Raw genomic sequence first — 56314 nt, 5'->3', positions numbered from 1 at the left:
CGAAGGCGGGCGATTGGCCGAACGCCAGCTGCCCGCCACGCCCCATGCGCCCGCACAAACCCACCGCTACGAATGGGATGCGGCCGGGCGCCTCACGGCGGCCAGCGTCTGGCAACACACCGGCGAGAACACCGCAGAGAACACCATCCAACTGCAAAGCCGCATAGCACTGGAGCGAGACGCCCTTGGCCGCATCACCGCAGAAGTGCAACAGCTGTACCGGCCTGGCAAGGACGGGGGCGGCAACGGGGGCACAGAGCAGATCGAATACGAACACCGCATCGCCCACACCCTGGACGCGCTGGGCGCACGCCAGCACAGCCAGCTGCAAGGCCTGGGGGATATCGCCTGGCTCACCTACGGCTCAGGCCATGTACACGGACTGCAGCTCAACGGAGCCAGCCTCATCGACTTCGAGCGCGACAACCTGCACCGCGAAGTCCGCCGCAGCCTGCACCCACCCACCCCTGCAGCAGACGCACACCACCCCCTGCAGGTGCAACGCCAATGGGACAGCCTGGGCCGCCTCACGGCCCTGGGCACCACGGGCCTGCAAGCGCTGCAGCCCACCGACGCCCAGGCCCACGCCCTCATAGGCCAGATCCTCGGCCGCCGCTACCACTACGACAGCCTGGGCCAGCTCGTTGCCATCGAACAGGCCGGCGCCCCGGGCCAGGCCGCACAACTGCTGCGCTACGGTTACGACGGCGCCGGGCGCCTCAGAGCGGCCACCGACAGCCAGGACCCCCAGACCACCACCCGCTGGCAGATCGACCCCGCTGGCAACCGCCTGCCAGCACCCGGTGCACCCGGCGCATCGGGCCAGACGAACACCCAAGACAACTGGGCCGCTCAGGTCCACGCCCACTGGCGGCACACCGACTTCAACCTCATGGGCCTGGGCCACCTTGCAGGCCAGCGGCAAGGCCCCGTGCAGCGCTGGGAAGACAACCGCATCGGCTTCACCGAAGACCGCGTCTGGCGCTACGACCCCTGCGGCAACCGCATCGCGCAAATGCAGGCAGACCACAGCCAGCAGCAACTGCACTACGACGGAGCCCACCAGCTCATAGCGGTGCGCAGCAGCCAGATCCAGGGCAACGCCGAGCAGTTGCGCCACCACAGCCGCTACACCTACGACGCCCTGGGCAGGCGCCTGAAGCAGCAAGTGGAAAGCGCGGACTCCACAGAATCCACCCGCACCCACTACTACGGCTGGGACGGCGACCGCCTCATCCACACCGAACGCCTGCAGGGCGGCGACGACACCCGCCACATAGAACACACCATCTACGAACCCGGCAGCTTCACGCCCCTGGTGCGCCTGAGCACTACGGCCAGCGGCGACCCCCAAAACGAGCCCCACCTGCTGGTGCAGGCCATCGCCGCAGGCCTGCCCGACCAGGACGACCCCAATCACACGCCGGCCCTGGCCATGATGCAAACCATGCTCAGCGCCATGCCGCGCGACATGCAGCAAGACGCCGCCCGCCATCTGCGCCACACCCTGGACCACGGCCTGCCGCCCAGCGCCCAAGCCATGCTGGGTGAACAGGCAGACAGCACTACACGCCTGCTCAACGGCATGCAGGCCCAACTGCAGAAACAGGAAAAAGAACAGCACGCCCGCATCGCCATCCACCACTACCACTGCGACCACCTGGGGGCACCCATGGCCCTGACGGACCAGACCGGCCAGGTGGCCTGGGCCGCAAAGCTGGACCCCTGGGGCAATGTGCTGCAGGAGTACAACCCGCAGGGCATCCACCAGGCGATCCGGCTGCCAGGGCAGCACCATGACAGGGAGACGGGGCTGTATTACAACCGGCATCGGTATTACGATCCGGTGGTGGGGAGTTATATCAATCAGGATCCGATTGGTTTGATGGGAGGCAATAATCACTATATCTACCCTGTAAATCCCACGGGGTGGATAGATTCGTTAGGCTTACAGCAAGCCTGCGTTGTTAATTTTCCAGATTATCCGGTTGAGTACGCCGAAGGTAAAACAAGCACATGGCTTGGTGGGCATAGTGGTGTGTTGACATATGATACTTCAGGGAAAACACAATACTTCGAATACGGTAGATACAACCCAAATGCAAAAGGAATTATGGGCTCTAAACTACCCCAAGACGACGGAAACGTTCGGCAAACTCCAATGCCTAATCTAAAAATAGGCAAAGATGGTGTTCCAACAGATGACTCCATGAGAAATCTGGAGGAGCAGCTTTCAAAGAGATCAGGCAAAGGGACACCGGCAAAGTTAACCTGTAGTTCTGCCGACCCTAAAAAAGTTGCTGACTACGCAAAAGAAATTTCAGAAAATAAAGATAGAGAAAAATATAATTGGAATCCATTCAATTCCAATCACTGCCGCACTTTTGCAAGAGATGCCGCCAAAGCAGGGCAATAATTTCATGAAAATAAACAAATCATTTATCTTAATAATTGCTCTAATCTTGGTGATTATTTACTTATCATACTCGGTTGTAGATAAATCAATAACATTATCTTACTCAAATCAAGGTTGCGAATCAGCTCGTGCAGATATTGATAATGTCATTTCGCTCATCGAGCGTGAATGGAGAGGACTGGATATGGAGCAGATTAAATATAAGATAAAAACCGCATCAATAAATAAAAAAGAAATTGATTCTCAAATAAAAATGGAAAATGATTTGATATGGTATGGTGATGTTAGATTTATTTTCTCTTCGGGCCGATTGGTAAAAGTTGAATATTAAAAATAATATGGAATTCCCTGGGATCGACTTCTGATGCAGCAGCATTAGTAAGAGCGACATATGAGGCCCTTTTGGGCAACGACAGCGTTATTACAGGGTCTGCCTGGTGATGAAAGGGCAGATGAAAGCATTACTCAACGGTAAAGGCACAGACGATGTTGACGGGGGAACATCCATCGGATATCAAACATGCACATATTCAACTACATGCACGAAAAATCAATTGTGATGAAAATATACAAAAATGAATATGGAATGTTAGTTATGATAATAGGTGTTTTAACGGCTGTCGTCGGTGGTATTCTGGCTTTTTTATGGGTACCGCGAGGCGGTGCCGTTGTTGGTCTGATTGGAGCTGTTCTTGGAATTTTTGGGTTGATTATTCATTCTTCAACAAACGCCAAAAGCATATTTGGCGGCGATTAATTGAACCCATGGGATTTAATTAATATTGCAAATAGTTCTTGAGCCCTTCATTTCTTCAGCGATTGCTTTCCGATTATCTATTCATGAATCAATCTAATTCCATCACTGGGTTTACGGAATAATGACTAGGGTATTTGCAATATTATTTTACATCACGCTATTTATTCTTATATCTTCTAACTTATACAATTCCAAGTTCAGTCTTATTGGGAATTTATTTCAGACTGCAGTTTTCTTCGCATTCTTGTACGAGCATGGCTACAAGCTCTTCTGGAAGAATGGCGATGCAATAATGTTCCTTGCAGCATATCTTCTTCCATTTTTTATTGTTCTGCTTCTATTTCTCACGGCACTTTGATTTAAACAGGAGTTTAGAAAATAAATATTTGCTTATTAGTTTTAAATCATTAAATAACACAACCATTTCCAAGAGGGACACATGACCGCAAAACCCACCCAAACCCTGATTCGCATCCTGCTCGCCACCCTGTCTCTCTCCGCAGCCACTGCCACCTACGCCGCACAGTGCCCGCTGATTCCCGATGGCAATGCCACTCTGGAAGAGTCCGAGAGGGCTGCACTGCTCAGCGAGTTCAAGTTCGAGGCGCTGGACAAGGAATTGGCCCGCAAGCACAAGAAGAATCTTTCTTCCTCGGGCGGGGACTTGTTGACCATGCGGGATATGCTGGGACTGCAGCAACTGAGCCTGCAGGAAGAGAACGTGATGCGCATGTGGGCGGATCAGCAGCCCAAGTCGTTCTTTGCCCAGCTCAATGCGGGCCTCTATTACGGCAACAAGGCATTTGGCGCCCGTGGCGAGGCGCCGGCCTCCAGGGTGACGGGCAGCCAGTGGAACAATGTCAAGCAGCTCAGCGCGAAGGCCCAGCCGTATCTGCAAAAGGCCATGGTGCTGGATGCCCGCTCGGCCTTGCCGCAGACGATGCTGATTGGATTGGCCGCGATGGAAAACCAGGTGGGTGGACGTACTGCGGCGCAGTGGCTGCAGGCGGCCGATCAGGCCGATCCCAAGAACCTGGCGGCCCGCGTCAATGCCCTCAATTACCTGAGCCCGCGCTGGGGCGGGTCCTTGGAGGGCCTGGACCAGATGGTGTCACAGGCCGTGAAGTCGCTGCCTTCGGCCAGCGCCAGCTATCTCCAATACAACCTGGTGCTTGCCAAGGCCAGCCATTACGAAGTCATGGAGAAGGACAAGAGCAAGGCCCAGGCCCTCTACAAACAGGCCAAGGACATGTGCGAAAACTCGGAGGCCGCACGGGCGGGCATGGTCAGGACGTACCAGTAATCAGGAAACAAGGCAGGCCCAAAGGCCTGCCTTGTTTTATCGCCCACAGCCTGCGGGCACACACACCCTCAAAACGTCGCCGAAGGCAGATCCTGCCGACTGAACACCAGCGACACCTTGGCTTCTTCCGGAATGGGCGGCAGTGAAGCATCCCATTGCTGCCAGGCTGCGCGTAGCTCGGCCAGGCGCTGGGGCTCGCGGTCGCGCAGGTTGGCGCGTTCGCGCGGGTCCTGGGCGACGTTGAAGAGGTACTCCACGCCTTCGATCTGCAGGTATTTCCAGTCGCCGCGCACCAGGGCGCGCTGGGCGCGGTGCTTCATGCGCCAGCACAGGTCTCGCTCGGGGTTCCAGGCGCCATCGTCCATGAGGGGCAGCAGGCTGATGCCGTCCAGCGGGTAGTCGGCGTGGCCGTGCACGCCGGCGGCGGCCAGGAAGGTGGCTGACCAGTCCATGGTCAGGTTGGGGGTGTCGCTGACGGCGCCTGCCGGCATGCGGTCAGGCCAGCGCGCCACCAGGGGCACGCGGATGCCGCCTTCGAGCAGGTCCATCTTCTGGCCGATGAAGGGCCAGTTGTTGGAGAAGCGTTCGCCGCCGTTGTCGCTGGTGAAGACGATGAGCGTGTTCTCGGCCATGCCCTTTTTCTCGAGCGCGTCCAGCACCCAGCCAATGCCTTCGTCCATGTGGTGGATCATGCGCTGGTAGGTCTCGATGGTGCCGCCGTCGGTGTGCTTGCCGAAGCCGCCGATGCGCCGCGATTCCTCCAGGTCGTCGCGCGTGAGCCAGGGCCAGTGCGGGGCGCTGTAGTGCAGGGACAGGTAGAAGGGCTTGTCGGCCGTCTGGCGCTCGACGAAGTCCACGGCGCGGCGGCTCAGCAGGTCGGTGAGGTAGCCCTCTTCCTCGTGCGGCTCCTCGTTGATCCAGAAGTCGGGGCGGCCACGCGGGTCGCAGTGGGCGAAGTAGTCGGCGCCGCCTGCGTGAAAGCCGTAGAACTCCTCGTAGCCCGACATGCGCGGGCCGAAATGCGGCGGGTAGCCCAGGTGCCATTTGCCGACCAGGGCGGTGGCGTAGCCGGCGTCGCGCAGCAGCGAGGCCACGGTGGGATGGTCGGGCGGCAGGCCCAGCACCTTGTCGCCGTGGACGCTGGCAATCGGCTCCTCGGCCGCGCCGCGCAGGCGGTACTGCCAGCGGCCCGTGGCCAGCGCAAAGCGCGTGGGCGAGCACACGGCCGAGTTGGAATAGCCACGCGTGAAGCGCATGCCCTGCGCGGCCATGGCGTCCAGGCGGGGCGAGACATCGGTGGCGCGGCTGTGCGCATCGCGCGCGCCCGTGCAGCCGAGGTCGGCATAGCCGAGGTCATCGGCCAGGATGAAGATCAGATTGGGGCGCTGGGTTGCCATGGGAGCCAGAAGACAGTGGATGCGTTGGGAAAGGGAGTATCGCCAAAACGGCGGTGCCTCAGGGCCACAGGCCCTAGTGGCGGCTTCAGTCGTTGGTCAGGTGGATGCGCTTGACCAGGGCGGCCCACTGCGCGGACTGTCCCTTGGCGCGCGCCTGGGCCTCGGCCACGGTGGAGCCGACCATCTCGATGTCCAGGGCCTTGGCGCGCTCCTTTTGCTCGGGCGCGCGGATGGCCTCGTTCATGGCGTCGACAAAGCGCTTTTGCACGGCGGGCGGCACGCCCTTGGGCGCGGCCAGCAGGATCCAGAAGGTGCCGTCGAACTCGGGAAAGCCCGATTCGGCAATGGTAGGCAGCTCGGGCGCCAGCGCCGAGCGCGTCTTGCCCGAGGTGGCCAGGGCGATCAGCTTGCCGCTCTGGACCTGGGGGAAGACCGTGGGGCCGGCCAGGAAGCCGCAGTCCACCTGGCCGCCCAGCAGGTCCTGCATGGCCGGCGCGGGGCCCTTGTAGGGTACGTGGACCATCTTGGCGCCCGAAGTGGCCAGCAGCGATTCCATGACCAGGTGGCCCGGCGAGCCCGCCCCGCCCGAGGCATAGGTCAGCTCGCGCGTCTTGCTGGCGGCCACCATGTCCTTGACGGACTTGAAGCCCGTGCCCGGGCTGCAGACCAGGGTCTGCGAGAAGCGCGCAGCCACGACCAGGGTTTCCAGAGCGTCGGCCTTGTAGCCCATGTTCTTGTAGACATGGGGGTTGACGGTGAGCACGGGGTCCATGGCCCACAGCCAGGTGTAGCCATCGGGCGCGGAGCGCGCGACCTCGGCCGCGCCGATGTTGCCGTTGGCGCCCGGCTTGTTGTCCACGACCACGGCCTGGCCCAGCGCGGCCTGCATGGCGGCGGCCACGGGGCGCAGCGAGATGTCGGACGGGCCGGCCGGCGGATTGGGCACGACGATGCGTATGGGCCTGGCCTTGGGCCATTCCTGGGCCAGGGCGGGCGCCGCGCACAGCACGGCGGCGGTCAGGGCCACGGCGGCACGCGCCATTGCTGCGAGGGGGCTGGGCATACTTGTCTCCTTGTCGTTGTCTTGCGGCCAATGTACGCAGGCCGCAGACAATGCATCTAATCCATCATCCCTAGCGTAAACCCGAAACCGGCCCGCGAGCCCATGACCGACCTCCACCGCTGGCGCCACCCCGCCGTGCTCGACGACATGTTCCTCTACCACTTGGCGCGGCTGCAGGCGGCCGCTGGCAGCCGCGTGGTGCGCCTGTGCGAGGGCCGCTACGGCATCACGCGGCGCGAGTGGCGCATGCTCTGCCTGCTGGCCGAGGCCGGGCAGCTGCAGCCCTCGCAGCTGGCCGAGCAGGCGCAGCTGGACCGCACGCGCACCTCGCGCGCGGTCACGGCGCTGCTGGCCAAGGGGCTGTTGTGGAAAGAGAGCCAGGTGGGCGATGCGCGCCGCGCGCTGCTGCGCCTGAGCGACACGGGCCGCGCCCTGCATGCCGAGCTGTTCCCGCAGGTGCAGGCCATCAACCGCGAGCTCATGGACGCCGTGCCCGAGCCCGAGCTGCAGGCCATGGCCAGCGCCTTTGCCCGCATCCGCACGCGGGCGCGGGAGCTGGAGGCCAGCAGCCCGCCGCCCAAGGCGCCGCGCAACCGCAGGAAACCGGCAGCGCCCTGAAGCCAAGGTCCAGAAGGTCAATCACCCCTGCAGGTACACCACATGCGTGTGCGTGTACTCGTACAGGCCGTGCTTGCCGTCGGCCCCGCCCACGCCGGACTTGCGCACGCCCGCGTGGAAGCCCTGCATGGCCTCGAAGTTCTCGCGGTTGATGTAGGTCTCCCCGAAGTCGATCTCGCGCATGGCCTGCATGGCCTTGGACAGGTCGCGCGTGTACAGCGACGAGGTCAGGCCGTATTCGCAGTCGTTGGCCAGGGCGATGGCCTCGTCCAGGTCCTCCACCACCTGGATGGGCAGCACGGGGCCGAAGATTTCCTTGCGCATGATCTCCATGCCGGCATGGCAGCCGGCCAGCACCGTGGGCTGGAAGTGAAAGCCCGCGCCCAGGTCTGCGGCCTGCCCGCCCGTGACCAGTTGCGCGCCGTCGGCGATGGCCTGGCGCACCTTGGCCTGCACGCTGTCCAGGCCCTTTTGGTTGATCAGCGGGCCCATTTCCACGTCGGGCCGCGCAATCGGGTCGCCGTAGCGCGTGGCTGCCATGGCCTGGGCGATGCGGGCCGTGAACTCGTCGGCCACCTGGCGCTGCACGTAGACGCGTTCGGCGCAGTTGCAGACCTGCCCGGTGTTGGTGATGCGCGAGTCGCGGATGGCGCGCACGGCCAGGTCCAGGTCGGCATCGGCCAGCACGATGGCCGGGGCCTTGCCGCCCAGCTCCAGGTTGAGCTTGGTGATGTGGGGCGCGGCGGCTGCGGCGATGCGCTCGCCCGTGGCCACGCTGCCCGTGAAGCTGACCATGTCCACGCCCGCATGCCCGGCCAGCGCAGCGCCCGTGCCGCCCTGGCCATAGACCACGTTGAACACGCCGGCCGGCAGCTCGCACTGGGCCAGCAGCTCGGTGAAGGCATGGCAGTTGATGGGCGTTTCCTCGCTGGGCTTGATGACGATGGTGTTGCCCGTGAGCAGGGCCGGCGCCATCTTGCGGGCGATCAGGAAGAAGGGAAAGTTCCAGGGCAGGATGCCCGCGACCACGCCCAGTGGCTTGCGCAGCAAAAAGATCTGCTCGTTGGCCCGGTCGCTGGTGATGACCTCGCCCTCGATGCGGCGCGCCCATTCGGCCATGTAGTCCAGATAGTCGGCGGTGAAGTTCACCTCCACCTCGGCCAGGCCCAGGACCTTGCCCTGCTCCTCGGTGATGGTGCGCGCAATGCGCGCGGCGTTGTCGCGGATGCGGGCCGCCACGCGGCGCAGGTACTGCGCGCGCTCCACGGCCGGGCGGCGCGCCCAGGCTTTGTGGGCGCCGCGCGCAGCGGCAATGGCGCGGTCCACATCGGCCTGGCTGGACAGGGGCGAGCGCGCCAGCACCGCGCCCGTGGCGGGGTTGGTCACCTCATGCAGTTCGGCGCTGTCGGTGAAGCTGCCGGCGATGAAATTGCGCAGCACGGGAAGGGATGCCATGGAGTTCTCCTTGGGTTCAGTAGGTGCGGGATGCAGGGGCCGCCTGGTCCGTGGCTTGCGTGGCGCGATAGCGACCCAGGTTGGCCAGCGCGGCCTGGCGCAGCAGGCTGATGTCTATGCCCACGGCGATGAAGCGGCAGCCCCAGTCCGCATAGCGGCGCGCATCTTCCTCGCGCGGCGCGAGGATGCCGCAGGCCTTGCCGGCGGCCAGCGTGGCCTGGACGGTGCGGCGTATGGCCTCCTGCACCTCGCCCTGGCTGGCGTCGCCCGCATGGCCCATGCCCGTGGACAGGTCGGCCGGGCCGATGAAGACGGCGTCCACGCCCTCGACGGCCGCAATCTCGGCCGCATGGGCCACGCCCCGGGGCGACTCGATCTGCACGATCAGGCACAGCTGTTCATGCGCCGTGCGGATGTAGTCGGGCACAGCATCCCAGCGCGTGGCCCGCGTCAGGCCGCCGCCCACACCGCGCACGCCGTGGGGCGGGTAGCGCATGGCGCGCACCAGCTCGCGCGCCTGTTCGGCCGTCTCCACCATGGGCACCATCAGCGTCTGCACGCCCACGTCCAGCAGTTGCTTGATGAGCACGGTGTCGCCCTGCACGGCACGCACCACCGGGTGCGTGGCGTAGGGCGCCACGGCCTGCAGCTGGCCCAGCAGCGTGGGCACGGTGTTGGGGGCATGCTCGCCATCGACCAGCATCCAGTCGTAGCCCGTGGTGGCGATGATCTCGGCCGCATAGGGCGTGGCAAAGCCGGCCCAGATGCCGTACAGCGGCTCGGCGCGCCGCAGCGCGGCCTTGAAGGGGTTGGCAGGCAGTTGCATGGCGGGCTCCTTCAGTGCGTGTACGGGCGGTGCAGGGCGCACTCGGGATTGAGCTCCACGCCGAAGCCAGGCCTGTCCAGCGCCGACAGGCGCATGCGGCCGTTGACGGGCACGGGCTCGCCCAGCAGCTGCGGGTGGAACATGGGCACGACCTCGTCGGCCTTGGGGGCCATCATCAGGAACTCGGCAAACGGGCTGTTGTGGCGCGTGGCCACGAAGTGATAGCTGTAGACGCTGGAGCCATGCGGGATGACCAGGGCTTGGTGGGCATCGGCCAGGGCCGAGATCTTGAGCAGCTCGGTAATGCCGCCGCACCAGCCCACGTCGGGCTGGATGATGTCGCAGCAGCCCATCTCCAGCAGCTGGCGAAAGCCCCAGCGCGTGGCCTCGTGCTCGCCCGTGGTCACCAGCATGCCGGTGGGCACGTTCTTGCGCAGGGCCGCGTAGCCCCAGTAGTCGTCGGGCGGCAGGGCCTCCTCGATCCACTTGAGGCCATGGGCCTGCGCACCCTGGGCCAGGCGCGTGGCGTAGTTCACGTCCAGGCTCATCCAGCAGTCCAGCATGAGCCAGAAGTCCGGGCCCACGCGCTCGCGCATGGTGGCCAGCTCCTGCAGGTTGCGGCGCAGCCCTTCCTCGCCCTCGGCCGGGCCGTGGTGCAGCGGCATCTTGCCGCCGATGAAGCCCATCTTCTGCGCCAGGTCGGGCCGCGCGCCCGTGGCGTAGAACTGCAGCTCGTCGCGCACGGCGCCGCCCAGCAGCTGGTGCACGGGCTCGCCGCGCACCTTGCCCAGCAGGTCCCACAGCGCCAGGTCCACGCCGGAGATGGTGTTGATGACGATGCCCTTGCGGCCGTAGTACAGCGTGGACAGGTACATCTGGTCCCAGATGCGCTCGATGTCGGTGACCCGGGCGCCTTCGAGGAAACGCGCCAGGTGCTTTTCGACGATGTAGGCCGCAGGCTCGCCGCCCGTGGTCACGGCAAAGCCCACGCGCCCGGCGCTGTCCTCGATCTCCACCACCAGCGTGCCCAGCACGTTGATGCCGAAGCTGCGGCGGCTTTGCCGGTACTCGGGGTACTTGGCCATGGGCGTGGCGATGTGGTCGTCGATCCAGTGGCCGTCGGACTGGTCGTGGTAGTCGGCGCCGCCGCCCTTGAGCGTGAAGGCGCGCACCTGCTTGATGGTGGGGATCTGTGTCATGGGATGGTTCTGCTCCGTGTGCAAGTGGTTCAGGCGGCCGACGGTGCGGCCAAGGCCGGCGCCAGGCGTGCGCGCACGCCCAGCACCAGGGCCGCAGCCAGCAGCGTGGTGCCGGCCAGCAGGTACAGGCCGGCCGCCGGGGAGTGGAAAAAGCCCTCGGCCCAGTTCTTGACGATGGGGGCGATGAAACCGCCCACGGCGCCGAGGGAGTTGATGAAGGCGATGCCGCCAGCGGCCGCAGCGCCGGCCAGCGTGTTGGCGGGAAAGGTCCAGAACACGGGCTGCACGGCGATGAAGCCGGCCGCCGCCAGGCACAGCGCGGCCACACCCAGCAGGGGGCTGGAGAAACTCACCGATGCAGCCATGCCCACGGCAGCCATCACCAGCGTCAGGCTGGCGATGCCGCGCGGCTGGCCTGTTCGCTCGGCATGGCCCGGAATCCACCAGGCGGCCAGCAGCGCGCACAGCCAGGGAATGGCCGAGACCACGCCCACCAGCAGGCCCACCTTGGTGCCCAGCAGGCCCGCCACCTGGCTGGGCAGGTAGAACACCACGCCATAGACGCTGGCCTGGATCAGCAGGTAGATCAGCGCCAGGTAGAGCACGCGCGGCTGGCACAGCGCGGCCAGCAGGCTGTGGCCGTGGCTGCCCTTGGCGCGCTCTTCGCTGTCGAGGATGTCCTGCAGCAGCGCCTTGTCCTCGCGGCTGAGCCAGGTGGCGTCGGCGGGGCGGTTGTCCAGGTGGAAATACGCCCAGATGCCCACGGCCACGGCCATCAGCCCCTCCACCGCGAACAGCCACTGCCAGCCGTGCCAGCCACCCATGCCGTCCAGCTCCAGCAGCAGGCCCGACAGCGGGCTGCCGAAGATGAAGGCCAGCGGCGCGCCGAAGTAGAAAAAGCCCATGGCCTGCGCGCGGTGCGCCGCCGGGAACCAGTAGGTCAGGTACAGGATGACGCCGGGGAAGAACCCCGCCTCGGCCACGCCCAGCAAAAAGCGCAGCACGTAGAACGTGGTCTGGTCGTGGGCGAACATCATGGCCGCCGACACCAGGCCCCAGGTGACCATGATCCGGCACATCCACATGCGTGCGCCCACGCGGTGCATGATCAGGTTGCTGGGCACTTCCAGCAGCGCATAGCCTGCGAAGAACACGCCCGCGCCAAAGGCGAAGGCCGCATCGCTGATGCCGGTGTCGGCCTGGAAGGCCACCTTGGCAAAGCCCACGTTGGCCCGGTCCAGGAAGGCCATGATGTACATGAGCAGCAAAAAGGGCAGCAGGCGCCAGGAGATCCTGGCGAGCAGGGGAGCGGGGAGTTTTTTCATGACTTTCCTTGCAGGCAATGAGAGGCCATCACGCCCGGTCGTCCGGAGCGCTGAAGGCGTGCTTTGTGAAGGTGCGAGCGCGGCCGCGGCGTTGGTGCCGGCCGCGTCTGCGCGTCATGAAACAGGCGATGGGCTGTGCATGTCTTGTCTCCTGGATTGGGTCTGTTTTTTCTTGTCGCAGGGCCAATGTACGGCGCATGATCGATGCTCAACAAATCGAATTTCGGTCACATCCGATACCTTGCGCTTATGCCTGCGAATACGCCCGAATCCGCTCCGCCCGTGCTGCACCGCAGCCTGCTCAACCGTCTGCGCTACAAGCACCTGCACATGCTGGTGGCGCTGGGATCGAGCCTGAACCTGCACCGCGCATCGCTGAGCCTGGCCATGTCCCAGCCTGCGGCCACGCGCATGCTGCGCGAGATCGAGGACATGTTCGGCTGCCAGCTCTTCGAGCGCCTGCCGCGCGGCATGCGGCCCACGGCGCTGGGCGCGCAGCTGGTGCGCTTTGCCGAGGCTTCGCTCAACAGCCTGGACCGCTGCGCCGAGGACCTGGCCGCGCGCCGCCAGGGCGGCTACGGCTACCTGTCCATCGGCACCATCATGGGCGCCGCACCCGACCTGGTGATGACGGCCGTGGCGCGCATGAAGGCGCAAAGCCCGCAGCTGCGCCTGCGCATCATGGGCGACACCAGCGACCAGATCCTTCGCCTGCTGGACCAGCGCCGCATCGACATGGCCATTGCGCGGCGCAGCCCTGCGGCCCACAGCAGCAGCTACAGCTTCGAGGAACTGGGCAACGAGCGGCTGCTGGTCGTCGTGCGCAGCGGCCATCCGCTGACACGCCGGCGCAAGCTGGGCTGGCAAGAGCTTGTCGGCGACTGGCCCTGGATACTGCAGCCGGCCACCAGCCCCGCGCGCATCGCGCTCGACCAGCTGCTGCAGCGCCTGGAGCTGCCCGTGCCCGCCGACATCATCGAATGCAGCTCGGTGTACTCCATGCAGCAACTGGTGCAGCTGACCGATGCCGTGATGCTGCTGTCCGAATCCGCGCTCAAGGACTATCTGCGCATGGGCCTGGTCAGGGCTCTGCCGGTCTGCATCGACGTGCCCATGGCGCCCTTCGGCATCCTCACCCGCACCGACGACGCGCCCACGCAGGAGCAGCAGCGCTTCATCGCGCTGCTGCGTGCGCAGGCCCGGGGGCTGGCTCAGGCGGGGTGAGCCAGCACCTGCCCCATCGCGGCCTGGAACCTCGGATCGAGCATGGCGCTGACGTTGCAGCGCGACCAGCGCGAGACGGCCGAGGGATCGACATGGAAGACACGGCCCGGCGCCATGCTGAGCTTGCGCGGCACCAGTTGCTCGGCCAGCCGCAGCGAGTCCTGCACACCTGGGAAGGCCACCCACAGGTACAGGCTTTGCGGGCTGCGCGCAAAGACCTCGCAGCCGTGGGCATCGAGCCAGCCCAGCGCCTGGGCCGTGGCCTGGCCCAGCTTGTGGCGCAGGCGCACCAGGTGGCGCTCGTAGTGGCCTTCGCGCAGCATCACGTCCACCATGCGCTCGCAGTACTCGGAGCCGCTGACGTGGATCAGCGCCTTGAGGTCGGCCAGGTCGCTGGCCAGCGCATCGTTGCAGGCGATGAAGCCCACGCGCAGCGCGGCCGAGAAGGACTTGGAGAAGCTGCCGATGTAGATGGTGCGCTCCAGCTGGTCCAGCGTGGACAGGCGCACGGCCGAGGTGGGCTTGAAGTCGGCCAGCGGATCGTCCTCGACGATGAGCAGGTTGTGGCGCTCGGCCAGCTGCAGCACCTTGTAGGCCTTGGCGGCCGAGATGTCCGAGCCCGTGGGATTGTGGGCCAGCGACTGCGTGAAGAACAGGCGCGGCCGGTGCTGGGCCAGCAGTGATTCGAGCGCGGCCACGTCGGGCCCGTCGGCCAGGCGCGGCACGCCGACCACATGGGCGCCGGCCAGCCTGAGCTTGCCGAACAGCGGGTAGTAGCCGGGCTCGTCCACGAGCACGGTGGCGCCCGGCGGCACGAAGTAGCGGATGACCAGGTCCATGGCCTCGTTGGCGCCATGGGTCAGCACCAGCTGGCCCGGCGTGGCCTGCAGGCCGAAGTCACCCAGCTTGCGCACCAGGCTGTCGCGCAGCGGCGCATAGCCGTAGCGGCTGCCGTAGCGGAACAGCGATCCCAGCCCCGTGCGCACCACCTTCTGGTGGTAGCGGTCCAGCCGCATGTCGGCCAGCCATTCCACGGGCGGAAAGCCGTCGCCCACGCCCACGCAGTCGGGCTGGGTCTTGAGCTGCTCGCGCATCAGCCAGACGATGTCCATGGCGCGGCCCAGCTGGCCCGCGTCCTCATCGGTGCGCTGGGCACCGCGGCCCGAGCCCAGCACGTAAAAGCCCGAGCCCCGGCGCGGCTCCACGATGCCGCGCGAGACCAGCAGGTCGAAGGCCGAGACCACGGTGTTCTTGGCATAGCGGTGCAGCTGCGCCAGCTCGCGCAGCGAAGGCAGCTTGTCGCCGGGGCGGTACACGCCGTCGGCGATCTGCTGGCCGATCAGGTCGGCCAGCTTCTCGGCAATGGGGGCCGAGCGCCCTCTGGTGTCTGCCATGCGCCCTCCGTTCATGTTGCAGTGCGATGGTACTGTTCCCCGAAACTGTACCTTTTGAAAGCGGTACAGTTTTCCTACAGTCCGGCGACCAGAGTTTTGATTCGAGGAGATGTCTTCCATGGTTGCCGATTCGCGACTGCCCAATTTCCGCGCCCTCACACCGGCCCAGCGCCGGGATTTCCTGGCCGATGCCTGCGGCCTGTCCGATGCCGAGCGCGCCCTGCTCGCTGCCCCCGGTGCCCTGCCCCTGGCGCTGGCCGACGGCATGATCGAGAACGTGTTCGGCAGCTTCGAGCTGCCGCTGGGCGTGGCCGGCAACTTCCGCGTCAACGGCCGCGACGTGCTGGTGCCCATGGCGGTGGAGGAGCCCTCGGTGGTGGCCGCCGCCTCGTACATGGCCAAGCTGGCGCGCGAGGACGGGGGCTTTCAGACCTCAAGCACGCTGCCGCTGATGCGCGCCCAGGTCCAGGTGCTGGGCGTGACCGATCCACACGGCGCGCGCCTGGCCGTGCTGCAGGCGCGTGCGCAGATCATCGAGCGCGCCAACAGCCGCGACAAGGTGCTGATCGGCCTGGGCGGCGGCTGCAAGGACATCGAGGTCCATGTCTTCCCCGACACGCCGCGCGGCCCCATGCTGGTGGTCCACCTGATCGTGGACGTGCGCGACGCCATGGGCGCCAACACCGTCAACACCATGGCCGAATCGGTGGCGCCCCTGGTCGAGAAGATCACGGGCGGCAGCGTGCGGCTGCGCATCCTGTCCAACCTGGCCGACCTGCGGCTGGCCCGCGCCCGCGTGCGGCTCACGCCGCAGACCCTGGCCACGCAGGATCGCAGCGGCGAGGAGATCATCGAAGGCGTGCTGGACGCCTATACCTTCGCGGCCATCGACCCCTACCGCGCGGCCACGCACAACAAGGGAATCATGAACGGCATCGACCCCGTCATCGTGGCCACGGGCAACGACTGGCGCGCGGTCGAGGCCGGCGCCCATGCCTATGCCAGCCGCAGCGGCAGCTACACCTCGCTGACGCGCTGGGAAAAGGATGCCGGCGGCGCCCTGGTCGGCAGCATCGAGCTGCCCATGCCGGTGGGCCTTGTCGGCGGCGCCACCAAGACCCATCCGCTGGCACGCCTGGCGCTGAAGATCATGGACCTGCAGTCCGCCCAGCAGCTGGGCGAGATCGCCGCCGCCGTGGGCCTGGCGCAGAACCTGGGCGCCCTGCGCGCCCTGGCCACCGAAGGCATTCAGCGCGGCCACATGGCCCTGCACGCCCGCAACATCGCCCTGGTGGCCGGCGCCACGGGCGACGAGGTCGATGCCGTGGCGCGCCAGCTGGCCGCCGAGCACGACGTGCGCACCGACCGCGCGCTGGAAGTGCTGGCCGCGCTGCGCGCCAGGGCCTGACCAGCGCGCGGCCACACAAACAAAAACCCAAGGAGACACACATGACAAGCAAGGATCCCGCCGACTGGCGGCTGGCCGAGGTCTGGGGCGACACCGTGGACCTGCGCCACCTGGCCTGGGCGATTGCCATCGGCACCGGCATCAGCGTGCTGGGCTTCTACCTGGCCAGCCGCTGGCTGGTCACGGTGGTCGAGTCGCGCCAGTTGGCCCACGCCTACGCCATGCTCGCGGGCCTGGCCGGCTGCGTGATCGCCGGCGTGATCTGCGCACGCGCCTTTGCGCCCAAGCGGGAAGTGACCGAGCTGGACACCTCGAACGACCCCGAATGGCGCCGCGAAGTACTGGAGGAACTGGCGCGCCAGCCCGGAGGCCTGGGCACGGTGCAGGACCTGCCGCCCGCCGTGGTGCAGGAACTCAAGGAGCTCAAGCTCTACGAGCTGTTTGCCGACAAGGCCGGGAGGGCATGAAATGGAAGCCCTGCTGACCAATGACATCGCCGTCGCAGCCGCCATGGGACTGATAGGCGCCGTGGTGTTCGCCGCCATCGGCCTGGTCTCCGGAACGGACGAGACCACCACGCTGGCCCCGCTCACCCTGCTGGTGGTGCTGCTGGGCGTGCCACCTGCGGGCGTATTCACCTTCTTCCTGGCGGGCGCCGTGGCCAAGCACATGACGCATGCCGTGCCCACGGCGCTGCTGGGCATTCCCGGCGACACGCTGGCCACGCCGCTGCTGCAGGACGCCAACATGCTGCGCAAGCTGGGCGTGCCCCACATCGCGCTGCGCAAGATGGTCTCGGGCGGCATCGTCGCGGCCTTTGTCGCCGTGCCGCTGGCCGTGCTGTTCGCCGTGATGCTAGCGCCCTTCGGCAGCATGATCACCAAGACGGCGCCCTGGATCTTCCTGGCCGCCGCCCTCCTCATCGCCTACTTCTCGGCGGGGCGCTGGGCCTCGGTCATGCTGCTGATTCCGTTCGTGGTCGTCATCATTGCGCTGCAAAGCCTCACCGCCAAATACGAGGTCAAGCTCAGCATCAGCTACTTCCTGGGCATTGCCATCGGGCCGCTGATCGCCGACCTGTTCACCGTGATCTCGCCGGCCGGCCGCCAGCGCATGCTGCGCGACAAGGTGCGCCAGTTCAACCTGGCGCCCGACGTGAAGGGCTGGTCGGGCTACTTCCCCAACCCGCTCAAGGTGCTGGACCGCGTGCAGACGCGCTGGACCCTGGCCACGGCCACCATCTCCAGCGCCACCTTCGTCTTCAGCCCCGTGGCCATGACCGTGGTGCTGGGCGAGCTGGTGGGCTCGCGCATCAAGCATGCCTACCACCGCCTGACCACGGTGCTGAGCGCGCGCAACGGCGTGACCGAGGCCACCTACATCGCCGAGGCGCTGATCCCGCTGATCGCCTTCGGCCTGCCGCTGAGCCCCGTGGCCGCCGGCCCCGCCGCGCCGCTGTTCAACGCGCCGCCGCGCTTCACCGTCGATGCCGCCACGGGCCAGGTGAACAACCTGCACAACCTGCTCAGCCACTGGGAGTTCCTGGGCTACGGCATGCTGGCCGTGCTGCTGGCGGCCCTCGTGTCCTACCCCTTCGCCATGAACTTCGCGCGCAGCGCGGCGCTGTTCGTCTCGCGCCGGGTCAGCCACGAGGCCATCATCGCCACCTTCGTGGGCCTGATCATCGTCATCAGCGTCTGGGAAGGCCAGTTGCTGGGCCTGCTCGTGATCCTGACCATGGGCCTGCTCGGCGGCCTGCTGTCGCGCGGCTTCGGCTTCAACACCGGCGTGCAGTTCATGGGCTACTACACGGCCGTGCTGAGCGTGCCGGCGCTGGTGAAGCTGTTCTGATTTTTGCGCCGCAAGGGTCAGAACATTCTGAGATTTGGGGGCAGCGCCGCACCCGCCGCCCACAAGGTCCGAGGCCGTTGCCATACTGGGTCACCGAGGCCGCCGCACCGCTGGCGGCCTCTTCCTTTGTGTCTGGCTTTGTGTCTGTCGTTCCTGCGAGGTGCCCATGGGTCTGGCCCTGGTTCAAAGTCGTGCGCTGCTGGGGCTGGCCGCCCCGCGTGTCACCGTGGAAGTGCATCTGGCCAACGGCCTGCCGTCGTTCACGCTGGTGGGTCTGGCCGATGTCGAGGTCAAGGAAGCGCGTGAACGCGTGCGCTCGGCGCTGCTGAACTCCGGGCTGGAGTTCCCGAGCAACAAACGCATCATCGTCAACCTGGCGCCCGCCGACCTGCCCAAGGATTCGGGGCGCTTCGACCTGCCGATTGCGCTGGGCATTCTCGCGGCCAGCGGCCAGATCAATGGCGATGCGCTGGCCGACTACGAATTCGCAGGCGAGCTGTCGCTGTCGGGCGCCCTGCGGCCCGTGCGCGGCGCGCTGGCCACGGCCCTGGCCCTGCACCGCCAGCAGGACGGCGCCCGCTTGGTCCTGCCGCCGGGCAGCGCGCAGGAGGCGGCCTTCGTGCCATCGGCCCAGGTGTTCTGCGCGCACCACCTGCTGGACGTGGTGCGCCGCTTCATCACACGCTCGGCCAATGCCCTGGTGCAGACGGAGCAGGAAACGGACGATGCCTGCTGCAGCGACGAAAGCGAGGACACCGGCGAGATCGACGAAACCGACGAAACCGACGCCTTGCCGGCAGCAGGCGACACCCAGACATGCTCCGGCCCGGGCTGGCATGCGGTGCAGCCGCAGCCCGCCGCCCCAGTGCGCAGCAGCCTGGACCTGGCCGAGGTGCGCGGCCAGGCGCAGGCGCGGCGCGCGCTGGAAATCGCTGCGGCCGGAGGCCACGGCCTGCTGCTGGTGGGGCCGCCGGGCTCGGGCAAGTCCATGCTGGCCCAGCGCTTTGCCGACCTGCTGCCGCCCATGAGCGATGACGAGGCGCTGGAGGCCGCCGCCATCGCCAGCCTGGCCGGCCGCTTCACGCCGGAGCGCTGGCGCCAGCGCCCCACGGCCAGCCCGCACCACACGGCCAGCGCCGTGGCCCTGGTCGGAGGAGGCTCGCCACCGCGCCCCGGCGAGATTTCGCAGTCCCACCACGGCGTGCTCTTCCTCGATGAATTTCCCGAGTTCGCGCGCAGTGCGCTGGAGGCGCTGCGCGAGCCGCTGGAGACCGGCCAGATCACCATCGCCAGAGCCGCCCAGCGCTGCGAATTTCCCGCGCGCTTTCAGCTCGTCGCGGCCATGAATCCCTGCCCCTGCGGCCATTGGGGGTCGACGGTGCAGCGCTGCCGCTGCACGCCCGACAAGGTGGCGCGCTACCAGGCGCGCATCAGCGGCCCGCTGCTGGATCGCATCGACCTGCATGTGGAAGTTGGCGCCCTGCCCCCGCAGGAGCTGCTGGCCGCGCGCTCGGGCGAAACCAGCGAGGCCGTGCGCGAGCGCGTGGTCCAGGCCCGCGCGCTGGCCGTGCAGCGCCAGGGGAGCGCCAACCACCAGCTCCAGGGCCAGGCCCTGGACGACCACCTGGGCCTCTCGCCCGAGGCCCTGGCCTTCGCCCACAAGGCCGCCGCACGCCTGGGCTGGTCGGCCCGCAGCACCCACCGCGCGCTCAAGGTGGCGCGCACCATTGCCGACTTGGCCGGTAGCGCGGCAGTGGAGACGGGGCATGTGGCCGAGGCCATGCAGTATCGGAGGGTGTTGCGGTTGCCGTCATGAGGTTCTGCGTTGGACGCGGTTGCCTGGTTTGTTGGATCTGTTTCTGAAATTCCGAAATTTCCACTTGAATGAGACGAAGTACTCCTGAATTTCGGAATATTGGAAATTGTTTTGAAAGTTCCCGAAGAAATCCTAGAATTTCGGAATATCAGAAATAAGGCCGATCCATCCATGCCGTCTTCCACGCTCATGAACGGCCCGCAGCAGGAGCCCCTGCAGCCCGCGGCCGTGGTCATCGCTGACCTGTCCGGGCTCGGCGCCCAGATCCGCGCCATGCGCAAGGCCCAGCAACTGCGCATCGATGACACGGCAGCCCTGTGTGGCGTGTCGCTGGATCTGCTCTCCCGTCTGGAGAACGGCAAGGGCGGCGTGGGCTCCGACAAGCTGCTGGCCGTACTCGACGGGCTGGGCCTGGCCATGGTCATCGCGCCCAAGCAGGACGCCCTGATGGCACGACTTCCACGGGCCTGAAGCGCACATGGCCACGCCGCCGTCGCTTTCGCTTTCGCTGTGGAACGATGTCGGCACGCACGTGGCCGATGTGACCCACGACCCGCACAACGATCTTTGGGGACTGCGGTATGCGCCTGCATGGCTGGAGCAGGAACGGCCTTTCTACCTGGCGCCCTGCCTGCCGCTGGCCGCTCCCGAAGGGGGCTACGACTCGCGCTCCATCCGGCGTTTCATCGAGAACCTGCTGCCCGAAGGCGCGGCGCTGGATGTGGTGGCCAGAAGTCAGGGCATAGGCAAGGGCAACATCTTCGGTCTGATACGCGCCCTCGGCGCCGAGACCACCGGGGCTTTCCGGTTTCAGGCCGACGGCAGCAAGCCCGATCCCCAGGCCGCCAATGCCGCTCGCCCCATATCGACAGCCGAACTCGCCCAACGCATTGCAGACCGAGACACACGCCCTTTCATCGAGTGGGATGGCAAAGTGCGCATGTCGGTGGCCGGCTACCAGGACAAGCTGCCCGTGCACGTGGAAGGCGAGAGCGTGCAGGAAGGCACCATCTTCCTTCCCGACAACGTTCCGTCCACCCACATCCTCAAACCCCAGCCGCGCGACAGCGCGATGCCGCACATGGTGGTGAACGAGCATTTCTGCATGCGCCTGGCAGCGGCCATGCGCTTGCCGGCAGCCGAGGTGCAGATGCTGCACGTGCCACAGCCGGTGCTGGCAGTCAGGCGCTTTGACCGTGTGCGGCAGGCGCCGCAAAGGCGGGTCCTGCGCACCCACATCATCGATGCATGCCAAGCGGGCGATCTGCCCGTCAGCTACAAGTACGAGCACCACATCGGCAGCGTGGGAGATGCCCGGCTATACCGCGACGGCATGAGCTTTCCCCGGCTGTTCGGTCTACTGGAGCACTCGGTGGCGAAGGCTGCGGACAAGCTGGCAATGATCCGATGGGCGCTGTTCCAGATACTGATCGGCAATGGCGACGCACATGGCAAGAACTTCTCCTTCCACGTGCTGCCGCAGGGCCTGGCGACCGCACCCTGGTACGACCTCGTCAGCGTAGCCCAGTATCCCGATGTGTCCCAGGACCTGGCCATGGCCTTCGGCGACTGCTTTGCGCTGGAGGAACTCACACCCTTCGAGTTTGCGCATTTCGCGCACCTGTGTGCGATAGACCGCAGGCTGCTCGCACGTGAAGCCCAGCGCATGGCCAAGGCAGCCCCTGTTGCGGCGGCCAAGGTTCTGCGCGAATCGCCTTACACGCCAGAAGAACACGCCTTCGCCCAGCGCATCGCCGCCTATGCGACCACCCAGGCCCAAAGACTGGTGGACATCGCCCAGAAGGCAGCAGCATTGCCTTCCGACCTGTTCTGAGTTTCAGGCAGACGCTGCCGGGACGGCTTCCATGCCCAGGGCCTCTTCGCCCTGCACACCCTCGATCCCCAACACCTCCACGCACGCATGCAGCGCAGGCGACCAGCCCTGGCGCGCGGGCACGACGAACCAGGTTTCCACGCGGGCGACTTCCTGGGCGAGTGCGCCGGGCAGGGCCGTGATGTGCACGCCGAAGCGGTGCTGCTGGGCCTGGACCACGCTGCGCGGCAGCAGGCCATAGCCCATGCCGGCGGCCACGCAGCCGAGGATGGCGTCCAGCGATCCCATTTCCATGATGCGTGCCGCCACGCCGCGCGCGGCCAGCAGCAGTTCGATGCGCTGGCGGTAGCTGCAGCCCTGGCGGAAGGCCAGGAAGGGCACGGCGCTGAGCTGGGCGGCATCGGGAAAGCGCGGCAGCGCGAAGGCGGTGACCAGCACCAGCTCCTCCTCGAAGACGCGCCAGCCCTGCAGGCGGGACTGGGGCGGCATGCCCGAGACGAAGGCGCAGTCCAGGCGCCCGGCAAGCAGGTCGGCCAGCAGCTCGGCCGTGGTGGCCGTGCGCAGCTCCAGGTCCAGGCCGGGCTGGGCCTGGTGCAGGCGCGCCAGCAGCGGCGGCAGGCGCAGCGCGGCCGTGGTTTCCATGGAGCCTATGCGCAGCGCGCCGGCGGCCCGGGAGCTGCCCTGCAGCAGGGCCAGCGCCTCGTCATGGTCGGCCAGCATGCGCCGCGCGTATTGCTCCAGCAGGCGGCCGGCAGGCGTGGCGTGCACGGGCGCGCTGCGCTCCAGCAGTTGCACGCCGGCCTCGTCCTCGAGCTTTTTCACATGGGCCGTCACGTTGGACTGCACGGTGTGCAGTTGCTGGGCGGCGGCGCCGAAGCTGCCGCTGTCGCAGACGGCCAGGAACATGCGCAGGGACTTCAGTTGCATCGCGGCTCCAGTGACATCCATCTTCAATCGAGATTGACGCCATCATTTTGAATCATTGGACATGATGGGCGGCAGCGCCTAATGTATGCCCATCCTCCCCGCATGGCGCCCACTCCGTGATCCAACGCAACGAAACTTCCCTGCTGCTGACCGGCTTCATGGCCACGCTCAGCGGCGTCGGCCTGGCGCGCTTTGCCTACACGGCGCTGATGCCGCAGATGGTGCATGCCGGCTGGTTCAGCGGCGAGCAGGTGGCTTACCTGGGCGCGGCCAACCTGCTGGGCTATCTGATCGGTGCGCTGGCCGCCGCGCCGCTGGCCGAACGCCTGGGCGCGCTGCGCGTGCTGCTGTGGTGCTGGGTGGCCCTGGCGCTGAGCTTTGCGGCCTGCGCCTGGCCGCTGCCCATGCCCTGGTTCTTTGCCTGGCGCTGCATCTCGGGCATTGGCGGCGCCATCCTGATGGTGCTGGGCCCCTCCGTGGCCCTGGCGGCCACCCCCCTGCAGCGGCGTGCGGCCCTGGGGCCGCTGATGTTCTGCGGCATAGGCGCCGGCGCCCTGCTGTCGGCCACGCTGATACCGCTGCTGGCGCGGCAGAGCCTGGGCGCCGTCTGGTGGGCGCTGGCGGCGGTCTGCGCCTGGGCCGGCTGGCTGGGCTGGCGCCATGTGCGGCGGCTGCCGGCGCCTGCGCCCATTGCCATCACGCCCCATGCCCGGCCCGTGCCCGCCGCCCCCCTGTGGACGCTGCCCGTGGTGCTGGTGATGCTGGCCTATATGACGGACGCCTTCGGCTTTGTGCCGCACACGGTGTTCTGGGTGGACTACCTGGCGCGCGAGCTGCAGTTGGGCGATGCCTACGCCTCCACGCAGTGGGCCGTGTTCGGCCTGGGCGCCATTGCCGGGCCGCTGGTGGCCTCGCTGTGCGCCACGCGCTTTGGCTGGTGGGGCACGACCACGGGCGCCTATGCGGTCAAGACCCTGGCCATTGCCATGCCGCTGTTCTGGGTGGGATTTGCGGGGCATGCGACCTCGTCCTTCCTGGTGGGCGCCCTGTCGCCGGGCATGGCGGCCATCACCTCGGGCTACCTGATGCAGCTGATCGGCCCCGCGCAGCACAAGCGCATGTGGGGCTATGCCACGGCGGCCTTTGCGCTGATGCAGGCCGTGTCGGGGTATTTCATGGCCTGGAGCTATGCGGGCCTGGGCTCGTACCAGCGCCTGTTCGTCATCGGCAGCGTGTCGCTGCTGCTGGGCACGCTGATGATCGCCGCCAGCCGCGCCAGCGCGCGCCGGCAGGCTGCCGCATGAGTGCGCGGATTCGAGACAGGAAACAAGGAGTCGTATGAGCACCGAAAAGACCGCGTGGATGGCCCGCCTGGGCATGCGCCATCCCATCATCCAGGCCCCCATGGCCGGCACGTCCACGCCCGCGCTGGCGGCAGCCGTCACCGAGGCCGGCGGCCTGGGCTCGCTGGGCATTGGCGCCAGCGGCACGGAGCAGGCACGCCAGCAGATCGTGCAGACGCGCGCGCTGACCTCGGGCGCCTTCAACGTGAACCTGTTCTGCCACCGGCCGGCCCGGGCCGATGCGCAGCGCGAGGCCGCCTGGCTGGCCCATCTGGCGCCCGAGTTCGCGCGCTTCGGCGCCAAGCCGCCGGCCGGCCTGAACGAGATCTACGCCACCGCCGTCGGCAACGCGGCGCTGCAGGCCATGCTGCTGCAGGAGCGGCCTGCCGTGGTGAGCTTTCATTTCGGGCTGCCTGAGCAGGGCTTCATCGACGCGCTGCGCGCGGCCGGCGTCGTGACCCTGGCCAGCGCCACGTCGCTGGACGAGGCGCGCCAGGTGGAGCAGGCCGGTGTCGATGCCATCGTGGCCCAGGGCGTGGAGGCCGGGGGGCACCGCGGCACGTTCGATCCCGCGCAGGACCGCATGATGGGCACCTTCGCCCTGGTGCGCGTGCTGGCGCGCAACACGGCCCTGCCCGTAATCGCGGCCGGCGGCATCATGGATGGCGAAGGCATTGCGGCCGCGCTGGGCCTGGGCGCCTGTGCGGCGCAGCTGGGCACGGCCTTCATCCTCTGCCCTGAATCGTCCGCCAGCCCCGCCTTCCGTGCCGAGCTGCGCAGCGAACGCGCCCACCACACAGGCATCACCGCCGCCATCTCGGGCCGGCCGGCGCGCGGCATGGTCAACCGGCTGCATGCGCTGGGCGCCAGCCATGGCCAGCCCCTGCCCGACTATCCGCGCGTCTACGACGCAGGCAAGGCCCTGCACCAGGCGGCGTCCGCCCAAGGCAGCTCCGACTACGCAGCCCACTGGGCCGGCCAGGGTGCGCCGCTGGCGCGCGAGATGCCGGCCGCTGCGCTGGTGCAAACGCTGGCCGGCGAATTGGCGAGTGCTCAGGCAGGCCGCTAGAGCGTGTTATCCACTAAAGTGCCGCCAGCCCCTGCTCCAGGTCGGCGATGAGGTCGCGCGGCGACTCCAGGCCGATGTGCAGGCGCACCACGGGCCCGCGCGCACTCCAGTCGGTGACGCTGCGCGCATGCGCCATGTGCGCGGCCGTCGCCAGGCTTTCGTAGCCGCCCCAGGAGGCGCCGATGCCGAAGAGGCGCAGGCCGTCGATGAAGCGGTCCACGGCGGCCTCGGCGGTGCCGGGCTGCAGCTCCAGCGACACCAGGCCGTTCGTGCCCTGGCAGTCGCGCAGCCACAGCGCATGGCCGGGATGCGTGGGCAGCGCGGGGCAGAACACGGTGGCCACGGCCGGGTGCTGCTGCAGCCAGTGCGCCACCTCCAGCGCATGCGCCTCGTGCATCTGCAACCGTGCGGCCAGCGAGCGCATGCCGCGCAGCACCAGCCAGGCATCGTCGGGGCTGACCGCCATGCCGAAGGCATCGCAGCGCGCCGCCAGCGGCTCCCAGGCGGCCTCGGTGGTGGCCACGGTGCCCATCATCACGTCGGAGTGGCCCGACAGGTACTTGGTGGCTGCCATCACCGAGACATCGGCCCCCAGCGCCAGCGGCCGGTACTGGCAGCCCGACCCCCAGGTGTTGTCGGCCACGACCAGGGCGCCGCGCGCATGGGCCATGGCCGCCAGCGCGGGCAGGTCGCACATCTCGTAGACCAGGGAGCCCGGGCATTCGGCATAGACCATGCGGGTGTTGGGGCGCATGCGCGCCTGGGCGTCGCTGCCATCGGCCGCGAAGAAGTCGTACTCGATGCCGTAGGGCCGCAGCCATTGCCCGGCCAGGTGGCGCACAGGCTGGTAGGCGCTGTCGGTCAGCAGCACATGGTCGCCGGGGCGCAGGTAGCTGAGCAGGGCCATGCCGATGGCCGCCAGGCCGGTGGGCAGCAGCCGCGTGCGGTGGGCGCCTTCCAGCTCGCTGACGGCGTCTTCCAGCGCAAAGCCGGTGGGCGTGCCGCGCGCACCGTAGCTGAAGATGCGCTCGCCGGCGCGGCGCTCGCGCATCTCGCGCTGCTGTGCCGTGCTCTCGAACAGCACGGTGCTGGCGCGCACCAGGGGCGGGTTGACGGCCGTGCCGCCCGCATAGGCCGGGCGCTTGCCCGCATGCAGCAGCCGGGTCTGCAGGTCCAGCGCGGGGGCGCCAGGGGCCGATGAGCCAGGCAAGGGGGCGTGTTCGGCAGCCATCAGTCGATCTTCGCGCCCGAGAGCTTGACCACGCGCGACCAGCGCTCCATGTCCTGGCGCAGCTGGGCGGCAAAGGCCTCGGGCGTATTGGCCACGACTTCGCTGCCGCCATCGACGACCAGCTTGGTCACTTCCGGCAGTTGCAGGGTGCGCACGATGGCGTCGTGCAAGAAGGCCACGCGCTCGGGCGGCGTGCCGGCGGGTGCGAAGAAGCCGTACCAGTCCTCGAAGCGCGCATTGCGCAGGCCCAGTTCCTCCAGCGTGGGCACCTTGCCGAACACGCCGATGCGGCGCGGGCTGGTGACGGCCAACGCACGCACCTGGCCCGCCTGGATCATGCCGGCCACGGACGAGGTGGAGGTGATCAGCACATCGACCTGCTGGCCCAGCAGATCGTTGATGGCCGGCCCCGCGCCCTTGTAGGGCACATGGGTCATGGGCACGCCGTTTTCCTTGGACAGCACCACGCCCACCAGGTGCGACAGCGTGCCGTTGCCGGGCGTGGCATAGGTGACGCGGCCCGGCTCGCCCTTGCTGCGCGCCACCAGGTCGGCAAAGCTCTTGAGGGGCGAGGCCGAGGCCACCACGATGGCCAGCGGCGCCGCGTTGATCTGCGTGATGGGCACGAAGTTCTTGAGCGGATCGAAGCCCGGCGCGCTGTAGAGCGCGGGGTTCACCGCCATCAGCGAGACCTGGCCCGTGAGCACGGTGTAGCCGTCGGGCTTGGCCTCGGCCACGGCCTTGGCGCCGATGTTGCCGCCTGCACCGCCCCGGTTTTCCACCACGGAGGGCTGGCCCGTGGCCTCGGTCAGGCGCGTGGTGACCCAGCGTGTGCTGGCGTCGTTGCCGCCGCCCGGCGGGAAGGGCGAGATGAAGCGGATCGGCTGGGCCGGATAGCCGTTGCGCGCAGCCAGCGGCTCGGCCGTGGCCTGCGAGAGCATGGCCAGGGCCGCGAGGCTGGCGGCCAGCATCCTGGCCAGGTTGAGGATTGCGAACATGTCTTGTCTCCTGTCGTTATGTGATCTGATTTATGTCGCTCTACGGCAAGTCAGCGATATATGGCGCTGCCTTTGCAACTGACGTGACTTTGGCCAGGGGCACCAAGCAAGGGCCGCCCCCGCAGCGAGGGTGCCGTCCCCCTCCCGCGCAGCGAGAGAGAGGGGGAAGCGGCGAAGCCGCTCAGGGGGAGCTTCATGCACTCGGCAGGCGGAAGGCGGCCAGTTCCTGCGCGTCCAGTTGGGGCACCAGGCCCGTCTCCCAGGCCAGGTAGCGGCGTGCCGCTTCCTTGTTGCCATCGTGGCGGTCGTGCACGAAGAACAGGTAGTCGATGCACTCGGCGTCGGTGGGGCTGTCGGGCGTGGCCTGCACCGGCAGGCCGGCCTGCTGCCATGCGGCCAGGCCGCCTTCGAGCAGCAGCGGCGCGGCGCCCTGCAGCTCCAGCGCGGCCCATTGCGCCATGCCGGGCTCGTCGGCCACCAGCACGATCTGGCGCGTCTCGCCGGCCAGATCGCTGGCAAGACACGGGCGGATGGACCAGCGGGCCCCGGCGATGTGGCCTGCGCGGTACTTCATGCCCGCGCGCAGATCGACCACGGCCACCTCGCCCTGGCGCATGCGCTCATGCAGGGCCTGCGCCGTGATGCCTGCCAGTGCGGGGGCCTGGGGCAGCTGGGCCGGTGCCAGGTCCAGGCCGCTGTGCAGGCCGCCCCGCAGCACGCAGGCGTCATGGCCGAGCTGGCGCAGCCAGCTGGCCACCACGGGGGCGCGCACGCCATCGCTGTCGAACAGCACCAGGCGCGCACCGCGCACGCCCACGTACTGGTCGCCGGCCTGCATGAGCTGGCCGCCGGGCGTGTGCTGGGCACCGGGCAGCGAACCGGCCTTGAATTCCTCGGGCGTGCGCACATCGCACAGGAACAGCGTGCGCGCAGCATCCTGGCTCCAGGTGCGCACGGTGTCGGCATCGACCTCGGGCACGTCGAAGCGTTCGGCCAGGGCGCGGGCCTGGGCCTGCAGCGCGCTGCTGGCCGAGTCGTCGCCATAGCGCTGCGTTCCGCCGTGCTCCAGCGGCAGGTCGGCCAGGTACCAGCCCTGGGTGCCGTTCTCCAGCGCGTAGACGGGGTTGGGAATGCCCAGGTTGATCAAGGTCTGCGCGCCGATGATGGAGCGCGTGCGGCCCGCGCAATTGACCACGATGGGCGTGGCCGCATCGGGCACCAGGCGGCTCACGCGCAGCGCCAGCTCGCCATTGGGGCAGCAGATGGCGCCGGGGATGTTCATCTTGTGGAACTCGGAGACGGGCCGGCCGTCCAGCACCACCAGGGGCAGGCCCGCCGCCTGGCGCGCCGCCAGCTGCTGGGCCGTGATGCGCGGCGTGCCGTAGGCGTGTTCGGCCAGTTCGCCAAAGGTCTTGGAAGGCAGGTTCACGCCGGCGAACAGCGTGTAGCCCGCAGCGCTCCAGGCCTTGGCACCGCCTTCGAGCACGGCGACCCGGGTGTAGCCCAGGGCTTCGAGGCGGCGCGCGGCGCGCTCGGCCACGCCCGCGCTGGCATCGCCCTCGCCACCGTCGTAGGTGACGACGCGCACCTGCCTGCGCGGCACCAGGCGGGGCACATCCAGCTCCAGCCGGCTGTAGGGCAGGGGCGTGGCGTAGAACAGGTGCGACTCGCCGTACTGGCCGTGCTCGCGCACGTCGAGCAGCGCGATCTCCTGGCCGTCGTGCAGCCAGGATTTTAGGGTGTGGGCGTCAATGGATGCGGTCATTGCATGCGGTCCGGGAAAAAGATCGGCAAGGAATTTCGGGCAAAGCCCTTCCACGCGCGCCCCGTGGGGCGCGCTGCGGCATGGACAGTGAAAAGGCAGGAAGCGGGAGGTAGCGGCCGGGAGGCCGGGGCTCAGCGGCGCGTCTGCACGCCGATGGCCATGGTCTGGCAGGTGCCGGTGGCCAGGTCGTAGCTGGTGCGCTCGTTGAGCGTCTCCAGCGCGCGGCCGTACATGTGCAGGTGGCGGATGACCTGATCGCCCTGGATCTCCACGGAGTGGATGTCCTCGGGCATGAGGGCGATGCCCTGGCCTGGCGCCACCACCACGAGTTCCGTCTCGCGCAGCGTGCCCTTGCCGGGGACGGAGCCGTCGTCGGTGCGCTCGTAGACGCGGTTGTGCTCCGTGCCTTCCACGGCGGCAATGCAGGCCCAGGTCGTGTGGTTGTGCGGCACGATGCGCTTGCCCGGGCGCATGACGTTGAGGTACAGCGCATAGCTCTGGTCGGCGTCCTCGGCGATCAGGTAGCGCGCCTGGTGCTCGCCCTCTTCGGGTGCGGCGTAGTCGGCCTGCTGCCAGAAGTCGCGGCGCGCGGCCAGGCCCAGCAGTTGCTGGAGCACGGCGTCCAGGCTGGCGCGCGTGGCCGCGTCCTCGCCAATGGCCTGCTTCATGCTGTCGATGGCTGCTGCCACTGCGGCGCTGCGCTGTTCGGTGATGGTGTTGTTGTTGGTGGTGGTGGTGGTGTTCAAAGGGGGCTCCTTGTCGTCGTTGAAGTCCACTGTAGTGAGGCGCCCGGCCCGCAACAATCCACGCATGCCCAATAAATACTTCAATAAAATTGAAGTATGGAGACGCTTGACCTGGACCTGCTGCGCACCCTGGCCGCCATTGCCAGCCACGACAGCTTTGCCGCCGCCGCCGTGCAGATGGGGCGCACGCAATCGGCCATCACCCAGCAGATGCAGCGGCTGGAGGAGAAGATCGGCCACGCGCTGTTCGAGAAGCAGGGCCGGCAAAAACGCCTCACCGACCACGGCCAGCGCCTGCTGGGCTATGCGCGCCACATGCTGGCCATCCACGACGAGGCGCTGCGCAACCTGCAGCACCGCCAGGTGCAGGGCCTGGTGCGCATTGGCGCGCCCCACGACGCGGCCGACAACATGCTGCCGCCCGTGCTGCAGGAGATCGCGCTGAACTTTCCGGCCATGCAGATCGACATCCATGTGGGGCGCAGCCCGTTCCTGATGGAGTCGCTCAAGCAGGGCGAGCTGGACCTGGCCATCTCCAACCGGGAGGATGAGGGCTTCGAGGGCTTTGCCCTGCGCTCCACACCCACCGTGTGGCTGTGCGGCGCGGGCTATGCCCATGACCCGGGCAAGCCCGTGCCCCTGGTCATGGCCGACGGGCCCAGCATCTTCAGGCGCCTGGGCTGCGATGCGCTGGATGCGGCCGGCATTGCCTGGACGCCGCGCCACACCTGCACCAGCCTGGTGGGCATACGCGCGGCGCTGCGCGCCGGCCTGGGCGTGACGGCACGCGGCGTGGAGCAGCTCGACCCGGGCCTGCGCGTGCTGGGCGCGGGCGACGGCATGCCGCCGCTGCCGGACCTGGTCTACCGCCTGTACATCCGCAGCCATGTGATCAGCCCCGTGACACGCCAGATCTTCGAGAACCTGCAGGCCCGCATGCGCCAGCCGGCGGGCTGAGCGCCGGGGCGCTTGGCGCGCGGCAGCGCTGGATGTGGCGGCGCACTTGACTGCACCGCTTGTAATGGGACTTATTCTCAAATAACATCCGCGCCACCGCCGCCCCCTCTGCCGGCGTTTTCGAGCCTTTCCAGGCCCCGTGCCATGCCATCTCCCACTCTTGCCCGCACCCATGACTGGTTCCGTGACTGGTTCCGTGACTACGGGCCGCTGATCTCCCGCATCCTCGCCGCGCTGTTTGGCGGCTACGCCGTGGCGGCGCTGGCCAGCGTGGCCGTGCTGGCCCTGCCCGCAGACCGCACGCAGGCGGCGATCTCGGGCACCTTGCTGAGCTTTGCCGTCTACGCGGGCGCGGTGATCTGGGTGTTTGCCGTGCGCAGCGCCTGGCGCGCCTGGGCCGGGCTGCTGGTCGCCGCCCTGGTGCTGGCGCCCGTCGCATGGTGGACCTGGGGCAAGGGGCTGGGCGCATGAGCACGAACACCACGGACACCACGAACACGGCCGGCAAGCCCACCAAGCCCGCGAAAGCCGCCAAGCCCGGGAAAGCTGCCAAGGCGCCCGGCATCCGCCAGACCATGTCCGACCTGCACACCTGGGTCGGCCTGCTGCTGGGCTGGTTCCTCTACGCCATGTTCCTCACGGGCACGGTGAGCTATTTCAGGAACGAGATCACGCAGTGGATGCAGCCCGAGCAGCCGCACCAGAGCCAGGCGAGCGAGCCCGCGCTCGTGGCCCAGCGTGTGGGTGACGCCATGGCGCGCCTGGCACCGCAAAGCCCTCGGTGGCTGATCAACCTGCCCGATGAACGCAGCACGGTCGCCACGGTGTTCTGGAGCCCTCCCGAAGGCCAGGACAAGCGCCGCTTCGAGAACGGCCGCTTCGACCCGGCCACCGGCACGCGCCTCGAAGGCCCGGTGCGCGAGACGCGTGGCGGCGAGTTCTTCTACCGCTTCCACTTCCAGTTCCACTACATGCCCGTGCTCTGGGGCCGCTATCTGGCGGGGCTGTGCGCCATGTTCATGCTGGTGGCCATCGTCAGCGGGGTGATCACGCACAAGAAGATCTTTGCCGACTTCTTCACCTTCCGCTGGGGCAAGGGCCAGCGCTCCTGGCTGGACGCGCACAACGCGCTGTCGGTGCTGGGCCTGCCCTTTCACCTGATGATCACGTACACCGGGCTGGTGACCCTGGCCCTGATGTACATGCCCTGGGCCAATCTGGCCACGACCATGACGCCCGAGCAACGCGTGGTGGCCGGCCAGCAGCTCAGCGCCTTTGTTCCCGCAGGCAAGCCCTCGGGCCAGGCCGCGCCCCTGGCACCGCTGGCCGACATGGTTCGCCAGGCCGAGCAGCGCTGGGGCGCGGGCCAGGTGGAACGCCTGAACGTCAACCTGCCCGGCGATGCCAATGCGCGCGTGACCGCCATCCGCGGCGAGAACGGCCGCGTCTCCATCAGCCCGCAGTTCATGATGTTCGACGGCGTCAGCGGCCAGCTGCTGCAGGCACAGGACAGCGTGGGCGCCGCCGCCGAGACGCGCGGCGTGCTCTATGCGCTGCACATGGGCCGCTTCGGCGACCTGCCCACGCGCTGGCTGTACTTCATCGTCAGCCTTGCGGGCACGGCCATGGTGGGAACGGGACTGGTGCTGTGGAACGTGAAGCGGCGCAGCAAGCTGCCCGACCCGGAAAGGCCGCATTTCGGGTTCCGGCTCGTGGAGCGGCTGAACATCGCCACCATCGCCGGCCTGTCCATCGGCATGGCCGGCATGCTCTGGGCCAATCGCCTGCTGCCGGTGGAGATGGCGCAGCGCGCCGAGTGGGAGGTGCACGCCATGTTCATCGCCTGGGGCGCCACCCTGTTCTGGGCACTGGGCCGGCCCGCCAAGCGGGCCTGGATCGAGTTGCTGTGGGCCGGCGCCGCCGCCCTGGCCCTGCTGCCCGTGGTCAACGCGCTGACCACGGATCGCGGCCTCTTGGCCAGCCTGCGCGCGGGCGACTGGGTGTTCGCCGGCATGGACCTCATGCTGCTGGCCCTGGCCGCACTGCATGCCCATCTGGCCCTGCGCACCCAGCGCCACCAGCCCAAGGCCAAACCGGTGCGCGCCGCCCGGCCCGCGCCCAAGGCAGCCACTGCAGCAGCCGCCACGGCAGTGGCCGCCACGGCAGCGGCCGCCGCAGCGGAGACCAGCGCATGAGCATGGCCCATCTGTTCTGTCAGCTGCTGGCCCTGGGCGCCTTCGCCTGCCTGGCCCTGGCCATGGACCGCCACCAGAGCGACCTGTTCGGCAAGGAACTGCCACCCGCCCGCACCCGGCGCCTGCGCGCAGCCGGCTGGGTGCTGCTGGCGCTGTCGCTGTGGGCGGCGCTGCAGGTGGAGCCCTGGTCGCTGGGGCTGGTGGCCTGGTTCGGCCACATCGCCGCCGCAGCGGCCATCGTGCTGCTGTCCATGGTGGCGCGCGAGCGCCTGCGCTGACGGCCCTCCCGGCACCTTCAGAGAAACATGCCGCCCGAGGCCTCGATGCGCTGGCCCTGCACCCAGCCCATGCCGGGCTGCAGCAGGGCGGCCATCACGGGGCCGATGTCGTCGGGCTGGCCCACGCGGCCCAGCGCCGTCTGGCTGGCCAGGGCGGCGCCCATCTGCGCATCGTCGCGCACACGGCCACCGCCAAAATCCGTGGCGATCGCGCCCGGCGCCACCGTGTTGACGCGAATGCCGCGCGCCCCCAGTTCGCGCGCAAGGTAGCGCGTCAGCACCTCCACTCCGCCCTTCATGGATGCATAGGCCGCATAGCCCGGCTGGGTGAAGCGCGTGAGCCCGCTGGACAGATGGATGATGCTGCCGCCATCGCGCAGCAGGGGCAGCAGGTGCTGGCTCAGGAAGAACGGCGCCTTCAGGTGGATGGCGACCAATTCATCGAACTGCGCCTCGGTGGTGGTGGCGAATGGCGCGTTGATGCCGATGCCGGCGTTGTGCACCAGCGCATCAAGGCGGTCGGCCTGCCAGGTATCGGCCAGCGCCTGGCGCACGCGGGCCGCAAAGTCCGCAAAGCCCGCGCTGCGCGCCACGTCCAGCTGCAGGGCGGCGGCCCGCCCGCCCAGCGCCTCGATGGCGGCCACGGCGGCCTGGGCCTCGTCGGCACGCTCACGGTAGGTCAGCACCACGTCCAGGCCCTGGCGCGCCAGGTGCCCGGCCGTATTGCGGCCCAGGCCGCGGCTGCCGCCCGTGATGAGGACGATGCGGCGGGCGGCAGGGGAAGAAGCGGTCGAAGGAGAAGCTGTCATGGCGGACCTCGTTAGATGGTTTGCAATGACAGCGACTGTATTGAAGGTCGATTTTTGGATAAATTGGCTGTTTCTGATTTATTTGTTCGCCTCATGCAAACAATCAAGCTTCTGGAGCAGATGCAGATCTTCAGCCGCGTGGCCGAGATGGCCAGCTTCACGCGTGCGGCCGACAGCATGGGTTTGCCCAAGGCCAGCGTCTCCCAGGCCGTGCAGCAACTGGAGGCGCGGCTGGGCACGCGGCTGCTGCACCGGACCACGCGGCGCGTGCAGCTCACCCAGGACGGCCAGGCCTGCTACGAACGCTGCCAGGACCTGCTGGCCGACGTGGACGAGTTCCAGGGCCAGTTCCAGCAGGCCGGCGACGCGCCGCTGCAGGGCAAGGTCCGGCTGGACATGACCACCGGCCTGGCGCGCCACGTCGTCATGCCCTTGCTGCCGCAACTGCTGCAAAGCCATCCGGCGCTGGAGCTGGAGCTGAGCTGCACCGAGCGCCGCGTGGACCTGGTGCGCGAAGGCTTTGATTGCGTGCTGCGCCTGGGCCCCGTGGACGAGCCCGGCCTGGTGGCACGCCCTCTGGGCCTGGTGGCGCTGGCCACCTGCGCCAGCCCCGGCTATGTCCAGGCCCACGGGCTGCCCGCCACGCTGCAGGATCTGGGCGGTCACCGGCTGGTGCACTACCAGCGCACGCTGGGCGCGCGGCCGCTGGGCTTCGAGTACGAGGAGGATGGCCAGCCCCGGTACCTGCCGATGGCGGGCGCGCTCACCGTGAACAACGCCGAGGCGTATCTCGCGGCCTGCCAGGCCGGCCTGGGCCTGATCCAGGTTCCGCGCCTGGCCGTGCAGCCGCTGCTGGACGCAGGGGAACTGGTCGAGGTGCTGCCCCGCCACCCGCCGCCGCCCATGCCGCTGTACCTGATCTACGCCCAGCGCCGCCAATTGCCGCGCCGCGTGCGCGTGCTCATGGATTGGCTGGCCGAAGCGGTCCTGCCCTGGACGCTTGGCGCTGGCCCGGCCGAAAAGCCCTAGCGAGCGCTGCAGCGATTCAGCCAGCGTCATTTTGCTTATCACTAATCCGTATCAAGACAAAGGTTCGCGCCTGCCCCTTTTGACGCCATTTACCGGACAATAGCGACCTTGCCCCGGTCACCGGCCGCCACGAAGCAGCGGCAACGCGCACACCGCGCCTGCCCCCTGTGCTTCCCGCCACCGCGTGCCTGAATGGCACTGACCTCTCATTGCAACGTCCCGGCGGGCACTGCCTGCCCCGAATTCACCGTATTGCCAACATGAGTGCTTTTCTTGAAGAACGCGTGCTGTCCGTCCACCACTGGACCGACCGCCTTTTCTCCTTCACCACCACCCGTGACACCGCGCTGCGCTTTTCCAACGGCCATTTCACGATGATCGGGCTGAAGGTCGACGGCAAGAACCTGCTGCGTGCCTACTCCATCGCCAGCCCCAACTACGAGGAGCACCTCGAGTTCCTGTCGATCAAGGTGCCCGACGGTCCGCTGACCTCGCGCCTGCAGAACATCCAGGTCGGCGACACCATCCTCGTCGGCAAGAAGCCCACGGGCACGCTGCTGATCGACTACCTGCTGCCCGGCAAGAACCTGTACCTGATCGGCACCGGCACGGGCCTGGCCCCCTGGCTGGCCGTGGCCCGCGACCCCGAGACCTACGAGCGCTACGAGAAGGTCGTCGTCGTGCACGGCGTGCGCCACGCCAGCGAGCTGGCCTACCAGGAGCTGTTCGAGAAGGAACTGCCCGAGCATGAATTCCTCGGCGAGATCGTCAAGGACAAGCTGGTCTACTACCCCACCGTGACGCGCGAGCCCTTCCGCAACCAGGGCCGCATCTCCAACCAGATCACGGCCGGCACCTTCCCGCAGAACATCGGCCTGCCCGAGCTCAATCCCGAGACCGACCGCGTCATGCTGTGCGGCAGCCCCGCCATGCTGAACGAACTCAAGGAGCTGCTGGAGCACCGCGGCTTCAAGGAAGGCAACACCACCACGCCCGGCGACTTCGTGGTCGAGCGCGCCTTCGTCGAGAAGTAAAGCCCACGACACCCCGCGGCGGGGCGGCTGCCGATAATCGGCGCATGCCGCCCTCCCGCACCCCGCCGCCCCAGCCCGGCGACGATGACCGCAACTTCATCGTCGCCCTGGCGCGCGGCCTTGATGTCCTGTCCTGCTTTCGCTCCGGCGAAAAGCTGCTGGGCAACCAGGACATCGCCAGGCGCTGCGGACTGCCCAGGTCCACGGTTTCGCGCCTCACGCACACACTGACCACGCTGGGCTACCTCATCCACGTGCCCGAAGAGGGCAAATACCGCCTGGGCACAGCCACGCTGGCCCTGGGCAGCGCCATGCTCTCGCGCCTGGACGTGCGCCAGATCGCGCGCCCGCTGATGCAAAAGCTGGCCGCCACCACCGATGCCGAGGTGGCCCTGGCCGCACGCGACCGGCACAACATGGTCTACATCGAGCACTGCCCCAGCGCGCGCTTCACGCACCGCGACCTGGACATGGGCTCGCGCATCCCCCTGGCCACCACGGCCGTGGGCCGCGCCTGGCTGGCCGCCAGCCCCGCATCCGAGCGCCAGCGCGCGCTGGACTACCTGCAATCGCACGCCCCCGAGCAATGGGCCGCCGCCCAGGCCCAGTTGCCGCTATGGCCCGGCGCCAGCACCCATCCGCAACCCTGGCTGTCGTGCTCGTTCGGCGACTGGCAGCCCGAGGTCAACGCCATCGCCCTGGCCTTCTCGCCGGGGCGTGGCCTGCCGCTGATGGCCGTCAGCCTGGGCGGGCCCTCGCGCTTTGTCACGGCCGATGCGCTGCGCCAGGACGGCGTGCCTGCGCTGCAGCGCATGGTGCGGCGGCTGCAGCAGGACATAGACCGCGCCTGACCGCAGACCGGGCCTGGCCGGCTGTCCCGCAGGCGCCCGCACAGTACCCGCACAGTAGCCAAGACGACAGCGCGCGCCGCCCTGGCGCCCTAGCATGGAGGGCGTTGCTCAACCATCAGGAAACCAAGGCAGGAGACACCCAGCATGAGCGTGAAAGCACTGTTCAACCTCACCGGCAAGACCGCCCTCATCACCGGAGGCTCGCGCGGCCTGGGCCTGCAGATGGCCGAGGCGCTGGGCGAGATGGGCGCCCGCCTCGCCATCACGGCGCGCAAGTCCGACGAACTGGCCGAAGCCAAGGCCCACCTGCAGGGCCTGGGCTACCAGGTCGAGACCTTCACCAACGACCTGCAGAAGTTCGACACCATCCCCGCCCTGGTCGACGACGTGCTGACACGCTGCGGCGACATCGACATCCTCGTCAACAACGCCGGCGCCACCTGGGGCGCCAAGGCCGAGGAATACCCGGACGAGGCCTGGAACAAGGTCATGAACCTCAACGTCTCGGCGCCCTTCTTCCTCACCCGCGAAGTGGCCAGGCGCGTGATGATCCCCAAGGGCCAGGGCAACGTGATCATCACGGCCTCGGTCGCGGCCTTCAAGGGCACGCCGCCCGGCATGAACACCGTGGCCTACAACACCTCCAAGGCGGCCGCCGTTCACCTGGCACGCACCCTGGCCTCGGAATGGGGCCACTACGGCATCCGCGTCAACTCCATCTGCCCGGGCTTTTTCCCCAGCAAGCTGGCCAACGGCCTCATCGACAAGCTCGGCGACCAGCTCATCGCCCGCGCCCCGCTGCGCCGCATCGGCGGCGAGGAGGACCTCAAGGGCGCCGTGGTCTACCTGGCGTCCGATGCGTCTCGGCACATGACGGGGCAGGCGTTGGTGCTGGATGGTGGAGCGAGCTTGTTGTAAGGCGCATCGCGCTGACCACAGAGGAGCGCCGAGGCGCTCCTTTTTGTTTCAATAAAAGCCTTTGTATGCCAAGGCCGAGCAAACAAACTCCTGCCCAAGGACATCCGAAGGAGTTGACCATGGTGAAGTCCCTGAAGGCCCTGCAGGCCATGGACACGGAAAAGCTGGCCCAGGCCATCGAGGCCGACGCGGGCGAGGCGGTTCCCGGCCTGCGTCAGGCGCTGCAAGAGGCCAAGACAGGCCAGTTTGCCGCCGTGCACACGCCCGAGCAGATTGCCGCGCGCAAACGGGGCCGCCCGCAAGGCTCGGTCAAGGCAGATGCCAAGATCGCCACCAACATTCGCTTCGACCCCGACGTACTGCAAGCGCTCAAGGCCACCGGCCAGGGCTGGCAAACACGCGTCAACGAACTGCTGCGCGCGGACATCGAATCCGGGCGCCTCAAGCGCAGCCTCTGAGACGCGGCCGGACACGAAGGCACGGCCGCGCTCAATAGCTTTACCTGCTCCCCACCGTCATCACCGCCTCGATCTTGCCGTCGCGCACAGCGGCGCCGCGTTCCGTGGTCAACGTGCCGCCGCGCTCATCCACGCCCTTGACGCCGCCCGGGTTCACGTCGGGGCGCAGGGATTTGTAGGCTTCGTCCAGCTTGGCGTGGATGGCCTTGGTGTCCGAGGCCGAGCCGGCCAGCTGCATGGCCTTGACGGTGGCGTGCACGGCCGTGTAGTTCCACTGCGCCTCCGAGCCGGGGATGCGGCCCGGGTAGACCTTGCCGAAGCGTTCGACGAAGGCCTTGTTCTCGGGCTTGGTGTCCTCGGAGACGGGCATGACGCCGATGGCGCCTTCCAGCGGCGCATAGCCGCCGACCACGCGGGCCATTTCGTCGAGCTTGGCCTGGTCCATGACCACGAAGCCACCCTTGAAGCCCAGCTCGCGCGCCTGCTTGACGACCAGGGCCGTGGGCTCGGAGGCACCGCCCACGAAGAGCACGTCGGGCTTCTCGGCCAGGGCCTTGCTCACGCCGCTGTAGAAGTCGGTGGCGCGGTTGTAGCTCATGGCGTTCTCGGCCACCACGGTGCCGCCCAGCTTTTCCCAGCCGGGCTTGAAGGCGGCGACCCAGGCCTTGGCGTAGTCGTGGTCGGCGCCCACCAGGGCCACCTTCTTGCCGAAGCGGCCCATCACGTACTTGGAGAACGGGTCGATGTACGAGGTGAACTCGGGCGGGATGCGCAGGGTCAGCTTGTTGCCCCGGTTGGTGATCTGCGGCACCGAGCTGTAGGCCAGCACGATGAAGTTGCTGCGCTCGTTGGTGGTCTGCAGCGCGAAGATGCCGCCCGAATGCGGCACCAGGATGGCCGCCGTCTTGTGCTGCTGCACCAGGCGCTGGGCATTGATCGCGGTCTCGGACGGGTTGTACTTGTCGTCCAGCGGCACGATCTCGATCTTGACCTTCTTGCCACCGATCTCGGGAGCTGCGGCATTGATCTCGGAGACGGCCATCTGCATGCCGTCGAGCACGTTCTTGCCGTACTGGGCAGCGCCGCCCGACAGCGGGCCGGAGTAGCCGATCTTGACCACCTCCTGCGCCAATGCAGGGCCGGCGGCGGCCACGGCGGCGCAGGCCAGGGCCAGCGTGCCCACCCTGCGGCGGGTCAATGGTGCGAATGCTGTCATGTCTGTCTCCTTGGATAGTGAAGAACGAATCGCTGCTGACGCAACGCATAAATCCGGCGCAGCCCAGACCAGGGACGCCGAGCAAGGGCCGCCCCGCAGCGAGGGCGTCGTCCCCCTCCCTCGCGAAGCGAGAGAGAGGGGGAAGCCGCGCAGCGGCTCAGGGGGTGCAGTGTCATCTCATGCGCCGATGTACGCCTTGCGGATGGAGTCGTCGGCCAGCAGCTCGGCCGGCTTGCCCTCGCGCACGATGCGGCCGCTTTCCATCACATAGGCGCGGTGCGCGATCTTCAGCGCCGCATAGGCGTTCTGCTCGGCCAGCAGCACGGTGGTGCCAGCGGCGTTGATGCGCTGTATGGCCTCGAACATCTGCTTGATGACCAGGGGCGCCAGGCCCAGCGAGGGCTCGTCCAGCAGCAGGGCCTGGGGCCGGCCCATCATGGCGCGGCCGATGGCCACCATCTGCTGCTGGCCGCCCGACAGCGAGCCGGCCGGGTCGTGCTGCTTCTCGCGCAGGATGGGAAACAGCTCCATCACCTCCTGCAGCGTCTTCTGGCTGGGGCCGGGGTCGCGGCGGTGCACGTAGGCGCCCAGCTGCAGGTTGCGCAGCACCGACATCTGGGGGAACAGCTTGCGCCCCTCGGGGCACTGCACCACGCCGGACTGCACGATGGCCGAGGGCTTGCTGCCAGCCAGCTCCCTGCCATTCCAGACGATGGAGCCGCCAGCGGCCTTGTGGATGCCGCTGGCCGTGAGGAACAGCGAACTCTTGCCCGCGCCGTTGGCGCCCAGCAGCACCACCAGCTCGCCGCGGTCGGCATGCAGGCTGACCCCGTCCAGCGCCAGGAAGCTGCCGTAGCGCAGCGACACGTTCTCAAACTTCAGCATGCTCGCTCCCCAGGTAGGCATCGATGACGGCGGGGTTGCGGCGTATTTCCTCGGGCGTGCCCTCGGCGATCTTCTCGCCGTAGCTGAGCACCAGGATCTTGTCGGCCAGGCTCATGATCATGCCCATCTTGTGCTCGATCAGCGCCACCGTGATGCCGTGGCGCACCAGCTTGCGGATCAGCTCGGCCAGGCCCTCGGTCTCCTCGGGGTTGACGCCGCCGGCAGGCTCGTCGAGCAGCATCAGCTTGGGGTCGGTGGCCAGGGCCAGCGCGAAGGCCACGCGCTTGCGCTCCTCCTGCGTGATGTCGCCCGCAATGCGGCCAGCCACATGCGACAGGCCCACGAAGTCCAGCGCGTCGCGCGCCTTTTCGCGGCACACGCGCTCTTCCTCGCGCAGGCGGCTGGAGCCGCGCAGCACGTCCCACAGGCCTGAGCGCGTGCGCAGCCGGTGGCCCACGATGAGGTTGTCCAGCACCGTGGCGCGGTCGAACAGCGCCGTGGTCTGGAAGGTGCGCGCCACGCCCAGTTTCGCCACCTGGTCGGTGCGCAGCGAGGTCACGTCCTGGCCGTTGAAGGTGATGGTGCCCGAGGTGGGCTTGTGCACGCAGCTGATCAGGTTGAAGAACGTGGTCTTGCCCGCACCGTTGGGGCCGATGATGGCGTTGATGCGGCCTTCCTCGATCACGGTGCTGACATCGCTCACGGCGGCCAGCCCGCCGAAGGTCTTGGTCAGGTGGTCAATCTTGAGCATGCGGCTTGCCCTCCTTGGCATTGCGGCGCGCGCGCCATGCGGTGAAGCTGCCCACCACGCCGTAGGGCATGAAGATCACCAGCATCACGAGAATCGGGCCGAAGACGATGAAGCGGTACTCCTGCAGGAACTGCAGGTACTGCGTGATCCAGGGCATGCCGATGGCGCCCAGCAGCGGCCCCAGCACCGTGCCCATGCCGCCGACCATGGCGAAGATCATCATGTCGAAGGTGTGGTGCACGCCGGCCATGTCGGGACCGATGAAGCGCACGAAGCCGGCGTACAGGCCGCCCGCCACGCCCGCGTAGACCACGCTCAGCATGAAGGCCAGCACCTTGTTGCGCATGAGGTTGATGCCCAGCGCCTCGGCCAGCTCGTCGCTGTTGCGGATGGCCATGAAGGTGCGGCCCAGCAGCGACCGGACGATGCGCCGCATCACCCAGACCGAGGCCACGAGGAAGGCCAGCACCAGGTAGTACAGCGCCAGCGGCGACTCGAAGCTCAGCGCGCCCAGGGCCTCGGGCGCGGGGATGCCCATGATGCCCACCGTGCCGTGGGTCAGGCCCTCCCACTTCTCGATCACGAGGAACATGATGTAGCCCACGCACAGCGTGAAGATCGAGAAGTAGTGCCCCTTCAGGCGCAGCGAGACGATGCCGATCAGGTAGCCCAGCACCGCGCACACCACGCCCGACATCACCAGCCCGCCCCAGAACGGCCAGCCATGGTCCACCGTGAGGATGCCCACGGTATAGGCGCCCGCGGCCATGAAGCCTGCGTGCGCCAGATTGAGCTGGCCCGTGTAGCCCGTGATCAGGTTCAGGCCCAGCGTGGCGATGGCGAAGATGTAGGCCGTGCTCATCACCGTGAGGTGGTAGTCGTTGCCCGCCAGCCAGGGGAAGGCGATGCCGGCGGCCAGCAGCAGGCCCCAGGCAACGCGGGAGTCGATGAATCCGTTCATTCAATGACTCCTCTTGGCGAACAGGCCCTGCGGGCGCAGCGACAGGATCACCACCAGCAGCACGAAGGCGATGATGTCCTTGTAGTCGGTGGAGATGTAGTAGGCGCCGAAGCTCTCGGCAAAGCCGATGATCAGCCCGCCCAGCACGGCGCCCGGGATGCTGCCCATGCCGCCCAGGATGATGATCACGAAGGCCTTGGTAATGACCAGGTGGCCCATGGCCGGATAGACCAGGTTGATGGGCGCATACAGCGTGGCCGCCACGGCCGCGAGCACGCCCGAGATGGCAAAGGTCAGCATGGACACGCGGTTGGCGTCGATGCCCACCATGGATGCGCCTTCTCGGTTCTGCGCCATGGCGATGATGGTCGCGCCCGTGATGGTGCGCGTCAGGAACAGGTGCAGGGCCACCATCAGCGCAAAGGCCGCGCCGATGATCAGCAGGCGCTGCGCGGGCGCCGTGATGCCGCCCATCTCCACGATGGAGGTGTAGGGCGTGGGCATGCGCTGGAAGTCCGCGCCCCACAGCGCCTGAGCGCCCGCCTCCAGGAACAGCAGCAGCCCGATGGAGGCGATCTTGGGATGCAGGGGCGAGGCCTTGCGCAGCGGATGGAAGATCAACCGCTCGCTGACGATGCCCAGCACCGCCACCGCGACGGCTGCGGTCAGCATGGCCGCCCAGTAGCCCCAGCTCCAGGCCACCATGGCCTGGAAGGCCACGAAGGCGCCGATCATGTAGAAGCCGCCGTGCGCGAAATTGGGCACGTGCAGGATGCCGTAGACCAGGGTCAGGCCCAGGGCCACCAGGCCGTAGATGCCGCCCAGGGTCAGGCCGTTGAGCACTTGCTGCAGAAAAACGTCCATTCAACGCCTCCTGCGGAAAGGCGCGGCTCGGCGCCCGGCCAGGGTCTGTGCTTGCATTGTCTTGTCTCCTTTGCATGGCCGGCCGGCGCGGCGCGACAACGCATGCGGCAGACAGGCAAGGCCAGCTTAGGAGGGGGGCGGCGCCACGATCAACCCGAAGATTCCGCACAGCGGAATTCACCTGGGAAACCCCGAGACCCTCAGGCCCCCGCCAGTAACCTAGATGACAGCCGCGCTCAGATGGACAGGGCCGGCAAGTTGGCGGGCAGGCCCTGCATGGAGCGCTGCGTGTGCTCGGCCACGAAGTCCAGGAAGCTGCGCACGCGCGCCGGCATGAACTTGCGCGTGGGCAAGGTGGCGTAGAGCGTGAAATGGCCCGTGGTCCATTCGGGCAACACATGGCGCAGGCGGCCCGAGCGCAGGTGGCGCGCGATCAGGTCCAGCGGCTGGGTGCTGATGCCCGCGCCGTCCAGCGTGGCACGCAGCAGCGTGCCGGTGTGGTTGGCCACCAGCACGGGCTGCACGGCCACCTCGGCCTCGCCCGCGTTGCCATCGAGCCGGCGCAGGCGCAGCACGTCGGAGCGGCCCTGGGCGCGGCGGCGCAGCAGGCACTGGTGGCCCGCCAGATCCTCGGGCACGGCGGGCACGCCATGGGCGTCCAGGTACTCGGGCGAGGCGCAGGCCAGGCCGCAGGTGGTGACGATGGGCCGCGCCACCACGTTGCCGTCATAGCCCTCCTCGGCGTTGAGGAAGGTGATGTCGTACTCGCCCACGGCGGCCTCGCTGGCCGACTCCACGAAGACCTCGATGCAGATGCGCGGGTGCAGCCGGTGGAAGTCCGCCACCAGCGGCGCCAGCACATGCTCGGCAAACACGGGCGGCGTGAGCACGCGCACGGCGCCCGACAGCTCCAGCGTGTGCGCCTGCGCCAGGCTGAAGGCATCCTCCACATCGGCCAGGATGCCGCGCACGCGCTCCAGATAGGCCTCGCCGGCCTCGGTCAGCGACACGCTGCGCGTGGTGCGCTGCAGCAGCCGCGTGCCCAGGTGCTGCTCCAGGTCGGCCACCAGGCGCGTGACCGTGGGCACGGACATGTCCAGGCGACGCGCCGCCGCCGAAAACCCGGCCTCGTCGGCCACGGTCTGAAACACCCGCATGGTCTGCAATCGGTCCATGTTGTCCTTGGCCCCGGGCCTCGGTGCCCGGGGACTTTCGCTGCATTGTTCCACTCCCAAACGCCCTGCGCCGCGGCTTTGCGGGCCGCGGCGCAGGCGTTCATCTTCGTCGAAATGCAGCCGCTCAGCCCTTGCCGTCCGAAGTGTCCCTGGCCTGCGCTGGACCGGCGGGCGGCGCCCAGCGGATGGGGTGGGTGAAGCGCACCTCGGCGTCGCTGAAGGCCTTGGCCGTGGCGGCCGACAGCAGCAGGATGGCCGACGAGAAATAGATCCACATCAACAGCACCACCAGCGAACCCGCCGCGCCATAGGCCGAGACCACGGCCGCCGTGGACAGATACCAGGCCAGGGCCTGCTTGCCCAGCGTGAACAGCAGGGCACCGACGATGGCGCCGAAGATGAGATAGCGCAGCCGGGGCTTGGGGCCGCTGCCGATGCGCATCAGCCCCACGAAGAGCAGCACGGCGATGCCGAAGGACACGCATTCGTTGATCAGGCTGATCAGCGGCCCCAGCGGCTGCATCTGCAGCTTGGTGCCTGCCCAGTTGGTGATCAGCTGGATGGCCGTGGACAGGGCCATGGACACCAGCAGCAAGAAGCCCAGCGCCAGCACATAGGTCAGGCCGCGCAGCCGCAGCGCGGCCATGCGCCACCACACGGCCTTGGGCGGCGGTGGCTCGCCGTTCGAGGTCCAGAGCTTTTCCAGCGCGGACTGCAGCTCCACGAACACACCCGTGGCGCCGGACATCAGCAGGATGAAGCCGAACAGCGAGGCCAGCCGCCCCTCGTCGGGCCGCTGGGCGCTTTCCAGCGCGCCGCGCACCACCTGGGCGCCGCGCTCGCCGATCACGTCCTGCACCTGGTCGATCAACTGGTGTTCCACATAGCTGCGGTCCACCCACCAGCCCAGCAGGCCGACCAGCAGCAGCAGCAGCGGCGCCAGGCTCAGGATGCCGTAGAAGGACATGGCCGCGCTCATGCGCAGGCCATCGGCGTCCAGCCACAGCTGCACGGCATTCCACATGGCGCGCAGCGGGTTCAGCTCCATCAGGCGCTGCAGGCGTGCGGACCAAGGCGAGGCGGGGGGAGTTTCCGGGGTATCTGAGGGCATGGCCCTCATTGTGCAGAGCGGCAGCCCCCCGCCCTGTCAGCCTGTGCCGACAGGGTGGGAGGAGCCGCCCGGCAGCACTCAGGCCGCGCCGCGCGCCTCCACGTACAGCGCATAGATGGAATGGCTGCTGGCCATGAACAGGCGGTTGTTCTTCGATCCGCCAAAACACAGGTTGGCGCAGCGCTCGGGCAGGCGGATATGGCCTATGGGCTTGCCTGCGGGGTTGAAGACCATGACCCCGTCCAGCTCGGCTGCCTGTGCCCCAGGCGCGCCGTTGCTGCCCCAGCCGCACCACAGATTGCCGAACTCGTCGCACTTGATGCCGTCCAGCGCGCCCGGCCCGTTCGCATCGATGTGCAGGCGCTTGTTGGACAGCCGCCCGCCCTCGCCCACGTCATAGGCCCAGACCACGCGATGGGGCTGGTGGCGCGACTCGACCACATACAGCCGCTTTTCGTCGGGCGAAAAGCACAGTCCGTTGGGACCGGCCAGGTCGGTGAGCACGGCGTCCAGCCGGCCGCTGGCCGGATCGATGCGGTAGACGGACTGCGGCAGCTCGGCCTGGGCCTTGTCGCCCTCCCAGTGCCCGCCGATGCCGAACGGAGGATCGGTGAACCAGATGCCGCCGTCGCGCGCGCAGACGATGTCGTTGGGCGAATTCAGACTCTTGCCGCCAAAGCCATCGGCCAGCACGGTGATGGAGCCGTCGTACTCGGTGCGCGTGACGCGGCGCGTCAGGTGCTCGCAGGCCAGCAGCCGGCCCTGGCGGTCGCGCGCCAGGCCGTTGGAGAAGTTGGCAGGGCTGCGGAACACGCCGACCTGGCCGGTGGTCTCGTCCCAGCGCAGCATGCGGTTGTTGGGAATGTCGGAAAACAGCAGGTAGCGGCCGTCCGCCACCCACACCGGCCCCTCGACCCAGCGAAAGCCCGTGGCGATCTGCTCCACGCTGCTGCTGTAGATGCGGTAGCGCGCGAACTCGGGGTCCAGCACCTGCACCGAGGGATCGGGATAGCGCTGCTGGGGCTTGAACTCGAAGGCCTGCGCGCTGGCGGCGCCGGCCACCGTGGCCAGCGCGCCCGCCACAAAGCTGCGGCGCGTGGCGGCGCCGCCGGAATGGCAATGGGCATCCATGGCTTGTCTCCTGTGCTCAGGTCACGGGGGCGGGGTTGAACAGCACCAATTGATTGGCCAGCTTCCAGTGCTCGGCCCAGGTCTTCCTGCGGCCGCTGGCCACGTCCAGCATCAGGCGGAACATCTCCCAGCCCACGTCCTCGATGCTGGCCTGGCCTTCGGCGATGCGGCCCGCGTTCACGTCCATCAGGTCATGCCAGCGCCGCGCCAGGTCGCTGCGCGTGGCCACCTTGATCACGGGCACCTGGGCCAGGCCGTAGGGCGTGCCCCGGCCCGTGGTGAACACATGCAGGTTCATGCCGGCGGCCAGTTGCAGCGTGCCGCAGATGAAATCGCTGGCCGGCGTGGCCGCATAGACCAGGCCGCTTTGGATGCCCCGGTCGGCCAGACGCTGGCCCGGCGACAGCACGCCGGTGATGGGCGCCGTGCCGCTCTTGATGATGGAGCCCATCGCCTTCTCGACGATGTTGGACAGGCCGCCCTTCTTGTTGCCCGGCGTGGTGTTGGCGCTGCGGTCCACGCGGCCCTTGTCCAGGTAGGCGTCGTACCAGGCCATCTCCTCGATCATGGCCTGGGCCACCTCGGGGCTGGAGGCGCGCGAGGTGAGCTGGTCGATGCCGTCGCGCACCTCGGTCACCTCGCTGAACATCACGGTGGCGCCTGCGCGCACCAGCAAATCGGTGCAAAAGCCCACGGCCGGGTTGGCCGTGACGCCGCTGAACGCATCGCTGCCGCCGCACTGCACGCCCACCACCAGGGCGCTGGCCGGCACGGTCTCGCGCCGGCGCGCGTTCAGCCGCTCCAGATGCACCCTGGCGCTGCCCATGATGGAGTCCACCATGGACATGAAGCCCACATGCGCCTCGTCCTGCAGGCAGACCACGTCCAGCGCGGGCTCGCGCTCATCGACGATGGGGAAGGACCCCGGCGGCAGCAGCCGCTCGGGCTGCAGCTTCTCGCAGCCCAGGCTCACCACCATCACCTCGCCGCCAAAATTCGGGTTGTGGCTGATGTTGCGCAGCGTGCGCTGCGGAATCTCGGCGCCCACGGCATCGATGGCCACGCCGCAGCCATAGCTGTGCTCCAGGCCCACCACATCGTCCACATTCGGATAGCGCGGCAGCAGCTCGGCCTTGATGCGGCCCACCGCGAAATCCAGCACCCCGGCCACGCACTGCACCGTCGTGGTGATGGCCAGGATATTGCGCGTGCCCACCGTGCCATCGGCATTGCGGTAGCCCTCGAAGGTGTAGCCCGTCAGCGGCGGCAGCTCGGGCGGCTGCACCGTGGCGATCGGCAACCCCTCAAGAGACAGCGCCCCCGGCATGCGCAGCAGCCGCTCATGCACCCAGCTGCCCGCGGCAATGGCCTGCAGCGCATAGCCGATCACCACGTTGTAGCGGCGCACCTCGCCGCCCTCGGCAATGTCCACCAGCGCCACCTTGTGCGCCTGCGGCACCTTGTCGACCAGCACCAGCCCCCCGGGCATCACCGTGCCCGCAGGCAACCCCCCGTCATTGGCCACGATGGCCACGTTGTCGGCCGGATGCATGCGGATGGAAAGAGGAAGTGGGGTACTCATGGCAATGTCTCAATTTTCTAAAGGGCTGGCACTACAGCAGTAAAGCAGCTGGCACAGCCCACGCAACCGGCGCGGCCCAAAGCGAGGGACACCAAGCAAGGGCAGCCCCGCAGCGAGGGTGTCGTCCCCCTCCGCGAAGCGAGAAGGGGGAAGGCGCGAAGCGCCTCAGGGGGTCACTCTGCCTTTATTCCAGCAGCCTTGATCACCTTCCCCCACTTGACCACCTCGGCCTTCTGGTACTCGCCCAGCTCGGCCGGCGTCATCTGCGAGGGCAGCATGCCGAAGTTCTTCAGGCGCGCCTGCACCTCGGGCGTGGCGACGATCTTCATGATCTCCGCATGCAGCCGGTCCACGATGGGCTTGGGCGTGCCTGCGGGCGCGAACACCGCCTGCCACGATCCCATGTCGAAGCCCTTCTCGCCGGCCTCGGCGATGGTGGGCACATCGGGCAGCGACTCCAGGCGCTTGGCGCTGGTAACGGCAATGGGACGCAGCTTGCCGGCCTGCACGTGGGGGCCGACGACCAGGGCGGTGTCGAACATCATGTCCACCTGGCCGCCGATCACGTCCTGCACGGCCGGGCCGCTGCCCTTGTAGGGCACGTGGGTGAACTTCACGCCCGTCTGGTAGCCCAGCAGCTCCAGCGCCATGTGGTTGGAGGTGCCGCTGCCCGGCGAGGCCGAGGTCAGGCCGCCCGCCGCCGCCTTGGCCTTGCTGGCGGCCAGCACGTCGGCCAGCGTCTTGTAGGGGCTGGAGGCCGGCACCACCAGCACCAGCGGGCCCGAGCCCAGCATGGCCACCGGCGTGAAGGACTTGACCGGGTCGTAGTCCAGCTTGGCGTACAGGCTCACATTGATGGCGTGCGAGCTGATGGTGCCGCCCAGGATGGTGTAGCCATCGGCCGGTGCGCGCGCCGCAATGGCCGAGCCCACGCTGCCGCCTGCGCCGCCCTTGTTCTCGATCACCACGGGCGTGCCCAGGGCCTTGCTCAGCGGCTGGGCGATCACGCGCGCCAGCGTATCGGTATTGCCGCCAGGCGGGAACGGCACCAGGTAGGTGATGGGCTTGCCCGTGGGCCAGTTGCCCTGCGCGGCGGCGGGCATGGCGGCCAGGGCCGTGCCCAGCAGCAGGGCGCTGGCGAGGGAATGTTGGATGAGTGTGCGGCGTTGCATGGTGCTTGTCTCCGGGAAGGGCTTGTCGTTGGAATGGTGTGAAAGCGGGTTCAGAAGCGCGGCTGGTGGCCGGTGAACGCGGGGTCGTACTTGCGCATCTGCCCCAGGTCGTCGCGGTTGCGGATGCCGCAGTGCAGGTAGTTGTCGTGCAGGCGGGCCAGGGCCTCGCGGTCCAGCCGCACACCCAGGCCGGGCGCCGTGGGCACGCGCAGGCTGCCCTGCTCGAACTGCAGCCGGCCGCCCTCGACGACTTCCTCGTCCTGCCAGGGGTAGTGCGTGTCGCAGGCATAGGTCAGCAGGGGCACGCTGGCGCACAGGTGCGTCATGGCCACCAGGCTCACGCCCAGGTGCGAGTTGCTGTGCATGGACAGGCCCAGGTCGAAGGTGCGGCACAGCGTGGACAGGCGCTGGGTGGCGCGCAGCCCGCCCCAGTAGTGGTGGTCGCTGAGCACGATCTTCACGGGGCAGCCCATGTCGGCGTTGCGGCGGAACTCGGCAAAGTCCGTCACCACCATGTTGGTGGCCAGCGGCACATCGCACTCGCGTGCCACGGCGGCCATGCCGTCCAGGCCCGGCGCCGGGTCCTCGTAGTACTCGAGCACGCCCTGCAGCTGCTGCACGATCTTCAGGCTGGTCTCCACCGTCCAGTTGCCATTGGGATCGATGCGCAGCGGCGTGCCCGGAAAGGCATCGGCCAGCGCCAGGATGCCGGCCGCCTCCTGCTCGGGCGGCAGCGCGCCGGCCTTGAGCTTGATGCTCTGGAAGCCGTACTGCGCAATCATGCGCCGCGCCTGCTCCACCAGCTGCTGCGGCGCCAGGGCCTCGCCCCAGGCGTCGGGCGAAGAATCTGGTCCATAGGGCCTGTCGATGTGCTCGGCGTACTTGTAGAACAGGTAGGCCGAGAACGGCACGCTGTCGCGCGCCGCGCCGCCCAGCAGGTCCACGATGGGGGCACCCGCCATCTGGCCCTGCAGGTCCAGCATGGCGACCTCGAAGGCGCTGACCACCTTGGCCACGGTCTTGGACACATGCGTGCCCGGCGCCAGCGACACCTGCTGGCCCAGGAATTCGGAGGCCGTCAGCGCAGGCGGCGCCACCAGGGCCGCGACGCGGACCTCCATCTCGTTGAGCGCCCAGGGCGACAGCCCCACCAGCGCGGGCGCGGCCTTGGCCAGCGCATCGAGCATGGGCTGGTCGCCATAGCTTTCGTTGATGCCGACCAGGCCCGAGGCCGTCTCGATCTCGATGATGGAACGCAGCGCCCAGGGCTCGTGGATGCCGGCCGCATTGAGCAGCGGCGGATCGCGGAAGGCAATGGGCGTGATGCGTATGTGGCGGATCGCGTGGATCGCGTGGGTGGTGCTCATCTGGAATGCGGGTTCAGGAGGATCAAAAAAACTCGATGGCGCGGACGTCTTGTGATACGTTGTCGTACAACTTGGAGCGATTATGATCAGCACCATGGAAAGTTCGGCAAAGGGATTTCCCGCATCACCCCCAACGATCGAGCTTCCCCTGCGAGGAAAGTCCGGTCGCAGCGGCCGCAATCTGGCCGCCCTGCTGTTCGACGAGTTCGCGAGCAAGATCCGCAACGGCCTGCTGGCCGAAGGCGAGAAGCTGCCCACGGAGTCGTCGCTGGTGCAGACCTACGAAGTCAGCCGCACCGTGGTGCGCGAGGCGCTGTCGCGCCTGCAGGCCTCGGGCCTGGTGGAGACGCGCCACGGCATAGGCACCTTCGTGCGCGCCGCCCAGCCCGCATCCACGCTGATGCTCAATGCCGACGAGCTGACGGCCGCCGTGGACGTGATGGCCGTGCTGGAGCTGCGCATCAGCCTGGAGACCGAAAGCGCCGGCCTGGCCGCGCTGCGCCGCAGCCCCGAGCAGCTGCAGGGCATACGCATGGCGCTGCAGGCCTTCGAAATCGCCTTTGCGCGCGGCGAGGACACGGTGGCCCATGACCTGGCCTTCCACACCCAGATCGCCGAGGCCACGGGCAACCGCTACTTCGGCGACATCCTGCGGCACTTCGGCGCCCAGCTGATTCCGCGCACGCGCATCGCCTCCATCCACCAGCCCCAGCGCGACCCCGATTACCTGCGCCGCGTCAACCGCGAGCATGAGGAAATCCTCGCCGCCATCGAGCGCCAGGATGCCGACTCGGCCCGCGCGGCCATGCGCATCCACCTGACCAACAGCCGCGAACGCCTGCGCCTGGCGCAAAAGACCAGCGCCGCCTGAGTGCCCCCATGGGCCTTTCGGGGCCCATGGCTTTGCCACGGGAATTCAGACAACCAAGGGAAAACCCTTTATCACTGCTCGCAGATCTCGGTTAAAAATCGGCTTCAGTTGTACGACAACTGACAACATTAAACCCGGAGACAAGAGCATGACCCTGAGCCGAAAGCAGTTCCTGCGCGCCGCTGGCGCCACCGCCCTCGTGGCCTCCGGCGCCGGTGCGCTGGCCCAGAGCAACTGGCCCACGCGCCCGCTGCGCCTGGTGGTGCCCTACCCGCCGGGCGGCAGCTCGGACATCATTGCGCGCGCCATCGGCCCGCTGCTGTCGGCAGAACTCAAGCAGCCCGTGGTCATCGAGAACAAGCCCGGCGCCAACGGCAACCTGGGCGCCGACATGGTGGCCAAGGCCCAGCCCGACGGCCACACGCTGATGCTGTGCGACCTGGGTGCGCTGGCCATCTCGCCCTCGCTCTACACCAAGCTGTCCTTCGACCTGTCCCGGGACCTGCGCGGCACGGCCATGCTGGCCTACTCGCCCCACCTGCTGGTGGTCCATCCTTCGGTGCCGGCCAACAACCTGCAGGAGCTGGTGGCCCTGTCCAAGAAGGAAGACCTGAGCTTTGCCGTCACCGCCACGGGCAGCGCCCCGCACCTGGCCGGCGTGGAACTGGCGCGCGCCACGGGCGCCCGCTGGGAATACGTGCCCTACAAGGGCGGCGTGCAGTCCATCCAGGACACGGTGGCAGGCCAGACCCAGGTGCTGATGAACGGCATGCTGGCCACCTACCCCCATGTGCAAAGCGGCAAGCTCAAGCTGCTGGGCCTGTCCAAGGGCACGCGCATGCCGCTGGCCGCCAACGTGCCCACCATCGCCGAGCAGGGCGTGCCCGGCTTCGAGACCGGCACCTGGCAAGGCGTGGTCGTTCCGGCCAAGACGCCCGAGGCCGTGGTCCAGCGCCTGCATGAGGCCCTGATCACCGCCATCCGATCGCCCGAGGTGCGCGCCCGCCTCACGGGCCAGGGCGCCGAGGTCGTGACCATGAACCCCGCCGAGACCGCGCGCTTCCTGACCACCGAGCGCCAGCGCTGGCAAAAAGTGGTTCAAACAGCCGGTTTGAAGCTCGACTGATTCCACCCTTTTTTCTTTCTTCCCCACCCTTATTCCCGAGAGCACCATGACCCCCCAAGACCTCAAAGACGTGATGAGTTCCGGCCTGCTGTCCTTCCCCGTGACGGACTTCGACAGCAACGGCAACTTCAATGCCAAGGGCTATGCGGCCCGCCTCGAATGGCTGGCCCCCTACGGCGCCAGCGCGCTGTTCGCGGCAGGCGGCACGGGCGAGTACTTCTCGCTGTACGGCGAGGAATACGGCCAGATCATCAAGACCGCCGTGGACACCTGCCGCGGCAAGGTGCCCATCATCGCGGGCGCCGGCGGCCCCACGCGCACGGCGATTGCCCATGCCCAGGAAGCGGAGCGCCTGGGCGCCCACGGCGTCCTGCTGCTGCCCCACTACCTGACCGAAGCCGGCCAGGAAGGCCTGATCGCCCATGTGGAGCAGGTCTGCAAGAGCGTGAAGTTCGGCGTCATCGTCTACAACCGCGACCGCACCCGCTTCACGCCCGAATCGCTGGCCATCCTGGCCGAGCGCTGCCCCAACCTGGTGGGCTTCAAGGACGGCATGGGCAACATCGAGACCATGTCCGCCATCTTCATGAAGATGGGCGACCGCTTCGCCTACCTGGGCGGCCTGCCCACGGCCGAGGTCTATGCGGCCGCCTACAAGGCCCTGGGCACGCCGGTGTACTCCTCGGCCGTCTTCAACTTCATCCCCAAGACGGCGATGGCGTTCTACGAAGCCGTGCGCACCGACGACATGGCCACGCAGCACAAGCTGCTCAAGGAATTCTTCATGCCCTACCTGAAGATCCGCAACCGCGTCGAAGGCTACGGCGTGAGCATCATCAAGGCCGGCGCCAAGCTGGTCGGCCACGACGCAGGCCCCGTGCGCGCCCCGCTGACGGACCTCAAGCCCTCCGAGCTGGAAGAGCTCAAGGCCCTGATCGACAAGCTCGGCCCGCAATAAGCCACAAGACCGGACGCAGGGGCCAGTCCGGCCCTTGCGCCCCCCAGGAGACAAGAACATGAAGAAGATTCTGATCACGCTGGGTGCCGCACTGGCCCTCACGGCGCAGGCGGCCGGCAGCTTTCCGGACAAGGCCGTCAACATCATCGTGCCCTTCCCGGCCGGCGGCTCCACCGACACCGTGGCGCGCGCCATGGCCCTGAGCATGGGCGAGCAGCTGGGCAAGCCCTTCGTGGTGGAAAACCGCCCGGGCGCCACCGGCACCATCGGCGCGGGCGCCGTCAAGCGCGCACCGGCCGATGGCTACACCCTGCTGGTGGCCTCGCTGGGCCCCTTCGTGGTCACGCCGCACCTGGTCAAGAACGTGCCCTATGACGCAGGCAAGGACTTCGACTACATCACCATCCCCGTGCAGGCGCCCAACGTGCTCGTGGCCAGCCCCGCGCAGAAGGCCCGCACCGTGGCCGAGGTCATCGCCGCGCTCAAGGCCAACCCCGGCAAGATCAGTTTCGCGAGTTCGGGCAACGGCTCCTCGGACCATCTGTCGGCCGAGCTGTTCTGGCAGCAAAGCGGCACCGAAGGCATGCACGTTCCCTACAAGGGCGGCGCCCCGGCCATCACCGACCTGATCGGCGGCCAGGTGGACTTCTCGTTCCAGAACGTCAACGCCGTGCTGCCCCATCTGCGCAGCGGCAAGCTGCATGCGATCGCCGTGACCGGCAGCCAGCGCTCGCCCGTGCTGCCCGATGTGCCCACGCTGGCCGAGGCCGGCGTCAAGGGCGCCGAGGTCTACTCCTGGCAAGGCCTGGCCGCCCCCAAGGGCCTGCCCGCCGATGTGAAGGCCAAGCTGGCCAAGGCCGCCATCGCCTCCGTGCAGCAGCCCGACATCCGCAAGCGCTTCGTGGAGCAGGGCCTGGAGATCGTGGGCAACACGCCCGAGGAATTCACGCGCTACCAGGCCCAGGAGTCGGAGCGCTGGAAGCAGCTGATCCAGACCCGAAAAATCACCGCTGATTGAGCTAGAAACAACGGGCCGGCCCCAGGGCCGTTCCCGCTGGCCTGCGCACCGCAGGCCCTTTTCACCGGGGCTTCCAGCCCCCGCAAGTTCCAAGGATTCCAAGGCATGGCGACCTCCCGTCCACGCGTTCTCCAGTTCGGCAAGATGCCGCTGCCCCAGCTCGATGCCGAGCTGGCCCAGGCCTATGAGGTGACGCTGCTGTCCGAGCAGCCCGACCGCGAGCGCTTTCTCGCCGAGCACGGGGCGCAGTTCGAATACCTGGTCACCTCGGCCGCCATGGGCGTGCCCGCGAGCGTGGTGCAGGCCCTGCCCAGGCTGCGCTTCGTGAGCAGCTTCGGCGTGGGCTTTGACGCGCTGGACCGCGAGTCCCTGCTGCGCCAGGGCGCCCGCGTGGGCTACACGCCCGGCGTGCTGGACGACTGCGTGGCCGACATGGCCTTTGCGCTGCTGCTGGATGCGGCGCGTGGCCTGAGCGAGTCCGACCGCTTCGTGCGCCGGGGCGACTGGAGCCGAGGCCGCTTCGGCATCCGCACGCGCGCCAGCGGCAAGCGCCTGGGCATCTTCGGCATGGGCCGCATCGGCTCCACCGTGGCGCGCCGCGCGGCCGGTTTCGACATGGAGGTGGCCTATCACAACCGCCGCCCGGTCGAGGGATCGCCACACCTCTACCAGCCCTCGCTGCTGGAGCTGGCGCGCTGGGCCGACTTCCTCGTCATCACGGCCGCAGGCGGCGACGGCACGCAGCACCTGGTCAACGCCGAGGTGCTGGACGCGCTGGGGCCGCAGGGCTTTCTGATCAACGTGGCACGCGGCAGCGTGGTCGACGAGGCCGCCCTGGTCCAGGCCCTGCAGCAGGGCCGCATCGCGGGCGCGGGCCTGGATGTGTTCGAGGACGAGCCACGCCCCCATGCCGAGCTGCTGTCGCAGGACAACGTGGTGCTGGCGCCCCACATCGCCAGCGGCACGCACGAAACCCGCCGCGCCATGGCCGACCTCGTGCTGCGCAACCTGGCGCAGTTCATCGCCACGGGCCGGCCCGAGGCCGAGGTGCCATGGTCCGCCGCGCAGCAGGCGGCCACCGCCGCCGCATAGCCGTTTTTTCCCAGAGACCGATCCAAACGATCCAAGAGCACGCCATGTCCTCCACCCCGACCATCACCGAGATCGAAGTCATTCCCGTCGCCGGCCGCGACGGCATGCTCATGAACCTCAGCGGCGCGCATGCGCCCTACTTCACGCGCAACATCGTGCTCATCCACGACAGCGCGGGCCACACCGGTGTGGGCGAGGTGCCTGGCGGCGAAGGCATACGCCAGGCGCTGGAGGACAGCAAGGCGCTGCTCATCGGCCAGTCCGTGGGCAACCACCTCAAGCTGCTGCAGAACCTGCAGCAGGCCCTGGCCGGGCGCGACACGGGTGGGCGCGGCCTGCAGACCTTCGATCTGCGCATTGCCGTGCATGCCGTCACCGCCGTGGAGTCGGCCCTGCTGGACCTGCTGGGCCAGCACCTGGGCGTGCCCGTGGCAGCCCTGCTGGGCGAAGGCCAGCAGCGCGACCGCGTGGAGATGCTGGGCTACCTGTTCTTCACCGGCCCCACCGACAAGACCGACCTGCCCTACGTCCAGCCCGGCG

Annotated in this window: 53 protein-coding genes (2 of these 53 running past the window's edge); 29 read left to right on the top strand and 24 right to left on the bottom strand. The window is 67.9% G+C overall.

From position 1 onward, the window contains the following. From DACI_RS01495 to DACI_RS01485, 4 genes are all read left to right on the top strand, one after another. A protein-coding gene (locus tag DACI_RS01495; protein WP_012202238.1) for an RHS repeat-associated core domain-containing protein crosses the window boundary here: on the top strand, positions 1-2416 show its 3' portion. 2162 nt of this gene lie to the left of the window's left edge; the window shows 2416 of its 4578 coding nt (coding positions 2163-4578); the start codon falls outside the window, past its left edge; it ends in the stop codon at positions 2414-2416. 4 nt (positions 2417-2420) lie between these two features. Then, positions 2421-2747 (top strand): Imm58 family immunity protein, encoded by a 327-nt coding sequence (locus DACI_RS31790; RefSeq protein ID WP_192812303.1) that lies wholly within the window; start codon positions 2421-2423, stop codon positions 2745-2747. A gap of 189 nt (positions 2748-2936) precedes the next feature. After that, entirely contained in the window at positions 2937-3173 is a 237-nt protein-coding gene (locus DACI_RS31785; protein ID WP_157059618.1) for a hypothetical protein, read from the top strand. Positions 3174-3612: 439 nt separating this feature from the next. Next, positions 3613-4476 carry a DUF4034 domain-containing protein gene (locus tag DACI_RS01485; protein WP_012202236.1) on the top strand — a complete coding sequence of 288 codons (864 nt, stop codon included), beginning with the start codon at positions 3613-3615 and terminating at the stop codon, positions 4474-4476. Positions 4477-4544: 68 nt separating this feature from the next. Here DACI_RS01485 and DACI_RS01480 read toward each other — a convergent pair whose 3' ends face one another. Together DACI_RS01480 and DACI_RS01475 are read right to left on the bottom strand one after the other, a co-directional pair. After that, the gene (locus DACI_RS01480; RefSeq protein ID WP_012202235.1) at positions 4545-5873 is read right to left on the bottom strand and encodes a sulfatase family protein; all 1329 of its coding nucleotides are present in this window, start codon (positions 5871-5873) and stop codon (positions 4545-4547) included. A gap of 85 nt (positions 5874-5958) precedes the next feature. After that, on the bottom strand, positions 5959-6936 hold the full coding sequence (locus tag DACI_RS01475) for a tripartite tricarboxylate transporter substrate binding protein (RefSeq protein WP_012202234.1): 978 nt from the start codon (positions 6934-6936) through the stop codon (positions 5959-5961). A gap of 102 nt (positions 6937-7038) precedes the next feature. On the opposite strand from DACI_RS01475, the gene DACI_RS01470 reads away from it, so the two are divergent. After that, a complete protein-coding gene (locus DACI_RS01470; RefSeq protein ID WP_012202233.1) occupies positions 7039-7554 on the top strand; it encodes a MarR family winged helix-turn-helix transcriptional regulator in 516 nt (171 codons plus the stop codon). A 21-nt stretch (positions 7555-7575) separates the two neighbouring features. Here DACI_RS01470 and aldA read toward each other — a convergent pair whose 3' ends face one another. The 4 genes from aldA to DACI_RS01450 are packed head-to-tail and all read right to left on the bottom strand — an operon-like array spanning position 7576 to position 12359. Further along, on the bottom strand, positions 7576-9009 hold the full coding sequence (aldA, locus tag DACI_RS01465; RefSeq protein ID WP_012202232.1) for an aldehyde dehydrogenase: 1434 nt from the start codon (positions 9007-9009) through the stop codon (positions 7576-7578). 16 nt (positions 9010-9025) lie between these two features. After that, positions 9026-9835, bottom strand: a complete 810-nt coding sequence (locus DACI_RS01460; protein ID WP_012202231.1) for an HpcH/HpaI aldolase family protein — start codon at positions 9833-9835, stop codon at positions 9026-9028. 11 nt (positions 9836-9846) lie between these two features. Beyond that, a complete protein-coding gene (gene rhmD, locus DACI_RS01455; protein WP_016452099.1) occupies positions 9847-11034 on the bottom strand; it encodes an L-rhamnonate dehydratase in 1188 nt (395 codons plus the stop codon). Between the two features lie 29 nt (positions 11035-11063). Then, positions 11064-12359, bottom strand: a complete 1296-nt coding sequence (locus tag DACI_RS01450) for an MFS transporter (RefSeq protein WP_013800166.1) — start codon at positions 12357-12359, stop codon at positions 11064-11066. A 249-nt stretch (positions 12360-12608) separates the two neighbouring features. Between DACI_RS01450 and DACI_RS01445 the strand changes: the two genes are divergently transcribed. After that, positions 12609-13583 (top strand): LysR family transcriptional regulator, encoded by a 975-nt coding sequence (locus DACI_RS01445; RefSeq protein ID WP_179217976.1) that lies wholly within the window; start codon positions 12609-12611, stop codon positions 13581-13583. On the opposite strand, the gene DACI_RS01440 is transcribed toward DACI_RS01445, so the two are convergent. Next, positions 13571-14977: an aminotransferase-like domain-containing protein gene (locus DACI_RS01440; RefSeq protein WP_012202227.1), complete on the bottom strand. Its 1407-nt coding sequence runs from the start codon at positions 14975-14977 to the stop codon at positions 13571-13573. The two genes, DACI_RS01445 and DACI_RS01440, sit on opposite strands and share 13 nt — an antisense overlap. 118 nt (positions 14978-15095) lie before the next feature. Here DACI_RS01440 and DACI_RS01435 point away from each other — a divergent pair, with 118 nt between their 5' ends. From DACI_RS01435 to DACI_RS01410, 6 genes are all read left to right on the top strand, one after another. Then, complete coding sequence (locus DACI_RS01435) at positions 15096-16385, top strand: hydroxymethylglutaryl-CoA reductase, degradative (RefSeq protein WP_012202226.1); 1290 nt, start codon at positions 15096-15098, stop codon at positions 16383-16385. Between the two features lie 41 nt (positions 16386-16426). Beyond that, on the top strand, positions 16427-16852 hold the full coding sequence (locus tag DACI_RS01430; RefSeq protein WP_012202225.1) for a hypothetical protein: 426 nt from the start codon (positions 16427-16429) through the stop codon (positions 16850-16852). A gap of 1 nt (position 16853) precedes the next feature. Continuing rightward, on the top strand, positions 16854-18236 hold the full coding sequence (locus tag DACI_RS01425; RefSeq protein ID WP_012202224.1) for a tripartite tricarboxylate transporter permease: 1383 nt from the start codon (positions 16854-16856) through the stop codon (positions 18234-18236). 166 nt (positions 18237-18402) lie between these two features. Beyond that, positions 18403-20052 carry a YifB family Mg chelatase-like AAA ATPase gene (locus DACI_RS01420; RefSeq protein WP_012202223.1) on the top strand — a complete coding sequence of 550 codons (1650 nt, stop codon included), beginning with the start codon at positions 18403-18405 and terminating at the stop codon, positions 20050-20052. A 171-nt stretch (positions 20053-20223) separates the two neighbouring features. Next, complete coding sequence (locus DACI_RS01415) at positions 20224-20523, top strand: helix-turn-helix domain-containing protein (protein ID WP_012202222.1); 300 nt, start codon at positions 20224-20226, stop codon at positions 20521-20523. Positions 20524-20530: 7 nt separating this feature from the next. Further along, positions 20531-21886, top strand: a complete 1356-nt coding sequence (locus tag DACI_RS01410) for a HipA domain-containing protein (RefSeq protein WP_012202221.1) — start codon at positions 20531-20533, stop codon at positions 21884-21886. A 3-nt stretch (positions 21887-21889) separates the two neighbouring features. On the opposite strand, the gene DACI_RS01405 is transcribed toward DACI_RS01410, so the two are convergent. Further along, positions 21890-22813, bottom strand: a complete 924-nt coding sequence (locus tag DACI_RS01405; RefSeq protein WP_012202220.1) for a LysR family transcriptional regulator — start codon at positions 22811-22813, stop codon at positions 21890-21892. 116 nt (positions 22814-22929) lie between these two features. Here DACI_RS01405 and DACI_RS01400 point away from each other — a divergent pair, with 116 nt between their 5' ends. Next, on the top strand, positions 22930-24117 hold the full coding sequence (locus tag DACI_RS01400; RefSeq protein ID WP_012202219.1) for a YbfB/YjiJ family MFS transporter: 1188 nt from the start codon (positions 22930-22932) through the stop codon (positions 24115-24117). 34 nt (positions 24118-24151) lie between these two features. Next, complete coding sequence (locus DACI_RS01395) at positions 24152-25225, top strand: NAD(P)H-dependent flavin oxidoreductase (protein ID WP_012202218.1); 1074 nt, start codon at positions 24152-24154, stop codon at positions 25223-25225. 13 nt (positions 25226-25238) lie between these two features. Here DACI_RS01395 and metC read toward each other — a convergent pair whose 3' ends face one another. The 4 genes from metC to DACI_RS01375 form a co-directional block, all read right to left on the bottom strand. After that, positions 25239-26456 carry a cystathionine beta-lyase gene (gene metC, locus DACI_RS01390; protein ID WP_012202217.1) on the bottom strand — a complete coding sequence of 406 codons (1218 nt, stop codon included), beginning with the start codon at positions 26454-26456 and terminating at the stop codon, positions 25239-25241. Further along, entirely contained in the window at positions 26456-27454 is a 999-nt protein-coding gene (locus DACI_RS01385; RefSeq protein ID WP_012202216.1) for a Bug family tripartite tricarboxylate transporter substrate binding protein, read from the bottom strand. Before DACI_RS01385 ends, metC begins: the two co-directional genes overlap by 1 nt. A 193-nt stretch (positions 27455-27647) precedes the next feature. Next, the gene (locus tag DACI_RS01380; protein WP_012202215.1) at positions 27648-29219 is read right to left on the bottom strand and encodes a rhodanese-like domain-containing protein; all 1572 of its coding nucleotides are present in this window, start codon (positions 29217-29219) and stop codon (positions 27648-27650) included. A 131-nt stretch (positions 29220-29350) separates the two neighbouring features. After that, a complete protein-coding gene (locus DACI_RS01375) occupies positions 29351-29887 on the bottom strand; it encodes a cysteine dioxygenase family protein (protein ID WP_050771874.1) in 537 nt (178 codons plus the stop codon). Between the two features lie 174 nt (positions 29888-30061). On the opposite strand from DACI_RS01375, the gene DACI_RS01370 reads away from it, so the two are divergent. The 4 genes from DACI_RS01370 to DACI_RS01355 all read left to right on the top strand — a co-directional run bounded on the left by DACI_RS01370 (position 30062) and on the right by DACI_RS01355 (position 33395). Continuing rightward, positions 30062-30922: a LysR substrate-binding domain-containing protein gene (locus tag DACI_RS01370; protein WP_012202213.1), complete on the top strand. Its 861-nt coding sequence runs from the start codon at positions 30062-30064 to the stop codon at positions 30920-30922. Positions 30923-31066: 144 nt separating this feature from the next. Then, positions 31067-31393 carry a DUF3649 domain-containing protein gene (locus DACI_RS01365; protein ID WP_012202212.1) on the top strand — a complete coding sequence of 109 codons (327 nt, stop codon included), beginning with the start codon at positions 31067-31069 and terminating at the stop codon, positions 31391-31393. Continuing rightward, positions 31390-33117, top strand: a complete 1728-nt coding sequence (locus DACI_RS01360; protein ID WP_012202211.1) for a PepSY-associated TM helix domain-containing protein — start codon at positions 31390-31392, stop codon at positions 33115-33117. Before DACI_RS01365 ends, DACI_RS01360 begins: the two co-directional genes overlap by 4 nt. After that, positions 33114-33395, top strand: coding sequence for a DUF3325 domain-containing protein (locus DACI_RS01355; RefSeq protein WP_012202210.1), 282 nt, complete (start codon positions 33114-33116; stop codon positions 33393-33395). The genes DACI_RS01360 and DACI_RS01355 overlap by 4 nt, the downstream gene beginning before the upstream one ends. Before the next feature lie 17 nt (positions 33396-33412). Here the strand turns inward: DACI_RS01355 and DACI_RS01350 are convergent, their stop codons facing one another. Then, on the bottom strand, positions 33413-34204 hold the full coding sequence (locus DACI_RS01350; protein ID WP_012202209.1) for an SDR family NAD(P)-dependent oxidoreductase: 792 nt from the start codon (positions 34202-34204) through the stop codon (positions 33413-33415). Between the two features lie 93 nt (positions 34205-34297). Between DACI_RS01350 and DACI_RS01345 the strand changes: the two genes are divergently transcribed. From DACI_RS01345 to DACI_RS01325, 5 genes are all read left to right on the top strand, one after another. After that, positions 34298-35233, top strand: coding sequence for a LysR family transcriptional regulator (locus DACI_RS01345; RefSeq protein WP_043780301.1), 936 nt, complete (start codon positions 34298-34300; stop codon positions 35231-35233). A gap of 260 nt (positions 35234-35493) precedes the next feature. Beyond that, on the top strand, positions 35494-36267 hold the full coding sequence (locus DACI_RS01340; protein ID WP_012202207.1) for a ferredoxin--NADP reductase: 774 nt from the start codon (positions 35494-35496) through the stop codon (positions 36265-36267). Between the two features lie 44 nt (positions 36268-36311). Next, positions 36312-37118, top strand: coding sequence for an IclR family transcriptional regulator (locus DACI_RS01335; RefSeq protein WP_012202206.1), 807 nt, complete (start codon positions 36312-36314; stop codon positions 37116-37118). Positions 37119-37262: 144 nt separating this feature from the next. Continuing rightward, positions 37263-38036, top strand: coding sequence for an SDR family oxidoreductase (locus tag DACI_RS01330; RefSeq protein ID WP_012202205.1), 774 nt, complete (start codon positions 37263-37265; stop codon positions 38034-38036). Between the two features lie 119 nt (positions 38037-38155). Continuing rightward, positions 38156-38494, top strand: coding sequence for a BrnA antitoxin family protein (locus DACI_RS01325; RefSeq protein ID WP_012202204.1), 339 nt, complete (start codon positions 38156-38158; stop codon positions 38492-38494). Positions 38495-38534: 40 nt separating this feature from the next. Here DACI_RS01325 and DACI_RS01320 read toward each other — a convergent pair whose 3' ends face one another. The 11 genes from DACI_RS01320 to DACI_RS01270 all read right to left on the bottom strand — a co-directional run bounded on the left by DACI_RS01320 (position 38535) and on the right by DACI_RS01270 (position 50709). After that, positions 38535-39710, bottom strand: coding sequence for an ABC transporter substrate-binding protein (locus tag DACI_RS01320; RefSeq protein ID WP_012202203.1), 1176 nt, complete (start codon positions 39708-39710; stop codon positions 38535-38537). A gap of 177 nt (positions 39711-39887) precedes the next feature. Continuing rightward, positions 39888-40595, bottom strand: coding sequence for an ABC transporter ATP-binding protein (locus DACI_RS01315; RefSeq protein WP_012202202.1), 708 nt, complete (start codon positions 40593-40595; stop codon positions 39888-39890). Further along, a complete protein-coding gene (locus DACI_RS01310) occupies positions 40582-41346 on the bottom strand; it encodes an ABC transporter ATP-binding protein (protein ID WP_012202201.1) in 765 nt (254 codons plus the stop codon). The genes DACI_RS01315 and DACI_RS01310 overlap by 14 nt, the downstream gene beginning before the upstream one ends. Beyond that, complete coding sequence (locus DACI_RS01305) at positions 41333-42307, bottom strand: branched-chain amino acid ABC transporter permease (RefSeq protein WP_012202200.1); 975 nt, start codon at positions 42305-42307, stop codon at positions 41333-41335. The genes DACI_RS01310 and DACI_RS01305 overlap by 14 nt, the downstream gene beginning before the upstream one ends. Next, a complete protein-coding gene (locus DACI_RS01300; protein WP_012202199.1) occupies positions 42308-43171 on the bottom strand; it encodes a branched-chain amino acid ABC transporter permease in 864 nt (287 codons plus the stop codon). Between the two features lie 236 nt (positions 43172-43407). Beyond that, positions 43408-44346: a LysR family transcriptional regulator gene (locus tag DACI_RS01295; RefSeq protein WP_043780296.1), complete on the bottom strand. Its 939-nt coding sequence runs from the start codon at positions 44344-44346 to the stop codon at positions 43408-43410. Between the two features lie 124 nt (positions 44347-44470). Continuing rightward, positions 44471-45457 carry a YihY/virulence factor BrkB family protein gene (locus DACI_RS01290; RefSeq protein WP_043780293.1) on the bottom strand — a complete coding sequence of 329 codons (987 nt, stop codon included), beginning with the start codon at positions 45455-45457 and terminating at the stop codon, positions 44471-44473. 78 nt (positions 45458-45535) lie between these two features. Then, positions 45536-46588 (bottom strand): SMP-30/gluconolactonase/LRE family protein, encoded by a 1053-nt coding sequence (locus DACI_RS01285; protein ID WP_012202196.1) that lies wholly within the window; start codon positions 46586-46588, stop codon positions 45536-45538. A 16-nt stretch (positions 46589-46604) separates the two neighbouring features. Beyond that, the gene (garD, locus tag DACI_RS01280; RefSeq protein WP_012202195.1) at positions 46605-48170 is read right to left on the bottom strand and encodes a galactarate dehydratase; all 1566 of its coding nucleotides are present in this window, start codon (positions 48168-48170) and stop codon (positions 46605-46607) included. A gap of 173 nt (positions 48171-48343) precedes the next feature. Continuing rightward, positions 48344-49342: a Bug family tripartite tricarboxylate transporter substrate binding protein gene (locus tag DACI_RS01275; protein ID WP_012202194.1), complete on the bottom strand. Its 999-nt coding sequence runs from the start codon at positions 49340-49342 to the stop codon at positions 48344-48346. Positions 49343-49392: 50 nt separating this feature from the next. Next, positions 49393-50709 carry a glucarate dehydratase family protein gene (locus DACI_RS01270; protein WP_012202193.1) on the bottom strand — a complete coding sequence of 439 codons (1317 nt, stop codon included), beginning with the start codon at positions 50707-50709 and terminating at the stop codon, positions 49393-49395. An 82-nt stretch (positions 50710-50791) separates the two neighbouring features. Here DACI_RS01270 and DACI_RS01265 point away from each other — a divergent pair, with 82 nt between their 5' ends. The 6 genes from DACI_RS01265 to DACI_RS01240 all read left to right on the top strand — a co-directional run. Next, positions 50792-51580, top strand: coding sequence for a FadR/GntR family transcriptional regulator (locus tag DACI_RS01265; protein WP_012202192.1), 789 nt, complete (start codon positions 50792-50794; stop codon positions 51578-51580). A 148-nt stretch (positions 51581-51728) separates the two neighbouring features. Continuing rightward, positions 51729-52706, top strand: a complete 978-nt coding sequence (locus DACI_RS01260; RefSeq protein WP_012202191.1) for a Bug family tripartite tricarboxylate transporter substrate binding protein — start codon at positions 51729-51731, stop codon at positions 52704-52706. A gap of 46 nt (positions 52707-52752) precedes the next feature. Further along, positions 52753-53664 carry a 5-dehydro-4-deoxyglucarate dehydratase gene (gene kdgD, locus DACI_RS01255; RefSeq protein WP_012202190.1) on the top strand — a complete coding sequence of 304 codons (912 nt, stop codon included), beginning with the start codon at positions 52753-52755 and terminating at the stop codon, positions 53662-53664. A 58-nt stretch (positions 53665-53722) separates the two neighbouring features. Continuing rightward, positions 53723-54682, top strand: a complete 960-nt coding sequence (locus DACI_RS01250) for a Bug family tripartite tricarboxylate transporter substrate binding protein (RefSeq protein WP_012202189.1) — start codon at positions 53723-53725, stop codon at positions 54680-54682. Positions 54683-54787: 105 nt separating this feature from the next. Next, positions 54788-55774: a 2-hydroxyacid dehydrogenase gene (locus DACI_RS01245; RefSeq protein ID WP_012202188.1), complete on the top strand. Its 987-nt coding sequence runs from the start codon at positions 54788-54790 to the stop codon at positions 55772-55774. Positions 55775-55818: 44 nt separating this feature from the next. After that, positions 55819-56314, top strand: the 5' portion of a protein-coding gene (locus DACI_RS01240) for an enolase C-terminal domain-like protein (protein WP_012202187.1). Its footprint extends 842 nt past the window's final position; only the first 496 of its 1338 coding nucleotides appear in the window; it begins with the start codon at positions 55819-55821; its stop codon lies beyond the right edge, outside the window.

This window comes from Delftia acidovorans SPH-1 (genome assembly GCF_000018665.1).
Lineage (GTDB): Bacteria > Pseudomonadota > Gammaproteobacteria > Burkholderiales > Burkholderiaceae_C > Comamonas > Comamonas acidovorans.
The sequence above is the reverse complement of the archived record's forward strand: the minus strand, read 5'-3'. Positions and strand labels throughout refer to the sequence as shown.

Bases quoted from the DNA above. Each gene is read 5' to 3' on its own strand.
- DACI_RS31790 (WP_192812303.1), top strand. From the start codon at position 2,421: ATGAAAATAAACAAATCATTTATCTTAATAATTGCTCTAATCTTGGTG.
- DACI_RS31785 (WP_157059618.1), top strand. From the start codon at position 2,937: ATGCACATATTCAACTACATGCACGAAAAATCAATTGTGATGAAAATA.
- DACI_RS01485 (WP_012202236.1), top strand. From the start codon at position 3,613: ATGACCGCAAAACCCACCCAAACCCTGATTCGCATCCTGCTCGCCACC.
- DACI_RS01480 (WP_012202235.1), bottom strand. From the start codon at position 5,873: ATGGCAACCCAGCGCCCCAATCTGATCTTCATCCTGGCCGATGACCTC.
- DACI_RS01475 (WP_012202234.1), bottom strand. From the start codon at position 6,936: ATGCCCAGCCCCCTCGCAGCAATGGCGCGTGCCGCCGTGGCCCTGACC.
- DACI_RS01470 (WP_012202233.1), top strand. From the start codon at position 7,039: ATGACCGACCTCCACCGCTGGCGCCACCCCGCCGTGCTCGACGACATG.
- aldA (WP_012202232.1), bottom strand. From the start codon at position 9,009: ATGGCATCCCTTCCCGTGCTGCGCAATTTCATCGCCGGCAGCTTCACC.
- DACI_RS01460 (WP_012202231.1), bottom strand. From the start codon at position 9,835: ATGCAACTGCCTGCCAACCCCTTCAAGGCCGCGCTGCGGCGCGCCGAG.
- rhmD (WP_016452099.1), bottom strand. From the start codon at position 11,034: ATGACACAGATCCCCACCATCAAGCAGGTGCGCGCCTTCACGCTCAAG.
- DACI_RS01450 (WP_013800166.1), bottom strand. From the start codon at position 12,359: ATGAAAAAACTCCCCGCTCCCCTGCTCGCCAGGATCTCCTGGCGCCTG.
- DACI_RS01445 (WP_179217976.1), top strand. From the start codon at position 12,609: ATGCCTGCGAATACGCCCGAATCCGCTCCGCCCGTGCTGCACCGCAGC.
- DACI_RS01440 (WP_012202227.1), bottom strand. From the start codon at position 14,977: ATGGCAGACACCAGAGGGCGCTCGGCCCCCATTGCCGAGAAGCTGGCC.
- DACI_RS01435 (WP_012202226.1), top strand. From the start codon at position 15,096: ATGGTTGCCGATTCGCGACTGCCCAATTTCCGCGCCCTCACACCGGCC.
- DACI_RS01430 (WP_012202225.1), top strand. From the start codon at position 16,427: ATGACAAGCAAGGATCCCGCCGACTGGCGGCTGGCCGAGGTCTGGGGC.
- DACI_RS01425 (WP_012202224.1), top strand. From the start codon at position 16,854: ATGGAAGCCCTGCTGACCAATGACATCGCCGTCGCAGCCGCCATGGGA.
- DACI_RS01420 (WP_012202223.1), top strand. From the start codon at position 18,403: ATGGGTCTGGCCCTGGTTCAAAGTCGTGCGCTGCTGGGGCTGGCCGCC.
- DACI_RS01415 (WP_012202222.1), top strand. From the start codon at position 20,224: ATGCCGTCTTCCACGCTCATGAACGGCCCGCAGCAGGAGCCCCTGCAG.
- DACI_RS01410 (WP_012202221.1), top strand. From the start codon at position 20,531: ATGGCCACGCCGCCGTCGCTTTCGCTTTCGCTGTGGAACGATGTCGGC.
- DACI_RS01405 (WP_012202220.1), bottom strand. From the start codon at position 22,813: ATGCAACTGAAGTCCCTGCGCATGTTCCTGGCCGTCTGCGACAGCGGC.
- DACI_RS01395 (WP_012202218.1), top strand. From the start codon at position 24,152: ATGAGCACCGAAAAGACCGCGTGGATGGCCCGCCTGGGCATGCGCCAT.
- metC (WP_012202217.1), bottom strand. From the start codon at position 26,456: ATGGCTGCCGAACACGCCCCCTTGCCTGGCTCATCGGCCCCTGGCGCC.
- DACI_RS01385 (WP_012202216.1), bottom strand. From the start codon at position 27,454: ATGTTCGCAATCCTCAACCTGGCCAGGATGCTGGCCGCCAGCCTCGCG.
- DACI_RS01380 (WP_012202215.1), bottom strand. From the start codon at position 29,219: ATGACCGCATCCATTGACGCCCACACCCTAAAATCCTGGCTGCACGAC.
- DACI_RS01375 (WP_050771874.1), bottom strand. From the start codon at position 29,887: ATGAAGCAGGCCATTGGCGAGGACGCGGCCACGCGCGCCAGCCTGGAC.
- DACI_RS01370 (WP_012202213.1), top strand. From the start codon at position 30,062: ATGGAGACGCTTGACCTGGACCTGCTGCGCACCCTGGCCGCCATTGCC.
- DACI_RS01365 (WP_012202212.1), top strand. From the start codon at position 31,067: ATGCCATCTCCCACTCTTGCCCGCACCCATGACTGGTTCCGTGACTGG.
- DACI_RS01360 (WP_012202211.1), top strand. From the start codon at position 31,390: ATGAGCACGAACACCACGGACACCACGAACACGGCCGGCAAGCCCACC.
- DACI_RS01355 (WP_012202210.1), top strand. From the start codon at position 33,114: ATGAGCATGGCCCATCTGTTCTGTCAGCTGCTGGCCCTGGGCGCCTTC.
- DACI_RS01350 (WP_012202209.1), bottom strand. From the start codon at position 34,204: ATGACAGCTTCTCCTTCGACCGCTTCTTCCCCTGCCGCCCGCCGCATC.
- DACI_RS01345 (WP_043780301.1), top strand. From the start codon at position 34,298: ATGCAAACAATCAAGCTTCTGGAGCAGATGCAGATCTTCAGCCGCGTG.
- DACI_RS01340 (WP_012202207.1), top strand. From the start codon at position 35,494: ATGAGTGCTTTTCTTGAAGAACGCGTGCTGTCCGTCCACCACTGGACC.
- DACI_RS01335 (WP_012202206.1), top strand. From the start codon at position 36,312: ATGCCGCCCTCCCGCACCCCGCCGCCCCAGCCCGGCGACGATGACCGC.
- DACI_RS01330 (WP_012202205.1), top strand. From the start codon at position 37,263: ATGAGCGTGAAAGCACTGTTCAACCTCACCGGCAAGACCGCCCTCATC.
- DACI_RS01325 (WP_012202204.1), top strand. From the start codon at position 38,156: ATGGTGAAGTCCCTGAAGGCCCTGCAGGCCATGGACACGGAAAAGCTG.
- DACI_RS01320 (WP_012202203.1), bottom strand. From the start codon at position 39,710: ATGACAGCATTCGCACCATTGACCCGCCGCAGGGTGGGCACGCTGGCC.
- DACI_RS01315 (WP_012202202.1), bottom strand. From the start codon at position 40,595: ATGCTGAAGTTTGAGAACGTGTCGCTGCGCTACGGCAGCTTCCTGGCG.
- DACI_RS01310 (WP_012202201.1), bottom strand. From the start codon at position 41,346: ATGCTCAAGATTGACCACCTGACCAAGACCTTCGGCGGGCTGGCCGCC.
- DACI_RS01305 (WP_012202200.1), bottom strand. From the start codon at position 42,307: ATGAACGGATTCATCGACTCCCGCGTTGCCTGGGGCCTGCTGCTGGCC.
- DACI_RS01300 (WP_012202199.1), bottom strand. From the start codon at position 43,171: ATGGACGTTTTTCTGCAGCAAGTGCTCAACGGCCTGACCCTGGGCGGC.
- DACI_RS01295 (WP_043780296.1), bottom strand. From the start codon at position 44,346: ATGGACCGATTGCAGACCATGCGGGTGTTTCAGACCGTGGCCGACGAG.
- DACI_RS01290 (WP_043780293.1), bottom strand. From the start codon at position 45,457: ATGCCCTCAGATACCCCGGAAACTCCCCCCGCCTCGCCTTGGTCCGCA.
- DACI_RS01285 (WP_012202196.1), bottom strand. From the start codon at position 46,588: ATGGATGCCCATTGCCATTCCGGCGGCGCCGCCACGCGCCGCAGCTTT.
- garD (WP_012202195.1), bottom strand. From the start codon at position 48,170: ATGAGTACCCCACTTCCTCTTTCCATCCGCATGCATCCGGCCGACAAC.
- DACI_RS01275 (WP_012202194.1), bottom strand. From the start codon at position 49,342: ATGCAACGCCGCACACTCATCCAACATTCCCTCGCCAGCGCCCTGCTG.
- DACI_RS01270 (WP_012202193.1), bottom strand. From the start codon at position 50,709: ATGAGCACCACCCACGCGATCCACGCGATCCGCCACATACGCATCACG.
- DACI_RS01265 (WP_012202192.1), top strand. From the start codon at position 50,792: ATGATCAGCACCATGGAAAGTTCGGCAAAGGGATTTCCCGCATCACCC.
- DACI_RS01260 (WP_012202191.1), top strand. From the start codon at position 51,729: ATGACCCTGAGCCGAAAGCAGTTCCTGCGCGCCGCTGGCGCCACCGCC.
- kdgD (WP_012202190.1), top strand. From the start codon at position 52,753: ATGACCCCCCAAGACCTCAAAGACGTGATGAGTTCCGGCCTGCTGTCC.
- DACI_RS01250 (WP_012202189.1), top strand. From the start codon at position 53,723: ATGAAGAAGATTCTGATCACGCTGGGTGCCGCACTGGCCCTCACGGCG.
- DACI_RS01245 (WP_012202188.1), top strand. From the start codon at position 54,788: ATGGCGACCTCCCGTCCACGCGTTCTCCAGTTCGGCAAGATGCCGCTG.